Annotated in this window: 61 protein-coding genes and 3 other annotated features (2 of these 64 running past the window's edge); of the genes, 49 read left to right on the top strand and 12 right to left on the bottom strand. The window is 38.5% G+C overall.

The window, feature by feature from the left end:
• From allC to ACFX4E_RS11960, 11 genes are all read left to right on the top strand, one after another.
• Positions 1-153: the 3' end of an allantoate deiminase gene (gene allC / locus ACFX4E_RS12010; protein WP_255257721.1), read on the top strand. 1,089 nt of this gene lie to the left of the window's left edge; the window shows 153 of its 1,242 coding nt (coding positions 1,090-1,242); the start codon falls outside the window, past its left edge; the stop codon is at positions 151-153.
• A gap of 12 nt (positions 154-165) precedes the next feature.
• Positions 166-1,416, top strand: coding sequence for a pyridoxal-phosphate-dependent aminotransferase family protein (locus ACFX4E_RS12005; RefSeq protein ID WP_098334412.1), 1,251 nt, complete (start codon positions 166-168; stop codon positions 1,414-1,416).
• Positions 1,417-1,459: 43 nt separating this feature from the next.
• Complete coding sequence (gene ggt, locus ACFX4E_RS12000) at positions 1,460-3,070, top strand: gamma-glutamyltransferase (protein ID WP_377238167.1); 1,611 nt, start codon at positions 1,460-1,462, stop codon at positions 3,068-3,070.
• A 24-nt stretch (positions 3,071-3,094) separates the two neighbouring features.
• Positions 3,095-3,679, top strand: coding sequence for a chromate transporter (locus ACFX4E_RS11995; protein WP_028409147.1), 585 nt, complete (start codon positions 3,095-3,097; stop codon positions 3,677-3,679).
• Positions 3,676-4,206 (top strand): chromate transporter, encoded by a 531-nt coding sequence (locus ACFX4E_RS11990; protein ID WP_028409146.1) that lies wholly within the window; start codon positions 3,676-3,678, stop codon positions 4,204-4,206. The genes ACFX4E_RS11995 and ACFX4E_RS11990 overlap by 4 nt, the downstream gene beginning before the upstream one ends.
• Before the next feature lie 59 nt (positions 4,207-4,265).
• Positions 4,266-4,724, top strand: a complete 459-nt coding sequence (locus tag ACFX4E_RS11985) for a GNAT family N-acetyltransferase (protein WP_029322642.1) — start codon at positions 4,266-4,268, stop codon at positions 4,722-4,724.
• 200 nt (positions 4,725-4,924) lie between these two features.
• Positions 4,925-5,130 (top strand) — a binding site (T-box leader).
• A 70-nt stretch (positions 5,131-5,200) separates the two neighbouring features.
• Positions 5,201-5,407, top strand: a binding site (T-box leader).
• Positions 5,408-5,533: 126 nt separating this feature from the next.
• Complete coding sequence (locus ACFX4E_RS11980; protein ID WP_013057698.1) at positions 5,534-6,607, top strand: bifunctional 3-deoxy-7-phosphoheptulonate synthase/chorismate mutase; 1,074 nt, start codon at positions 5,534-5,536, stop codon at positions 6,605-6,607.
• A 6-nt stretch (positions 6,608-6,613) separates the two neighbouring features.
• Positions 6,614-6,814 (top strand) — a binding site (T-box leader).
• 48 nt (positions 6,815-6,862) lie between these two features.
• Positions 6,863-8,029 (top strand): chorismate synthase, encoded by a 1,167-nt coding sequence (aroC, locus tag ACFX4E_RS11975; protein ID WP_013057697.1) that lies wholly within the window; start codon positions 6,863-6,865, stop codon positions 8,027-8,029.
• Positions 8,030-8,049: 20 nt separating this feature from the next.
• Positions 8,050-8,907 (top strand): prephenate dehydrogenase, encoded by an 858-nt coding sequence (locus ACFX4E_RS11970; RefSeq protein ID WP_377238166.1) that lies wholly within the window; start codon positions 8,050-8,052, stop codon positions 8,905-8,907.
• Between the two features lie 15 nt (positions 8,908-8,922).
• The gene (gene aroA / locus ACFX4E_RS11965) at positions 8,923-10,191 is read left to right on the top strand and encodes a 3-phosphoshikimate 1-carboxyvinyltransferase (protein WP_377579731.1); all 1,269 of its coding nucleotides are present in this window, start codon (positions 8,923-8,925) and stop codon (positions 10,189-10,191) included.
• Between the two features lie 144 nt (positions 10,192-10,335).
• The gene (locus ACFX4E_RS11960) at positions 10,336-10,581 is read left to right on the top strand and encodes a hypothetical protein (RefSeq protein WP_013057694.1); all 246 of its coding nucleotides are present in this window, start codon (positions 10,336-10,338) and stop codon (positions 10,579-10,581) included.
• 42 nt (positions 10,582-10,623) lie between these two features.
• Here the strand turns inward: ACFX4E_RS11960 and ACFX4E_RS11955 are convergent, their stop codons facing one another.
• A complete protein-coding gene (locus ACFX4E_RS11955; protein ID WP_377258998.1) occupies positions 10,624-12,168 on the bottom strand; it encodes an FAD-dependent oxidoreductase in 1,545 nt (514 codons plus the stop codon).
• Between the two features lie 127 nt (positions 12,169-12,295).
• Here ACFX4E_RS11955 and ACFX4E_RS11950 point away from each other — a divergent pair, with 127 nt between their 5' ends.
• From ACFX4E_RS11950 to ACFX4E_RS11930, 5 genes are all read left to right on the top strand, one after another.
• A complete protein-coding gene (locus ACFX4E_RS11950) occupies positions 12,296-12,454 on the top strand; it encodes a hypothetical protein (RefSeq protein WP_155920453.1) in 159 nt (52 codons plus the stop codon).
• Between the two features lie 366 nt (positions 12,455-12,820).
• Positions 12,821-13,792, top strand: a complete 972-nt coding sequence (locus ACFX4E_RS11945) for an extracellular catalytic domain type 1 short-chain-length polyhydroxyalkanoate depolymerase (RefSeq protein ID WP_016764703.1) — start codon at positions 12,821-12,823, stop codon at positions 13,790-13,792.
• A gap of 340 nt (positions 13,793-14,132) precedes the next feature.
• Entirely contained in the window at positions 14,133-14,552 is a 420-nt protein-coding gene (locus ACFX4E_RS11940) for a CBS domain-containing protein (RefSeq protein WP_013057690.1), read from the top strand.
• Positions 14,553-14,815: 263 nt separating this feature from the next.
• A complete protein-coding gene (locus ACFX4E_RS11935; protein ID WP_377258995.1) occupies positions 14,816-15,151 on the top strand; it encodes a hypothetical protein in 336 nt (111 codons plus the stop codon).
• 123 nt (positions 15,152-15,274) lie between these two features.
• Positions 15,275-16,228 (top strand): sporulation protein, encoded by a 954-nt coding sequence (locus tag ACFX4E_RS11930; protein WP_377238163.1) that lies wholly within the window; start codon positions 15,275-15,277, stop codon positions 16,226-16,228.
• A gap of 29 nt (positions 16,229-16,257) precedes the next feature.
• Here ACFX4E_RS11930 and ACFX4E_RS11925 read toward each other — a convergent pair whose 3' ends face one another.
• Positions 16,258-17,583: a hemolysin family protein gene (locus tag ACFX4E_RS11925; RefSeq protein ID WP_028409138.1), complete on the bottom strand. Its 1,326-nt coding sequence runs from the start codon at positions 17,581-17,583 to the stop codon at positions 16,258-16,260.
• Positions 17,584-18,233: 650 nt separating this feature from the next.
• The gene (locus ACFX4E_RS11920; protein WP_028409137.1) at positions 18,234-18,866 is read right to left on the bottom strand and encodes a spore coat protein; all 633 of its coding nucleotides are present in this window, start codon (positions 18,864-18,866) and stop codon (positions 18,234-18,236) included.
• Between the two features lie 208 nt (positions 18,867-19,074).
• Here ACFX4E_RS11920 and ACFX4E_RS11915 point away from each other — a divergent pair, with 208 nt between their 5' ends.
• The gene (locus tag ACFX4E_RS11915) at positions 19,075-19,626 is read left to right on the top strand and encodes a hypothetical protein (protein WP_098334418.1); all 552 of its coding nucleotides are present in this window, start codon (positions 19,075-19,077) and stop codon (positions 19,624-19,626) included.
• Between the two features lie 22 nt (positions 19,627-19,648).
• On the opposite strand, the gene ACFX4E_RS11910 is transcribed toward ACFX4E_RS11915, so the two are convergent.
• Positions 19,649-20,101: a Dps family protein gene (locus ACFX4E_RS11910; protein ID WP_028409135.1), complete on the bottom strand. Its 453-nt coding sequence runs from the start codon at positions 20,099-20,101 to the stop codon at positions 19,649-19,651.
• A 192-nt stretch (positions 20,102-20,293) separates the two neighbouring features.
• Between ACFX4E_RS11910 and ACFX4E_RS11905 the strand changes: the two genes are divergently transcribed.
• The 3 genes from ACFX4E_RS11905 to ACFX4E_RS11895 all read left to right on the top strand — a co-directional run bounded on the left by ACFX4E_RS11905 (position 20,294) and on the right by ACFX4E_RS11895 (position 22,225).
• On the top strand, positions 20,294-20,575 hold the full coding sequence (locus tag ACFX4E_RS11905; protein WP_098524722.1) for a Fe-S cluster assembly protein HesB: 282 nt from the start codon (positions 20,294-20,296) through the stop codon (positions 20,573-20,575).
• A gap of 93 nt (positions 20,576-20,668) precedes the next feature.
• Positions 20,669-20,842: a hypothetical protein gene (locus tag ACFX4E_RS11900; protein WP_013057683.1), complete on the top strand. Its 174-nt coding sequence runs from the start codon at positions 20,669-20,671 to the stop codon at positions 20,840-20,842.
• A 555-nt stretch (positions 20,843-21,397) separates the two neighbouring features.
• Positions 21,398-22,225: a poly-gamma-glutamate hydrolase family protein gene (locus ACFX4E_RS11895; RefSeq protein ID WP_377258992.1), complete on the top strand. Its 828-nt coding sequence runs from the start codon at positions 21,398-21,400 to the stop codon at positions 22,223-22,225.
• On the opposite strand, the gene ACFX4E_RS11890 is transcribed toward ACFX4E_RS11895, so the two are convergent.
• The gene (locus ACFX4E_RS11890) at positions 22,151-22,420 is read right to left on the bottom strand and encodes a CPCC family cysteine-rich protein (protein ID WP_013057680.1); all 270 of its coding nucleotides are present in this window, start codon (positions 22,418-22,420) and stop codon (positions 22,151-22,153) included. The genes ACFX4E_RS11895 and ACFX4E_RS11890 overlap by 75 nt on opposite strands.
• A 284-nt stretch (positions 22,421-22,704) precedes the next feature.
• Here ACFX4E_RS11890 and ACFX4E_RS11885 point away from each other — a divergent pair, with 284 nt between their 5' ends.
• Both ACFX4E_RS11885 and ACFX4E_RS11880 read left to right on the top strand, forming a co-directional pair.
• Positions 22,705-23,265 (top strand): copper resistance CopC family protein, encoded by a 561-nt coding sequence (locus ACFX4E_RS11885; protein WP_377238162.1) that lies wholly within the window; start codon positions 22,705-22,707, stop codon positions 23,263-23,265.
• Positions 23,266-23,269: 4 nt separating this feature from the next.
• The gene (locus tag ACFX4E_RS11880) at positions 23,270-24,331 is read left to right on the top strand and encodes a copper resistance D family protein (RefSeq protein WP_225049447.1); all 1,062 of its coding nucleotides are present in this window, start codon (positions 23,270-23,272) and stop codon (positions 24,329-24,331) included.
• A 31-nt stretch (positions 24,332-24,362) separates the two neighbouring features.
• Here ACFX4E_RS11880 and ACFX4E_RS11875 read toward each other — a convergent pair whose 3' ends face one another.
• Positions 24,363-24,551 carry a hypothetical protein gene (locus ACFX4E_RS11875; RefSeq protein WP_060746963.1) on the bottom strand — a complete coding sequence of 63 codons (189 nt, stop codon included), beginning with the start codon at positions 24,549-24,551 and terminating at the stop codon, positions 24,363-24,365.
• A 219-nt stretch (positions 24,552-24,770) separates the two neighbouring features.
• Here ACFX4E_RS11875 and ACFX4E_RS11870 point away from each other — a divergent pair, with 219 nt between their 5' ends.
• Positions 24,771-26,498, top strand: coding sequence for an ABC transporter ATP-binding protein (locus ACFX4E_RS11870; RefSeq protein WP_098334421.1), 1,728 nt, complete (start codon positions 24,771-24,773; stop codon positions 26,496-26,498).
• A 41-nt stretch (positions 26,499-26,539) separates the two neighbouring features.
• On the opposite strand, the gene ACFX4E_RS11865 is transcribed toward ACFX4E_RS11870, so the two are convergent.
• Positions 26,540-27,205, bottom strand: coding sequence for a type 1 glutamine amidotransferase domain-containing protein (locus tag ACFX4E_RS11865; protein WP_013083773.1), 666 nt, complete (start codon positions 27,203-27,205; stop codon positions 26,540-26,542).
• 97 nt (positions 27,206-27,302) lie between these two features.
• Positions 27,303-27,881, bottom strand: coding sequence for a hypothetical protein (locus ACFX4E_RS11860; RefSeq protein WP_377238159.1), 579 nt, complete (start codon positions 27,879-27,881; stop codon positions 27,303-27,305).
• Between the two features lie 150 nt (positions 27,882-28,031).
• Here ACFX4E_RS11860 and ACFX4E_RS11855 point away from each other — a divergent pair, with 150 nt between their 5' ends.
• A complete protein-coding gene (locus tag ACFX4E_RS11855) occupies positions 28,032-28,430 on the top strand; it encodes a FixH family protein (RefSeq protein ID WP_013083771.1) in 399 nt (132 codons plus the stop codon).
• Between the two features lie 63 nt (positions 28,431-28,493).
• On the opposite strand, the gene ACFX4E_RS11850 is transcribed toward ACFX4E_RS11855, so the two are convergent.
• Positions 28,494-29,870 carry an aminotransferase-like domain-containing protein gene (locus ACFX4E_RS11850; RefSeq protein ID WP_377238158.1) on the bottom strand — a complete coding sequence of 459 codons (1,377 nt, stop codon included), beginning with the start codon at positions 29,868-29,870 and terminating at the stop codon, positions 28,494-28,496.
• 150 nt (positions 29,871-30,020) lie between these two features.
• On the opposite strand from ACFX4E_RS11850, the gene ACFX4E_RS11845 reads away from it, so the two are divergent.
• Both ACFX4E_RS11845 and ACFX4E_RS11840 read left to right on the top strand, forming a co-directional pair.
• Positions 30,021-30,938, top strand: coding sequence for a DMT family transporter (locus tag ACFX4E_RS11845; RefSeq protein ID WP_028409126.1), 918 nt, complete (start codon positions 30,021-30,023; stop codon positions 30,936-30,938).
• Between the two features lie 294 nt (positions 30,939-31,232).
• Positions 31,233-32,564: a polysaccharide biosynthesis protein gene (locus ACFX4E_RS11840; protein WP_028409125.1), complete on the top strand. Its 1,332-nt coding sequence runs from the start codon at positions 31,233-31,235 to the stop codon at positions 32,562-32,564.
• Between the two features lie 34 nt (positions 32,565-32,598).
• On the opposite strand, the gene ACFX4E_RS11835 is transcribed toward ACFX4E_RS11840, so the two are convergent.
• Positions 32,599-34,389, bottom strand: coding sequence for a transglycosylase domain-containing protein (locus ACFX4E_RS11835; protein WP_377238157.1), 1,791 nt, complete (start codon positions 34,387-34,389; stop codon positions 32,599-32,601).
• An 822-nt stretch (positions 34,390-35,211) separates the two neighbouring features.
• On the opposite strand from ACFX4E_RS11835, the gene ACFX4E_RS11830 reads away from it, so the two are divergent.
• The 6 genes from ACFX4E_RS11830 to ACFX4E_RS11805 all read left to right on the top strand — a co-directional run bounded on the left by ACFX4E_RS11830 (position 35,212) and on the right by ACFX4E_RS11805 (position 40,750).
• A complete protein-coding gene (locus ACFX4E_RS11830; protein WP_028409123.1) occupies positions 35,212-35,814 on the top strand; it encodes an alpha/beta hydrolase in 603 nt (200 codons plus the stop codon).
• Between the two features lie 290 nt (positions 35,815-36,104).
• The gene (locus ACFX4E_RS11825) at positions 36,105-36,815 is read left to right on the top strand and encodes a polysaccharide deacetylase family protein (protein ID WP_060746959.1); all 711 of its coding nucleotides are present in this window, start codon (positions 36,105-36,107) and stop codon (positions 36,813-36,815) included.
• Positions 36,816-36,830: 15 nt separating this feature from the next.
• Positions 36,831-37,424: a DedA family protein gene (locus ACFX4E_RS11820; RefSeq protein ID WP_013083764.1), complete on the top strand. Its 594-nt coding sequence runs from the start codon at positions 36,831-36,833 to the stop codon at positions 37,422-37,424.
• The gene (locus ACFX4E_RS11815) at positions 37,421-38,554 is read left to right on the top strand and encodes an MGDG synthase family glycosyltransferase (protein WP_377238156.1); all 1,134 of its coding nucleotides are present in this window, start codon (positions 37,421-37,423) and stop codon (positions 38,552-38,554) included. The genes ACFX4E_RS11820 and ACFX4E_RS11815 overlap by 4 nt, the downstream gene beginning before the upstream one ends.
• A gap of 92 nt (positions 38,555-38,646) precedes the next feature.
• On the top strand, positions 38,647-39,396 hold the full coding sequence (gene nfsA / locus ACFX4E_RS11810) for an oxygen-insensitive NADPH nitroreductase (protein ID WP_377238155.1): 750 nt from the start codon (positions 38,647-38,649) through the stop codon (positions 39,394-39,396).
• Positions 39,397-39,835: 439 nt separating this feature from the next.
• The gene (locus ACFX4E_RS11805) at positions 39,836-40,750 is read left to right on the top strand and encodes a 3D domain-containing protein (RefSeq protein ID WP_377238154.1); all 915 of its coding nucleotides are present in this window, start codon (positions 39,836-39,838) and stop codon (positions 40,748-40,750) included.
• Positions 40,751-40,830: 80 nt separating this feature from the next.
• Here ACFX4E_RS11805 and ACFX4E_RS11800 read toward each other — a convergent pair whose 3' ends face one another.
• Positions 40,831-41,973, bottom strand: coding sequence for a C40 family peptidase (locus ACFX4E_RS11800; protein WP_377238153.1), 1,143 nt, complete (start codon positions 41,971-41,973; stop codon positions 40,831-40,833).
• A 194-nt stretch (positions 41,974-42,167) separates the two neighbouring features.
• Here ACFX4E_RS11800 and ACFX4E_RS11795 point away from each other — a divergent pair, with 194 nt between their 5' ends.
• The 8 genes from ACFX4E_RS11795 (at position 42,168) to ACFX4E_RS11760 (ending at position 48,320) form a co-directional block, all read left to right on the top strand.
• A complete protein-coding gene (locus ACFX4E_RS11795) occupies positions 42,168-43,217 on the top strand; it encodes an anthranilate phosphoribosyltransferase (protein WP_377238152.1) in 1,050 nt (349 codons plus the stop codon).
• 152 nt (positions 43,218-43,369) lie between these two features.
• Entirely contained in the window at positions 43,370-43,672 is a 303-nt protein-coding gene (locus ACFX4E_RS11790) for an urease subunit gamma (protein WP_071273344.1), read from the top strand.
• 14 nt (positions 43,673-43,686) lie between these two features.
• Positions 43,687-44,013, top strand: coding sequence for an urease subunit beta (locus ACFX4E_RS11785; RefSeq protein WP_377238151.1), 327 nt, complete (start codon positions 43,687-43,689; stop codon positions 44,011-44,013).
• A gap of 1 nt (position 44,014) precedes the next feature.
• Positions 44,015-45,724: an urease subunit alpha gene (gene ureC / locus ACFX4E_RS11780; protein ID WP_377238150.1), complete on the top strand. Its 1,710-nt coding sequence runs from the start codon at positions 44,015-44,017 to the stop codon at positions 45,722-45,724.
• A 10-nt stretch (positions 45,725-45,734) separates the two neighbouring features.
• A complete protein-coding gene (gene ureE / locus ACFX4E_RS11775) occupies positions 45,735-46,181 on the top strand; it encodes an urease accessory protein UreE (protein ID WP_050689807.1) in 447 nt (148 codons plus the stop codon).
• Complete coding sequence (locus tag ACFX4E_RS11770) at positions 46,174-46,860, top strand: urease accessory protein UreF (RefSeq protein ID WP_098334428.1); 687 nt, start codon at positions 46,174-46,176, stop codon at positions 46,858-46,860. Before ureE ends, ACFX4E_RS11770 begins: the two co-directional genes overlap by 8 nt.
• Before the next feature lie 39 nt (positions 46,861-46,899).
• Positions 46,900-47,514, top strand: a complete 615-nt coding sequence (ureG, locus tag ACFX4E_RS11765) for an urease accessory protein UreG (protein ID WP_028409112.1) — start codon at positions 46,900-46,902, stop codon at positions 47,512-47,514.
• Positions 47,511-48,320, top strand: coding sequence for an urease accessory protein UreD (locus ACFX4E_RS11760; protein WP_028409111.1), 810 nt, complete (start codon positions 47,511-47,513; stop codon positions 48,318-48,320). Before ureG ends, ACFX4E_RS11760 begins: the two co-directional genes overlap by 4 nt.
• 256 nt (positions 48,321-48,576) lie before the next feature.
• On the opposite strand, the gene ACFX4E_RS11755 is transcribed toward ACFX4E_RS11760, so the two are convergent.
• Complete coding sequence (locus tag ACFX4E_RS11755; protein WP_028409110.1) at positions 48,577-49,215, bottom strand: HoxN/HupN/NixA family nickel/cobalt transporter; 639 nt, start codon at positions 49,213-49,215, stop codon at positions 48,577-48,579.
• 257 nt (positions 49,216-49,472) lie between these two features.
• On the opposite strand from ACFX4E_RS11755, the gene ACFX4E_RS11750 reads away from it, so the two are divergent.
• The 9 genes from ACFX4E_RS11750 to ACFX4E_RS11710 form a co-directional block, all read left to right on the top strand.
• Positions 49,473-49,949, top strand: coding sequence for a hypothetical protein (locus tag ACFX4E_RS11750; RefSeq protein ID WP_377238149.1), 477 nt, complete (start codon positions 49,473-49,475; stop codon positions 49,947-49,949).
• Between the two features lie 235 nt (positions 49,950-50,184).
• A complete protein-coding gene (locus ACFX4E_RS11745) occupies positions 50,185-50,952 on the top strand; it encodes a carotenoid biosynthesis protein (RefSeq protein ID WP_377238148.1) in 768 nt (255 codons plus the stop codon).
• A complete protein-coding gene (locus ACFX4E_RS11740) occupies positions 50,949-51,662 on the top strand; it encodes a lysophospholipid acyltransferase family protein (RefSeq protein ID WP_377238147.1) in 714 nt (237 codons plus the stop codon). The genes ACFX4E_RS11745 and ACFX4E_RS11740 overlap by 4 nt, the downstream gene beginning before the upstream one ends.
• Positions 51,626-52,765, top strand: coding sequence for a glycosyltransferase family 2 protein (locus ACFX4E_RS11735; RefSeq protein ID WP_377238146.1), 1,140 nt, complete (start codon positions 51,626-51,628; stop codon positions 52,763-52,765). The genes ACFX4E_RS11740 and ACFX4E_RS11735 overlap by 37 nt, the downstream gene beginning before the upstream one ends.
• Positions 52,762-54,222 (top strand): phytoene desaturase family protein, encoded by a 1,461-nt coding sequence (locus tag ACFX4E_RS11730; protein WP_377238145.1) that lies wholly within the window; start codon positions 52,762-52,764, stop codon positions 54,220-54,222. The genes ACFX4E_RS11735 and ACFX4E_RS11730 overlap by 4 nt, the downstream gene beginning before the upstream one ends.
• A 140-nt stretch (positions 54,223-54,362) precedes the next feature.
• A complete protein-coding gene (locus ACFX4E_RS11725) occupies positions 54,363-55,091 on the top strand; it encodes a hypothetical protein (RefSeq protein WP_028409104.1) in 729 nt (242 codons plus the stop codon).
• 157 nt (positions 55,092-55,248) lie between these two features.
• Positions 55,249-55,992: a sugar phosphate isomerase/epimerase family protein gene (locus ACFX4E_RS11720; protein WP_098248163.1), complete on the top strand. Its 744-nt coding sequence runs from the start codon at positions 55,249-55,251 to the stop codon at positions 55,990-55,992.
• Positions 55,989-56,948: a sugar kinase gene (locus tag ACFX4E_RS11715; RefSeq protein ID WP_286127501.1), complete on the top strand. Its 960-nt coding sequence runs from the start codon at positions 55,989-55,991 to the stop codon at positions 56,946-56,948. Before ACFX4E_RS11720 ends, ACFX4E_RS11715 begins: the two co-directional genes overlap by 4 nt.
• A 2-nt stretch (positions 56,949-56,950) precedes the next feature.
• Positions 56,951-57,000, top strand: the 5' end (the start) of a protein-coding gene (locus ACFX4E_RS11710; protein WP_028409101.1) for an MFS transporter. Its footprint extends 1,231 nt past the window's final position; 50 of the gene's 1,281 nt are visible here — the first part of the coding sequence; the start codon lies at positions 56,951-56,953; the stop codon falls past the right edge of the window.

Raw genomic sequence — 57,000 nt, 5'->3', positions numbered from 1 at the left:
TCGCAGGTATTCGGACGAAGAGTTCCAACATGTTTGTTATTCGTACCGAGCCGAGATGGAATCAGCCATTCCCCAAAGGAATTCACCAAAGGAGAACAGTTAGAAAAAGGAGTAAAGGTCTTAATAGAACTATTATATAAACTTGCCTACTAGGAGGAATTTGACATGACTATAACAAAACAGCTTCATACACCGCCGCGTACGATTATGACCCCCGGACCCGTAGAAGCAGATCCCCGCGTATTAAGAGCATTAGGAACACCTATTTTAGGTCAGTTTGACCCCGCATTTACGCACATTATGAACGAAACGATGGAAATGCTTCGTGAACTATTTCAAACCAAAAACAAATGGGCTTTTCCCGTTGATGGAACGTCTAGAGCTGGGATTGAAGCAGTTCTTGCAAGTGTAATTGAGCCTGGCGATAAAGTGTTCGTTCCGATTTTCGGCCGCTTCGGCTATTTATTAACGGAAATTGCCGAGCGCTACGGAGCTGATGTACACAATATTGAATGCGAATGGGGAGAAGTATTTGACCCTGAAACAATTATCCGTGAAATAAAAAAAGTAAATCCGAAAATTGTTGCAATGGTTCATGGTGAAACGTCTACAGGAAGAATGCAGCCTCTTAAAGAAATTGGTGCTGCATGCCGCAACCAAGATGTTTTATTTATCGTCGACGCAGTAGCCACTATTGGGGGTACGGATGTAAAAGTAGATGAGTGGAACATTGACGCATTGATTGCAGGCACACAAAAGTGTTTATCTGTTCCGTCCGGCATGGCACCTATTACGTACAATGATCGTATTGAAAAAATTATCATGGAACGCAAAAAAGTTGAAAAAGGAATTGCCACAAAAGCAGATGCTCAAACTGTTCGTCTGCGTCCAAATATTATCAGCAACTATTTTGATTTGAGTCAGCTTCAAGACTATTGGAGTGAGCGCAGATTAAATCATCACACGGAAGCAACGTCCATGCTCTATGCTTTAAGAGAAGGGCTGCGCGTTATTTTAGAAGAAGGATTAGAGGAAAGATTTGCAAGGCATCGCCTCCATGAAAAAGCACTTGTAGCCGGTATTAAAGCAATGGGATTATCTTTATTCGGAGATGAGGATTCAAAAGTTCCAACCGTTACTTGTGTTTTAATTCCCCGAGGTATTGACGGAGAGGCAGTTCGTTCTACACTCCTTGAACAATTTGGGATTGAAATTGCAAGTTCTTTTGGGCCGATGCACGGAAAAATATGGCGTATCGGTACAATGGGATACAGCTGTCGAAAAGACAACGTTCTATTTACATTGGCTGGTCTTGAAGCAGTGCTTATTCGAAACGGTGCAACCGTGAATGCAGGTTCTGCTTTGCAAGCAGCATTAGAAGTTTACGAGGAAGAGGTAGCGTTGTCTAGTCTGTAAAGATTCGTTTTATTCATCATATAAAGAAAAGAGGAGATTTTCTATGAGCGAATACTTTTTTACACACCCCTATGCATCGCAGCGTACGTGTACGTTTGGAAAAAATGGAATGGTAGCAACCAGTCAGCCTCTTGCCGCTCAAGCGGGTCTTGAAATGTTGAAAAAAGGAGGCAATGCGGTAGATGCTGCTATTGCCTCCGCGGCTTGTTTAACGGTTGTAGAGCCTACTTCAAATGGAATTGGTGGAGACGCATTTGCTCTTGTGTGGATCAATGAAGAGCTATACGGACTCAACGCAAGCGGTCCTGCTCCTGCTTCTATCTCTATTGAGGCTCTGCGTGCCATGGGGATAAAAGAGATGCCCGCTCGCGGTTTTGTTCCTGTTACGGTCCCAGGTGCCCCGAGTGCGTGGGCGGAGCTGTCAAAACGCTTTGGGCGGCTATCGTTAAAAGAAGTGCTGCAGCCTGCTATTTCATATGCACAAGAAGGGTTCCCAATCTCCCCGATTTTAGGGTACAATTGGGAACGAGCGTTTGAACGATTTACACACGCGTTAAAAGGTGACGAATATAAGCACTGGTTTGAGACATTTACCAACAATGGATCAGCTCCTAAAGTAGGGGAAATGTGGCGATCGCCAGACCATGCTACTACCCTGCTTGAAATTGCCGAAACGAATGGAGAATCTTTTTATAGAGGGGATTTAGCTGATAAAATAGCAGCTTTTTCGAAAAAACACGGCGGATTTTTAGCAAAAGAAGATTTAGCAGCTTTTAAAGCAGAGTGGGTGAAGCCGATTTCAACTTCTTACCGAGGATATGATGTGTGGGAAATTCCGCCTAACGGCCAAGGCCTTATTGCACTTTTAGCTTTAAATACGCTAAAAGGCTTTTCTTTCGATGCCAAAGATTCTGTCGATACATACCACAAGCAAATTGAAGCCATGAAGCTAGCGTTTGCAGATGGACAAAAATTCATTACAGATGCTGATAAAATGACAGTAGCAGTTGAAGATTTGTTGAATGATTCTTATGCAAACAAGCGCAGAGGGCTGATTGGTGAAAAAGCGCTTATTCCCGAAGCCGGACAGCCGTCTCATAGCGGCACGATCTATTTAGCGACAGCTGATGGAGAAGGAAACATGGTATCATTCATTCAAAGTAATTACATGGATTTTGGCTCAGGACTTGTCGTACCTAATACGGGCATATGCCTGCAAAACCGCGGGCATAATTTTTCGTTAGACCCACAGCACCATAACCGATTAGAGCCTGGAAAACGGACCTACCATACCATTATTCCTGGATTTTTAACAAAGAATAAAAGCGCTGTAGGTTCATTCGGTGTAATGGGCAAATTTATGCAGCCTCAAGGACATGTGCAAGTCGTCATGAATATGATCGATTTCCATCTAAATCCTCAGGCAGCTTTAGATGCACCAAGATGGCAGTGGATTGAACATAAAAAAGTTCTTGTGGAAAAAGAAATGCCTTCACATATTGTAGAAGCATTAGAACGCAAAGGGCATGATATTCATGTGGCTACGAGCAGACATACGTTTGGAAGAGGGCAGATTATTTTAAGAGATGAACAAACCGGTGTATTATACGGCGGCACAGAAGCGCGAACAGACGGAGCGGTCGTTGCTTATTAGATCACAGAGAAAGGAGCGCGAGAAATGCGACAATTGGATATTTTTATAGCGTTTTTTCGCTCAGGTATGCTCGGCTACGGAGGCGGACCTTCAGCTATTCCACTCGTGAAAAAAGAAGTGGTCGATACGTACAAGTGGATGGATGACGATGAATTTGGCGATTTATTAGCAATCGCCAATACGCTTCCTGGGCCTATTGCTACAAAACTGGCTGGATACATCGGCTATCGAGTCGGTGGTATTTTGGGTCTCGGGACAGCTTTATTTGCAGCCGTTATTCCAACCGTTTTTTTAATGGTATTGCTGTTAACAACTTTAACGCAATTTAAAGATCAGCCGTGGGTTATGGGCATGACCAAAGCAGTTGTTCCTGTAGTGGGAGTTATGCTCGCGGTTATGACGTGGGACTTTTTTAAAAAATCAACGTCTGGTTTAGGGTGGACGCCAGCTATTATCTTACTGATTATTAGCTTAGGATTAATGGAATTTGCCCATATCCATCCAGCGGTTATTATTATTGTTCTTATGGCAGCAGCTTGGATTCCGCTAAAACGAAAAGGAAAAAAAGGCGAAAGTGCTGAACACAAGCAAGAGAGGGAATCGGTATGATTTATATTCAGCTATTTATGGCGTTTTTTGTTTCAAATATTTTAGGCTATGGAGGCGGACCAGCGTCGATTCCGCTTATTCAAAAAGAAGTCGTGGATCACTATCATTGGCTTACGGTCAAAGAGTTTAGTGAAATGCTGGCAATTGGAAATGCGCTTCCTGGTCCGATTGCAACAAAAATGGCGGGGTTTATCGGATATCAGCAGGCAGGGATTTTAGGTTCTGTGATTGCTCTTTTTGCAACGATTGCTCCATCGGTTTTACTTTTAGTTATTTTACTTCGAATATTATTTAAGTATAAAGATTCGCCAAATGTTAAGAAAATGACGAACTACATTCGTCCCGTTATCGCCATTTTACTGGGCTTGATGGCGTATGAATTTTTTATGAATTCATATGGTGATTCAGGTATATGGCAAACTTTATTTTTAGTAGCAGCAAGCTTTCTTTTATTAGAAAAATTGCGCGTGCATCCAGCGTTCGTTATTGTCGGAGCACTCGTATACGGAGCTGTTTTTCTTGCTTAAATGAAGCTCTCAAATAATGAGAGTTTTTTTGTGTAAAAGAGACGAAAAGAGGGGAAGCCATGGTTGAAAAAGCAGCGCTAGAAAACGTTCAGGATTTGGTTAAACTGCGAATGTTGCTCATGAAAGAACTGGGAGAATTAAACGGGAACGAGGAGCTGTTTCAAAAAGCTACAGAAGAATATTTTACTGCAAATATAAATAATCCAAATAGCTATACGGCCATTTTAAAAGCGGATGGAGAAATTGTATCAGCAGGAAGCATCGTCTTTTTTATACGTCCGCCTTCACCGAGTAACCTCCAAGGAAAAGAAGCATATGTTATGAACATGTATACAGCTTTTGATCACCGAAAGCACGGCTATTCTTCAGCTATTTTAAAGCATTTGATGCAGTACTGCCAAAAAAGTGGCGTAAATCGAATATGGTTAAATGCTTCTTCCGCTGGAAAAAGCTTGTATCAAAAACATGGATTTATTGAATGTGAATCTGAAATGGAATACAAGTTTGAAAAAAATTAGAGTAGCAAAACTCTTGATAGAGAAGGGTTTGAAAGAGCTGTGGTTTTAAAAAAATAAAAAAAATTAATAAAAAGTGTTGACGAAGATAAAAAAACCATTCATAATACAAATCAACATCACACAACATTACACACAACTTGGAAGCGACAAACAGTTTCAAACGATCGGAACTGATTATCCAAGTACACATACATAGTCAATACTGAGCGTTGATAGGAGCACTAGTAGAAAAAATTTCCCTGTAACAGAGAGCTGACGGTTGCTGCGAGTCAGAACACAAATTTTTTCGAAGTACATTCCTTGAGCATCTTTTCCGAGCAGGAAAAGACGGCCTAGCCGTTATTTTAATGAAGAGGCAAGCAAAATGCTTGCAACTAGGGTGGTACCGCGAATTTTCGTCCCTACTGACTCTTAAGAAAAATCTTAAGGGTGAGTAGGGACTTTTTGTATTTCGGTCCGTTATAATTTTATATCCATTACAAGCGATGAAAAGAGCATAGTAGCAAAATCTTCCCTGTATTCAGAGAGCTGATGGTTGGTGCGAATCAGTACAAAAGAGATTGCGAATTACATTCTTGGAGCTTTCTTTTGGCGATAGTCAAAAGCGGCAATAGCCGTTATCTTAATGAAGAGGCAAGCAATGCTTGCAATTAGGGTGGTACCGCGATCAATTCGTCCCTACTGATACAATCAGTAGGGACTTTTTGTATATCCGCATAAGCGGCTGTGTAGGTGTAAAACGGATTTTTCAATACAAACTAAACGAGAAAGTCCGTTCGAGGTTATAAAATCAAAGGAGGATTTTTAAAATGACAAAATCATTAGAACAATTACGAGGACAAATCGACGAAATAAATTTAGAAATTTTAGAATTATTAAACAAACGCGGTGAAATCGCACAAGAAATTGGAAAAGTAAAAGGTACACAAGGTGTGAATCGCTTTGATCCAGTTCGTGAACGTAAATCGTTAGATCAAATCTTAGCTAACCATAATGGTCCATTCGAAGCTTCAACAATTCAGCATATTTTCAAAGAAATTTTCAAAGCTAGCTTAGAGCTTCAAGAAGACGACCACCGCAAAGCACTTCTTGTATCTCGTAAAAAGAAATCCGAAGATACAATTGTTGACATCAACGGTACTAAAGTAGGACCTGGAAACTTAGAATTTGTAATGGGACCATGTGCAGTAGAAAGCTACGAACAAGTAAAAGAAGTGGGCTTAGCGCTTAAAGAACAAGGCATTACATTAATGCGCGGCGGAGCGTTCAAACCACGTACATCACCTTACGATTTCCAAGGACTTGGAGTGGAAGGATTAAAAATCTTACGTCAAGTAGGAGATGAGCTAGGCCTATCAATTATTAGTGAAATTGTTTCTCCTCAAGATATTGAAACGGCTCTAGACTACGTAGATGTGATTCAAATTGGTGCACGTAACATGCAAAACTTTGAGCTATTAAAAGCAGCAGGTTCTGTAGACAAACCAATTCTTTTAAAACGTGGATTGGCAGCAACAATTGAAGAATTCATTAACGCTGCTGAATACATTATGTCTCGTGGAAATGGAAACATTATTCTTTGTGAACGCGGTATCCGCACATACGAGCGTGCAACACGCAACACATTAGATATCTCAGCTGTTCCAATCTTGAAAAAAGAAACGCATTTACCAGTTGTAGTAGACGTAACGCATTCAACAGGACGCAAAGACTTACTATTACCATGTGCAAAAGCAGCGATTGCTATCGGCGCAGATGCTGTAATGGCAGAAGTTCATCCAGACCCAGCAGTAGCACTATCAGATTCAGCACAGCAAATGAACATTCCTGAATTCCACAAATTCATGGAAGAATTAAAAGGTGCAGCAGTAAAATTATCTTAATTTCATAGTGATACAGTGATAAGAAACTAGTAGCAAACATTTCCCTGTCTCAGAGAGCTGACGGTTGGTGGAAGTCAGTACACAAATGTGAGCGAATTACACTCTTTGAGTACTCTTTTATAGAGCGGTCAGCGGATCGTTAACAATTCGAGGTGGCAAGCAATGTTTGCAACTAGGGTGGTATCGCGAGAAAAGCTCGTCCCTATGACGTAGGGGCGAGTTTTTTATTTTTTATAACAGAAAGGAATCGATAATATGAGATATTTAACAGCAGGAGAATCGCACGGACCTCAATTAACAGCGATTATTGAAGGAGTACCGGCAGGGCTTGAATTAACAGCCGAACATATTAATGAAGATTTAGCAAGAAGACAAAAGGGACATGGGCGCGGACGCCGCATGCAGATTGAAAAAGATCAAGTTCAGATTAAAGGTGGGGTTCGCCACGGTGAGACGCTTGGTTCACCCATTGCTTTAGTCGTTGAAAACAAAGATTTTACTCACTGGAGAAATATTATGGGTGCTGATCCAGTTGATCATGATGAAGAAGTGAAGCGACAAATTACAAAACCTCGTCCAGGTCATGCGGATTTAAATGGAGCGATTAAATACGGTCACAGAGATATGCGAAACGTATTGGAACGTTCATCTGCTCGTGAAACGACGGTACGAGTAGCCACAGGCGCAGTTGCCAAACAAGTACTAAAAGCTGTAGGCGTAAATATTGCATGTCACGTACTTGAAATCGGCGGCGTCAAAGCTGAAAAAACGGCATATGAGTCACTGACAGAACTTCAGGAAAAAACAGAAGCGTCGCCTGTTCGCTGCTTAGATGAAGAAGCGGGACAGAAAATGATGAAAGCAATCGATGATGCAAAAGAAAATGGAGACAGCATTGGTGGCGTAGTGGAAGTAGTAGTAGAAGGAATGCCTACTGCAGTGGGAAGTTACGTGCACTATGATCGTAAGTTAGACTCAAAGCTAGCTGCTGCTATTATGAGCATTAACGCGTTTAAAGGCGTTGAAATCGGCGTAGGCTTTGAAGCAGCTCGCAGACCGGGAAGTGAAGTCCATGATGAAATTCTATGGGATGAACAAAACGGCTATACGCGTAAAACGAACAATGCTGGAGGTTTAGAAGGAGGCATGACAACAGGGATGCCGATTGTTGTGCGAGGTGTCATGAAACCTATTCCTACCTTATACAAGCCGCTGCAAAGTGTAGATATTGATACAAAAGAGCCATTTGCTGCAAGTATTGAACGCTCAGACAGCTGTGCAGTACCAGCGGCAGCGGTTGTAGCAGAATCAGTGATTGCTTGGGAACTAGCATCTGCTATTATCGATCAATTTGGAGCAGATCGAATTCAGTTAATTCAAGAAAACGTAAAAAAACATGAAGAATACGCAAAGCAATTTTAATGAATAGAGGAGAATGAAAGGTGAAAACACGTGTATTACTTATTGGCGTTGGTCTTATTGGAGGATCATTAGCGCTAGCTATGAAGAAGCATCGTCACGTCACAGTCGTTGGAGCTGATATCAATACAAATGAAGTACAAGTAGCCAACCAGCTAGGTATCGTTGATTATGTAGCTGAAGATATAAAAACAGAAGCAGCCCAAGCAGATTATATCGTGCTTGCTACTCCAGTAGAGTACACGACAGCATGGATACACGACCTTTCTACTTGGAAGCTTAAAGAAACGGTTATCGTAACGGATGTCGGAAGTACCAAAGGTGAAATTATGAAATCAGCCGAAGCGCTGAATAAAAAACGTATTTCATTTATTGGCGGACATCCGATGGCTGGTTCTCATACGAGCGGTGCAGTCAATGCACGAGCGGATTTATTTTGTTCGGCGCGCTATATTTTAACGCCGTTTGAAAATGAGCAAAAAGAAAAAATAGATGCGCTTATGCATTTGCTAGAGCCTACAGGTGCACAATTTGTACCGCTTGATGCAGCTACTCATGACCAAATCACTGGAGTTGTCAGTCATTTACCTCATGTGATTGCGACCAGTCTTGTAAGACAAGTAAAAGGATATTCAGCACAGAATCATCTTGTCACGAAAATGGCAGCAGGCGGTTTTCGAGATATTACGAGAATTGCTTCAAGCAACCCTCATATGTGGAGAGATATACTAAAACAAAACCGTTCTATGCTTTTAACATTGCTTGATGACTGGATGAAAGAAATGGAACAAGTAAAACTATTAGTAGAAAAAGGTGACGGTCACGAATTATTTGATTACTTTTCAGATGCGAAAGAATTTCGTGATTCGCTTCACGCATAAAAGGAGAGACGTATTGTGACAGTAAAAGCTTTACGAGGAACGATTCAAATTCCAGGAGATAAATCCATTTCTCACCGTTCCGTCATGTTTGGTTCGATTGCAGAAGGAACAACAACGATTAACGGATTTTTGCCAGGAGACGATTGCCTTAGCACCATTTCCTGCTTTCAAAAACTAGGTGTAGATATTCAAATGATTGATGAACAAAGCGTCGTGGTAAAAGGAAAAGGTATACAAGCGTTGAAAGAGCCATCTGATATTTTAGATGTTGGAAATTCGGGCACCACGATTCGCCTCATGATGGGGATTTTAGCAAATACACCCTTTCATTCAACATTGATTGGAGACGAATCCATTGCCAAACGCCCTATGAAGCGTGTGACCGGTCCGCTTCGTGATATGAATATTCATTTAGACGGCCGAAAAGAAGCTAATTTTACACCGCTTGTTATACGAGGTGGGAAAGCAAAAGGTATACACTATACATCTCCCGTTGCGAGCGCACAAGTAAAATCAGCTATTTTACTTGCTGGACTGCATGCGGAAGGAACAACTTCTGTAACGGAACCGGCGAAATCGCGTGATCATACAGAACGTATGCTAGAGGCATTTGGTGTTAAAGTCGAAGAAGAAGGCTTAACCGTTTCAATTGAAGGCGGTCAAACGTTAAGAGGAACGCATGTAGAAGTGCCTGGTGATATTTCGTCAGCTGCATTCTTTTTAGTAGCGGGGGCTATTATTGCAAACAGCCGCATTGAAATTCAAAAAGTGGGGATGAATCCGACTCGAACGGGTATTTTAGATGTGCTTTCAAATATGGGCGCTTCGATCGAGACAGTCAAAGAAACAAAAGAAACCGCAGAACCCTATGCAGATTTAGTTGTAGAAGCTTCTCACTTAAAAGGTACAGAAGTAGGCGGAGACTTAATTCCACGCTTAATTGACGAAATCCCAATTATTGCACTAGCTGCCACGCAAGCAGAAGGGATTACAGTTATTAAAGATGCTGCAGAGTTAAAAGTCAAAGAAACAAACCGTATTGATACGGTAGTGAATGAGTTAACCAAAATGGGCGCTAACATTGAAGCAACGGAAGATGGAATGATTATTCACGGAGGTGCAAAACTTCACGGAGCAAATGTAAACAGCCACGGAGATCACCGTATCGGTATGATGCTCGCTGTTGCCTCTTGTATTGCAGAAGGGGAAACAATTATTGAAAATCGCGACGCGGTATCCGTCTCTTACCCGCAGTTCTTTGCTCACTTAGAGTCTTTACAGTAGTAAATTCCCTTATTATGTTAAAATAACAGTTTGAAAGTTGTAAGGAATTTATAAAATTAAAACCAATGACTCTATATTTCGCCGGAGAAATCCGATATAATCATTACAACACCTCTAGTATTAAATAGAATTTGGTGAATGATTATGTTTTTGATGATTGTCTACATCGGGGCCATTTTATTTTTTATAAAAATGTTTATGGATCGAGATTTTATTTGGTTTTTATTTTTATTGCCATTTTTGATGTTTGTTATGTTTTTTGAAACAGACTATCTTGATCATGTCCCTGAATCTGGAAGGTTAATTATCTTTACATTTTCTTTTTTAGTCATTTATGCAATGGTTTTGGTGTATAATCGATACTTTAGAAAAGAAGGATGTAAAGAGTAAACTCAAATGTGAATCCATTGATAATGATAAAAAAAGCATGCCCTACGGCGTGCTTTTTTTATCGCTTGAATTGACATCCACTGGCGTAAGCGGCTTTTTAGCAGGGCCTTCTACCACAGATCCGTCGTAAGAGAAACGAGAACCGTGACAAGGGCAGTCCCACGTGCGGTCACCAGCGTTCCAATTCACTTCACATCCTAAATGCGTGCATGTAGTATCGACGCAGTGAAGCTTCCCTTGAGGATCTTTATAAGCCCCTGTACGTTTGCTGTTTACATATACGACCGATCCTTCATCATTTTGGAGCTGATCCAGTCCTTTTTCAGGCATTGAAAACTTACCGGTAATAAAGTGTTCAGCCACATCAAGATTTTGACGAAAGAAATGCTTAAGGCTAGGGTCCGCATAAAAACGAGATGGATTATACAACTCTGCATATGGGTTGTCTTTTCCGGTTATTGCATCTCGAATAATATGTGCTGCAATGGTGCTATGAGTCATTCCCCATTTTTTAAATCCGGTAGCAATAAAGATATTTGGCTTGCTTTCTTTAATGGGACCGATATATGGAATTTTATCAAGCGTAAATAAATCTTGTGCAGACCATTTATAACGAAAATGTTGAACAGTAAAATTTTCTTCAGCGAACCCCTGAAGGGACTCATAGTGGAACATAGTATTAATTCCTTGTCCAGCTTTGTGGCCTTCTCCACCAATTAAGATGAGTTCTTCTCCGTCAACTTTTGTTGAACGCAGCGAATGAGTAGGCTGATCAGCGCTTAAATACATGCCTCCAGGGTAAGCTTGTTCAACTTTTGCTGCTAACACATACGAACGTTTGGCATACATGCGCGTATAGTAAAAGCCCGCTCCATCATAAAATGGAAAGTGTGAACACGCCACTACATATTTGCAAGAAATTCGATGGCCGTCTCTTGTGACAACGGTGGGCGACGTGCTTTCTTCTACGTCCGTTGCTACGGTGTTTTCAAAAATCAATCCGCCGCTTTCTGTGAATTTTTTGACTAAATGAAGCAGATATTTTAACGGATGAAACTGAGCTTGATCTTTCATAATAGCCGCTGCCCTAATATCAAAATTAAAAGGAAGCTCTGTTGCAAATTCACATGGAATATGTAATCGCTGATAGGCTCGAAATTCTTTACGAACTCGATGATCAAACTCCAGCGTTTCTCCGTATAAGTAAGCATCTTGTACCGAAAAATCACAGTCAATGTTTTCCGTTTGAATTAAGTTTTTCATAAACTGCAGAGCTTGTTCGTTTGCTTTATAATACAGCAGCGTTTTTTCTTCGCCAATGTGTGAAAGTAGCTCATCATAGATAACGTCATGCTGAGCTGTAATCTTTGCTGTTGTGTGACCGGTTGTACCATTTAAAATATTATCAGCTTCAATTAACGCCACGTTCAGCCCTTCTTTTTGTAATAAATAAGCTGTTGTAATACCGCTAATACCGCCTCCTACTACTACAACATCAACTTTTCGATTTTCTGAAAGAGATGGGTATGTTGGAAACTTTAAATGATCTCGCCAGTAGGGCTCAGTATCCTTTGGGATATTTGCCAATTTATTCACCTCCATATGATAAATCTTATTTTTACCATAGTTTTCTAAAAAATGTATGCAAAATAAAGGAATCTACTCTAATAGCATCTCTTTGCTGTGCCTATTTAAGCAAAAGGAGGGGAAAAGAGTGATTGCAATCAGCCTTTGTACGATTGTTGCCAACGAAGCAGAGGTTAAACGAAAATATTTGCTCTTCAAGATTCTTCTTTTTCAACGTGGCTTCCGCACCTGCACCTTGCCGTTTGCTACGATAGAAGTGGTGAATAAAAAGCAGAGTATGAAATAGTAAAGGTTACAGATTTAAACATGAAGAGCAATAAATTCATATAAATGATAGGGAGCATCATATAATAAAAGTATAGAGGCTTAATTCGGCAAAAGGTATTTAAACATCAGGGTCCAAATAAAAGGGCAAACGGCATGTTTGTCCTTTTTTCATGATTATAGTGACAATTTTCATATATAGTAATAAAGTATATATATAGCAAAAAAATCCCAAATTTCAAGAAGATAAAAAACGGCTTAAAACCAAAATAAGTTGTACTCTCAGAGTATGTAGAACGTGCAAAAAAACGAAATAATATGTAGTATTGTAATACAGGACGTAATTGGGAAGAAAAATGAAAACGTTGACAAAAAGAGGAGGGGTACCATGTTGGGTTCACTACCTAATGTTATAAATACGTCAACGCTTGTGTCTTCAAGTGAACAACAAGAAGCGTCATCTGAATCATTTAAAACATATACTCATAAAGGAAAAAAATTTAAGGTCTATTTACCTAAATCTTATCATATTTTAAAATCTTATCCACTAATGGTTATGCTGCATGGATGTACACAAAATGCAGATGATTTTGCAATAGGCACGCAAATGAACGAGCTCGCCGATGAAAAGGAATTTATTGTCGTATACCCACAGCAGTCTTCTAACTCCAATATGAATAAATGCTGGAACTGGTTTGAACCTCTTCATCAAATTAGAGGGTTTGGCGAGCCAGCTATTATTGCAGGAATTGTAAAAAAAGTCCAAAACATGCACTTCATTCAGAAAAATAAAGTGTTTATTGCCGGTCTGTCAGCAGGAGGAGCAATGAGCATCGTTATGGGGGTAACGTATCCAGAACTGTTTGCTGGAATAGGTGTGTCAGCAGGTATCGAATATCAGGCGGCTCTTAACGTATTTAATGCGTATTCTGTCATGGCCAGTAAAGGTCCTTCCCCCGTTAAACAAGGGAGAATTGCTTATCAGCAAATGGGAAAACGGGCAAAGCCACTGCCGCTCATTGTATTTCATGGTAACGCTGATTCTACGGTAAATGTAGCCAATGCAGATCAAGTGGTTCACCAGTGGATTACAACGAATAACCTTGCTTATAACGGAAGAATAGATGGATGGATTCAAGATAGCCCGGTTAAAACGAGAGAAGAAAAAATTCTCTTTGGACGGGATTATACAACATATCGCTACGAAAGCAGTAAGGGAGAATTGGCTATTGATAAATATATTATCAATGGAATGGGGCATGCATGGTCAGGAGGGAATTCAGCGGGCAGCTATACAGACCCTAAAGGCCCCAATGCTAGTCGAATCATGTGGGACTTTTTCATGAGTCAAAAAGTATAAACATAGCATATAATGAGGTTCAGTTGCGTTCTTATCGCAGAGAAGAAGAGCTGAAAGTAGCTCTTCCGGCCCTTATTAGTATAAAGAAGCAGCTGCAGGAACCATTATTTTAACTAAACGTGTTTTTCTAAAAATTAGGATTTGATTATTTAGAAAACGGGTACTGTAATAAAGAAAATAATAAGTCAAAATTACATAGCTTAGGATTGACAGCTTATAGTTGTAAATGTAAGATAACTGCGAGCTGCATTTTGTATGATTAAAACATTAAAATAAGCCGAAAACTGAAAAAATAAATAGAAATTGTAAGATGAACGGGTAAGGAAAAGGAGATTAAAAAATGAATATTGCATTTTTCTTAGTACCAAAAAGTGATGTTGTAACACTAAATATTCAATCCACATTAAGACAGGCTCTTGAAAAAATGGAGTATCATCGCTATTCTACAGTTCCGCTAGTTGACGATGATGGTAAATATGTGGGCGTTCTTACTGAAGGAGATCTTCTTTGGAAGTTAAAAAGCCTAGGAGACTATCGCTTTCAAGATACGGAAAATATTAAATTAACAGAGATTGACCGCTATCAAGATTATAACCCAGTTGCTATATATGATGAAGTTCAAAACATCCTTTCAAAGGCAATTGACCAAAATTTTGTTCCTGTAACGGATGATCAAGGTGTATTTATTGGAATTGTAAGAAGAAGAGAAATTCTAGAGTTTTATGCAGAAAGCGCAAGTAAAGTGAAAAATCAAATATAAAAAAAGCCATCTAGAGATGGCTTTTTTTCTTGTCTTATCTCCCCCGTACATACTCCTAAAAACAGGCTTAGGTCATGGCCCACAGCAATGCACTTCCTTGTACTAGTTTACATAATCTATTTATATATAGGTATAAAATTGCCTATATAAATCTTATTTATAGATAAGGATGGTTTATGTGAGTTACAACAATAAAAAGAAGTGTTGCTGGTGTTCTAATCAGTATTATTACAAAACTTCTGGCTATGATCCAAGAAGTAGCCATGAAGGAAAATGCTGTCATAACGATTATAAGCATAACGATCATTGTCCTAAACATGATGATGATCATCGTTCTGGACATAAAAAATGCCATCATGGTGGCAACCATAGCGGAGGTCACGACGGTAACCATGGCGGAGATCATGGTGGCAACCATGGCGGAGGTCATGGCGGTAATCACGGCGGTAATCACGGCGGTAATCACGGCGGTAACCACGGCGGTAACCACGGTGGCAACCATGGCGGAGGTCACGGTGGTTGTCATGGCGGTAACCACGGCGGTTGTAAAAGACGTCGCTGCTGTTGGGGCTGGGTGTTTTAATTTAATAAATAATTGAATTAAAATGAAGCGTTGATTTAGCAGAAAGAACTCAAGAAATTGAGTTCTTTTTTTTGTAAGTTGAAACTTATAAAAGGTATACTTCGTATATATAGTAAGAGCATTTTGGAGGAGGAAAAAAATGTTTAAAAAAATGTTTGCTAAAATTGGAGTTGGAGCTGCCAAAGTGGATTTACGATTAAATGAAACGGCCTATACGCTCGGTCATGTAATTGAAGGAGCTATTGTCATCCAAGGTGGAAACGTTCAGCAACATATTAATTTAATTGATGTTGAATTTTGGCTTGAAGTTCAATTGAAAAGCGGTCAAATGCATACACATCGTGTGGAAAGCCTGCGCGCAGCTTCTTCATTTACAATTAATGAAGGCGAGAAAAAAGAAATTCCATTTACATATCATTTACCTTTGGACCTTCCAATCTCTGCGAGCAACGTTAGCTATTTCTTTAAGACACACTTAGATATTGAAGGGGGAGTAGACTCAACAGACCGGGACCCTGTGCGCATTAAAGCTCCAAAAAGCTTATATCAGCTAATAGAGGGCTTTGAAGCACTTGGATTTAGAGAAAAACATCATTCAGGAAAATTTAACGGATACAAACAAGAATTTTCATTTTTCCCTACAGACTTCTTAAAGGGATATGTAAATGAGGTTGAGTTTGAGGTAGCCATTGAACGAGAAGGGATCCGCGTGCTGTTGGAGCTAGATTTGCCTTCTTTCGGCCGTGAGAGGGAAATAAAAAATGAACTCCTTTTTACAAATGATGAACTAAGCCAGCCATCTACTATCCCTCGTTTGCTGGAAGAAGCGATGGAAGAGATGATGGAGAATCCTCGAGACTATGAATATTATAAGTCTCCTCACTATGATCAGCATTCACACCACCCACGTATGAGCGGGTTAGGAGGAGCAATGGGAGGTTTTGCAGCCGGTATGTTAGGCGGACTGCTCATTGAGAATTTGATGGATGATATGTTTGAAGACTCGGCGCTTGGTGAAATTGGAGAAGATATTGAAGAAGCCGGGGAGGATTTGTTGGATGGAGATTTTTTTGATGGAGGAGACGATTGGTAAAAGGGATTTTGAATAAATAAAAAGGATGATTAATGATGATCATCCTTTTTTTCTTTCTTCTTTCTTTTTTTCACTTCTATATACTTAATGTGAAAATCCTCTATAATCAGAACTTTAAAGTAAAATTGCTCGTGCTGAATGATATCATTTTTGGTCACATCAAACTTTTCGGTTAACACCCACCCGGCAATGGTATCTACTTCTTCGTCGCTAATATCCGTACCGAGTAAATCATTTACTTGGCTAATGAGCATTTTTCCGTCAAGAATATAATGATCGTCTTTAATTTTTTGTACATAAGGAATTTCGTCCGTATCAAACTCATCTCGAATTTCTCCCACAATTTCTTCAATAATATCTTCTACTGTAACAAGCCCAGCGGTTCCGCCATACTCATCAAAAAGAATAGCCATTTGAATACGTTCTTTTTGCATCTTTACAAGCAAGTCATGAATGGGTACGGTTTCAATTACTTTAAAAATAGGCTTGACGTATGACTCTAACGTATTGGTGCCGTCTTTTTCGTTGAATACAATATCATTATAAATTTCTTTGATATTAACGAGACCGATTACTTTATCTTTATCCCCATCTTCAACAATTGGATAGCGCGTATATTTTTCGACATTTGCGATTTGCAAAAAAACCTCTACGACGTCGTCTTTGGAAGCACTCACAATTTCCGTACGAGGGACCATTACTTCTTTAGCTAAACGATCGTCAAAATCAAAGATTTTGCTCATATATCGATATTCGGATTGATTGATTTCACCGCCTTCGAAGCTCTCAGATAACAAAATACGCAGCTCTTCTTCACTATGAGCAGCTTCATTTTCTGAAATCATCGTTATACCAAAAATCTTAGTCAACATACGAGCTGATCCATTTAATATTTTAATGAACGGATACATAAGTTTGTAAAACACGATAATCGGTTTTGCAAAGTTCAGCGTAATTTGTTCAGCCATTTGAATAGCAAACGTTTTAGGAGCTAATTCCCCCAAGACAACATGTAAAAAAGTAATAACAACAAATGCAATGACAAAAGATAAAATGCCAGCAAGCGGCTCATTCGTATGGAAGGTAGTAAAAAGAGGGTGAAGCAACCGATCTAGCGTCGGTTCACCAAGCCAACCAAGCCCGAGAGCCGTGATGGTGATACCAAGCTGACAAGCGGATAGATATTCATCTAGATGCGTAATAACATGTTTGGCAGAGACGGCTTTTTTATTTCCTTCTTCTAGAAGCTGATTAATTTTTGAACTTCTTACTTTTACAATAGCGAATTCTGTCGCTACAAAAAAAGCAGTTAATGCAATTAAGACTGCGACTAATAGTAATTTTACGGCGATCATTAAAGTCACCACCTTGTACGTAAATGTATATCTTAAGTGTTAGCCAAAGTGGAGAAAACATGTATTAAATCCGGAAAAGAAAAACGCACATAAAAAAACTGCTTCTATCTTTAAAAAGAATAAGAAGCAGTTTATTATGTTACATGTTCATTTAGGGGAATTAATCTTAACTTTACCATCATGGTCTATCACATATCGGTTCTACAGTTCAACTGACTTTTAGCAAACGTATTGCGAGCGTGTTATGACACCTCCTTTAACTGTAATCCGAGTATATATGATGCATCTCTCACTCCTTTCTATTGGTTAAATTTATTATAATACATAATTAATCAAAATACTACAAATATTCAGAAAATAATTCAAAATGCATAGTTTTTTGTCATTTTCTGAAATATACACAAAAAACGAGATTGAGATATAACAAAATCAATACAATCTAAAGACGAATAAACTGAGTAAATGATCTAGTACGGGTCGTGTGGTTACACTGCTGGTGATTTCCGTGCAAGGCTACGCTTTCCCTCCAATCAACAGCTAGAAGCTACTCTAAACATAACCTATATTCACCATACTAATGAAAAGATCCGAACGATGAATCGTTCGGATCTTCCTTTAATTAAAATACGTTTGCCCCAGCCTCTTTTTAATTAATGCACGTTATGGTTATTAGGCATCTGAGGAGAGGCAGTGGCTTTTGTAAAACTTGTGATCATTTGCTGCATATCTTCTTTTGCAAGCTGCGGCACTTGATAATAATGGTGTTTATTTTGATAAAGAGAAATTTCATAAGCCATTTCAATCCAATTAGGAACACTGTCTCCGAATATTCGGCGAACAACAGGATTTGTTATTTCTAAAGCGGTCATGGTTAAAAGAGATGCTTGAGACTTGATTAGACCTAGCATATGACCTGATATGCCTTTTTCATTAATTTCCTCCACGGACTGATTCGGCTTTTTAGGCTGCGAAGGCTTTAAACCATAAATAAAGGTATTAGACTGCTTCATGTTATACACATGTGTAGAACCGGCCGGCTTTTGACCCGTAGAAAAAGCTTCTACGATTAAATTATATTCGTTTAAAATAAACTGATATTGCCGATCAATGATATCAAGCAGCTCTTGTTCTTTTACATATTGCCTAAACATCATAAACTGATCCATTACATTAATCGAACCGGCAAGTGTTTCATGAACGTCAAATAGTTCATGCCCTCCATGGTTCAATTGAGGGGGGATAGCTCCAGTTTGCATGTTTGTAGGAAGTTCGTGATTATTCATACTAAGTCCTCCTTAAAATCGGTATCGACTATAGTCTTTAAACTTCTTCAGGTTTTATACTCAAACTTGATTTATTCATAAAATGTTGCTCTACATAACTTAATTTACAACTAGTTATTTAATTAAAGGATAAAAGTGAAAGGGTTTTATAAAAAAAAAGCGAATATCAATAACAATTCACGATCTATAGATAGGGGAATCAAAAAACATGAATGAGCTGCTGTCATACTCAAGTGAATTAAAACACGAAGCAAATCAACTGGTGGTATCCAATCATTTATTGGATCTGTTAAGAGAATATGGGTGTCCTCTCTCAGGGGAGAGTTTTGAATTAAATGTCATGACAAATCGCATCATTAATTTTTACGTAGGAAATGATGAAATGGATGAAGAATCTGTTTTTCACATGGGGTATCAGCTTACAAAGCGTTTTAACCCTTATAAGATGATATTTGCTAATGAAAAAGATAAGTATCAGTGGATTGTGTATATGATTCAGAAGGGAGAAGAGTGGAAACTTGATATTTCCGTGCTTCCAGAAAATATCGTGAAGGACAAAGTTGAGAAACAAGAGTTATTAAAATCACTTCTCACTGAAAAGAAGCGGGAATGCATTTTATTTTTCAAACAGCAAAGCGGATATAATCGCTATTATACGAGTGATCATGTCTATAAGGCTGTGCTAGAAGATGACATTCACGATGATATGTCTTTTTTTATGTGGTTGCAAAGACAAAAAAAAGTAAATCAACAAACGTAAAAAAGAGCCGGTTAGGCTCTTTTTATGCGTTTACGGATGTTTTTACAGGTAAAGCAGCTTTTAGCATCCAAATATGTTTTTCAATGTTGCCGATTGTTCCAATGAATAAGTCAGCTGTTACGTGATCGTGTGCTGCTTCAGCTTTTTCAACTGCGTTTTTTAAGTTTTTAACAAGTAGCATATAATCATTAATTAAAGTTTCTACCATTTCTTCACTCGTTTGCTCGTTTCCATCTTCAGAAAGAGTAGCTGCTTGTAAAAATTGCTTCATTGTAGCAATTGGACTTCCTCCAATGGCTAGTAATCGTTCTGCATATTCATCTATATAGTCCGCCGTCTCATTATAGAATTCTTCAAATTTTTCATGAAGCGTAAAAAATTGAGGCCCTTTTACATACCAGTGAAAGCGATGCAGCTTCGTATACAATACGTTAAAATCGGCAATTTGTTGGTTCAATACGTTTTCTAAATTCATAGTTAATAGCCTCCTAATGAGTTGTTGTTATCTTATGTCTATATTATATCAAATATCAAATTAAAATCAATACTTATTTATAATTATTATTAAATAATAATCAAAGTGCTTTTAAATTGCAGTTATTCTCTTTAAAAACTCTAAAGATATGATAGGATAGAGCAAGAGTATTGAAAGGAAGAAGGGTTAGCTATGCATATTACACCAGAAGCAAAAGAATTAATTAACAATATACTTGAAGAGCAGGAGATAACAGGAATTCGCTTGTATTTCAAAGGAATTAGCTGTGAAATCCCTAATATTGGGTTAGCTTTTGAAGAGCCTTTTGAAAATGATGAAATGTATGAAGTCGACGGAGTACAAGTAGCAATGGAAGCTTCTATTGTGCCTTATACAAATGAATTAATGTTAGATGTTCATACAACGCCGTATGGTCCAGGTCTGGCATTAGTTGGGGCTAAAGAGGCTGAGTAAAAAATTTATGTAAGAGAAGCTAACAGGTTTGTTGTTTGTTTTGGTAAACCTTGGTTTACTTAATTCAAACGTTAGTGAAATGGAGGGGGACCTATGCTTCTTTCTCATCATGTAACGGTTGAACAAAGACAGCAAATCAAACGCTTTAAACAGCAAATACAAGACGCAAAAACGCTAGATGAGCGCCGTTTGTATCAAGCCCAGTTAAATAAATTTGTTGAGCGCCTATTTATTGAGAATCGCTTGCAGCGCAGCGGCGAACAATAAAAAATACCTAGAAAAGAAGCCTTCAAAGAAGGTTTCTTTTTTTTAAGTAGATTATTATACTTTCACATCTCGTAATTATTCATTTTCTTATATATCGCCCTTTATCTACTTGAAATCCGGTTTTCTGTATGAATATAGCACTAAAAACGTGTAAGTCACTATTAAATGAAAGCGCTTTCTGTTATAGTGAAAGTATAGAATTGTACTTGTTCACCTACAATGTTCATAAGGAGTGGTTTGTATGATTGAAAGAGGAAACTTCTTAATTGGTTTAGCGTGGGGAACATCTTTGAGCATACCTTTATGGATCGCCTTCTTTGGCTGGATAAAATTAGTTTGGCGCTTGCTTTAAATAAATAAAAACAAAAAAAGTAAAAAAACTTCAGTGAATATGCGCTGAAGTTTTTTTAAATAATATAAATAGGTATTAAGAACTATTAAATAAATTATAATTTATAACGATAAGTAAATAAGACTACTATAAATATTATTTTTGGATTTTTTAGGATTCTAATGTTTTAGGTCTTATTACACAATAGAAAGAAGGAGTACAAATTGAAAAGCTATCGTTTAGTAAGTTTCTCTACCTTATGTATCTGTCTATTCGTTTTATTTATTTCACCTTTTCAAGATACATCTAGTGCGTCAACTGATAAATATCAAAATTTCAAGCAGCTCTCACAGCACGAGTCTTCAGCTAGCTATAAAGTGACGACTAAAGAAACGAAAAGCCCTGTCCTTATCTTTGCTCCACACGGTGGAGGAATTGAAGGTGGGACAAGCGAAATTGCCAAAGAGCTTAGCAAACAAAATGCTCTTTACCTATTCGAATCGTTAAAGTCGAAAGGATCACGAGACCTGCACCTCACAAGCACTCATTTTGATGAGCCCACAGCGCGTAAGATGGTAAGCAAGTATGATAATGTTTTATCTCTTCACGGGTATTCTGGGAACGAAAAACATATTTTTGTGGGCGGGACTGATCGGGAGCGTGCAAAAAAATTAACGCAATTATTAAATCAAAATGGATTTCCGGCGGAACTGATTACAAAAGGACACGATGAGATTGCAGGCATTAACCCTGGAAATATTGCAAATAAAAATCGTACCGGGAAAAGTATTCAATTAGAGATTAGCCAACCGCTGCGAAGTGCTATGTTTGATTCATTCACTTCAAAAGGAAGAGTTTCGTCTAAAACTCAAACTTTTTATAAGTTTACAAATTTGCTTTCTACATTCGTTTCCACTTCTTACTTAATCCAAAAAAGAATGCTTTCGCAAGCATTCTTTTTTTATAAACTAGTTTTGCTATTCGTGACTTATAATAGGTTTCCAGTTAAAATCTTTTACATCTTGAACAGAAGGCTTTCTCACGTGCTGTAAGCTTTCTTTATTACACGCTCCATAAACTATAAAATTTTCCTGAGCTTCTATTAAAGAAATAGAGTTGGCTCCTAATTCGTTGGCATTCAGCTTTTGGTACGGATCGTCTTCCCAAAAACATATCTCACAAATATCATAGTCACCATCACTGTCTAACGATTGATAACCACAGCAAGGGCATGTATACTTTTTCATTGTTTCTATCCTTTCTGTATGGGATTTTAAGCTAGAAAAAAGTCAGCCATCTTATTTAACTATTTTACTATATTCAAGGATAGTCTGAAAGAATATTCAAAAAAATTACAGCGGCATCTTTCCTAGGATTTGTGAACATTTTATAACGAATTGGTAATAGTTATTGTGAGACTGAGTAAAAAAGGAGTACACTTACTAGGAAAATAGATCGTGTTCGGAAACGTCTACATAAAAACATTTTTGGATATGATGAAAAAAGAAAAAAGAGATAGGGAGTCATAAATATGAAAAAAATAATAGGTTTACTTTTAGCATGCTTTTTAGCTGTTCCGACAGTTAGTTTCGCTCATACACATGTGCAAACAACCCTGCCGGAAAATGGTGCAACTGTTACAGCTCCTCTAAAAGAAATTAAATTAACCTTTGAAACACACATCGAGAAAATCAGTACTGTAACCGTTACAAAAGATGGACAAAAAATTTCACTTGCATCGCAAAAAGTAGAGGGTCATGATTTAATAGCTTCTGTCGATCAGCCTCTTGAAAACGGATCTTACACAGTGGACTGGGAAATTGTAGGGGAAGATGGTCATGTAATGAAAGATTCGATTGCTTTTAAGGTAGATGTGAAAGATGAAGCGAAAGAAGAGAATACTCAAGCAGCCGGAAAAGATAGTGAAAAAAAGCAAGACGCCACGCAATCCAAACAGCACAAAAAAAGTGCAGTAGCAAGTGATGAAAAAACAGAGAACAATGATTCTTCATCGTTTTTTGTTATCATGATTATTGCTATTGTAGTGGTGGTTGGAGCATTACTCTTAATCTTCAGGAAGAAAAAGGCTTAAAAAGATGAGTATTTTGTTGCCTGTTTTTGAGTGGTTCACATACGTAGGTCTTTCCTTACTATTAGGATTTGCCGTACTGCAATATGTACCTCTTACAAAAAAGCCAACAATTTTATTATCAAAGCGATGGCTACTTGCAAGTGCAGCGGCTGTCGCTATTTTTTCGGTTGGAAATTCGCTTGAGATTATTTTATCTTTTTCAAAAATAAGAGGGTTAGGTGAAACAGTTCGTCTTGTATTATTGGAAACAAGAACGGGACACGCCTGGATCTTTGTTGTGCTGATTGCTATTTTATGTATGGTTGCTGTGTCAATAGAGAGCCACCCTCATATGTATACATTACTGACTGTAGCCTTAGTGGGAGGAATCGCCTACGCAAGTCACGCAGCATCCGCTTCTGCGCTTAGCGGCATGCTTTCTCATTCTCTTCATATTTTAGCAGTTGGACTGTGGGGAGGGGTGGTTCTGATTGTTGCCGCTTTTTCAAAAGAAACCTCCAATTGGAAAAGTTTCTTAAGCTGGTTTACTCCTTTTGCAATCGCTTGTTTTGTGCTTCTTTCATTAAGTGGGTTCATTTCGATGGTCATTATCATGGGCCTGTCCAACTATGTAAATTCATGGGCTACAGATTACGGGCAGTCTCTTTTACTAAAGCATATTACGATTATTCCGCTGCTTGCATTTGCCGTCATCAATGGCTTTCTTATGAAAAAAACGATAAAACATCCAGAATATAAGCCCGTGATGTGGATTCGAGCAGAAAGCATTATTTTGCTTATCATTTTTTTATTTACAGCTATGATGGTGACGCAATCGCCGCCAACTAATATAAGTCATATGGCAATGGATTCATCGATTCTTCCGTTTATCTATGGAAAGCAAGTGACGCTTCCTCTAACTTTTCACGTAACGGTTGTAGGAATTCTGTTCTTATTTGTCGCACTGCTGTTTTTTGTGTATTTATTTATTTGTTTTTACAAAAAGACAGTATGGCTTAGCGTATTAAGTGCGGGTTTGTTTGTTTTTGCTTTTTATATTGCGATGATGACAAGTATTCAAGTCTAAAAACAGTGAGAATTACCTCACTGTTTTTTTATTAGCCATTAAAAGTGGTGTTATCTCTCGGGCCTTTTCCCGGAGAAGGAGGCATCGGCATTTGGGAACTAGAACCAGAACCAGAGCTAGAACCAGATCCGCTTGGAGGCGATATATTTCCTGCGTTTCCAAAAATAACGATCCCGCCAGAAATTGTGCCAATAGAAATAGATTTAATATAAACAGACATTCTTATTCAACCTCTCATCTAGTAAAAGAATTCAGTGTACCATAGTATATGACCAGCTTGTCATTTTCGTATAGACGAGTTTAAAAAATAGGTAAAAGCTTAGATGTTCAGGTTTAGAAAGGAAATGGTGTAAAATAAGATAGAACTTTGAAGGTAAATTGTGTGGTGTCTGCCTAAAGTGTGTATACCACCTATTAAAAGAATTAGAAAGGAACTAAGATGAATACGCAAAAAGGAATTCATTTTTCATTTAAAAAATTATGGTTGCTAACGAACCCTCCGACAGGAAAGCTACTCATTTCGTTCATACTGGCCTTAATTAATACCGGAGCGTCGCTTTCTATTCCTCTTGTGATTAAAGAAGTGATGGAGAAAATTGCGGTAGGCGTCTCACCGCAGCTTGTAGCAGGACTCCTTGGTTTATTTGCTGCTCAAATGGTAACAAGCGCATTATCTCTTTATCTCCTTGCTCAAGTAGGGCAAGGTGTTGTAAAAGAACTCAGACATAAAGTGTGGAACAAGCTCATAAAGCTTCCGGTTTCATTTTACGACCAAAACCGTTCCGGTGAAATGGTAAGCCGCATTACAAATGATACAACCATTGTGATGAATTTATTGTCAACAGAAATGATTGACTTTGTTAAAAACATTTTATCTATTATCGTTGCCATTGTTATTTTATTTACGCTTGATGTACCCATGACGCTCATTTTATTAGCGGTTATTCCCGTTATGTTTGTACTGGTTATGCCCCTAGCGAGAAAAATACATAAAATTTCACGTGAGCAGCAGGATAAAATGTCCAAGCTTACGGCTTTTTTAGCTCAAATGCTGAGTGAAATCCGCTTGATTAAAGTATCCGGTTCAGAGAAAAAAGAAGTTGATTCCGGCTTACAATCGTTTCAGTCACTCTACCTCTTCGGTGTAAAGAGAGCTAAAATTGAAGCGATCATTACCCCGATTATTAGCACGGTGATGACCGCTGTTATGATTGCCATCGTCGGGTTTGGTGCATACCGGGTGAGTGAGGGATTTATCACTGCAGGAGAGCTGGTGGCTTTTGTTCTTTACCTTTTTCAAATTATGGTTCCGGTTGGTTCACTTACCCGATTTGTTACGAGCTTTCAGCAAACTAAAGGAGCTTCAGAAAGAATCTTTGATATATTAGCTGAGAAAGAAGAGAACTATGAAAATGGAGAAGTGCTTGAACAGGTAGGGAGTTTAAGGTTCGATAAAGTTGCTTTTCAATATGAAGATAAACCAGTATTGCAGGAAGTTTCATTTTCTGCTAAAAAAGGAGAAGTTACCGCTTTTGTTGGACCTAGCGGAGCTGGAAAATCTACTGTTTTTTCACTTATCGAACGCTTTTATGAGCCTTCATCGGGGCGCATATTCTTGGATGGAACAGACAGTCAAAACGTCAACTTACGTTCGTGGCGTCACCTGTTTAGCTATGTTCAGCAGGATTCTCCGATTTTAGCAGGAACAATTCGAGAAAATCTCATTTACGGATTAGAGCGGCATGTGGAGGATGAAGAAATAGAAGAAGCAGCGAAGTTAGCGAATGCTCATCATTTCATTCAGTCCTTTGAAGATCAATATGAAACAATGATTGGAGAAAGAGGTATTAATCTCTCAGGAGGACAGCGACAGCGTATTGCAATTGCCCGAGCGCTGTTACGCAATCCCCAGTTTTTACTACTGGACGAAGCGACAGCTAGCTTGGACTCCGAATCAGAAAAGCTTGTGCAAGAGTCATTGGAAACGGTAATGAAAGAGCGCACATCACTCGTCATTGCCCATCGTCTATCTACGGTCATTAATGCAGACCAAATTGTTGTAATAGAAGAAGGGAGAGTTACAGGAAGCGGAACGCATAAAGAGCTGTTAGCCTCTCATGCTTTTTACCGGCGTTTGGTAGAGCAGCAGTTTCAAACATCCCTATAGAACAAACAAAAAAGACTGCTTTTAAGCAGTCTTTTTTTAGTTTATTTATTTAGCTTTTTAACTAATTCATCACCCATTAACTCAGAAGAAAAAGGATCTCGGCTTGTGACAATTTGATCATTTGCCCAAACAGCATATGCTTTTTTATCCATCTCAGGGATGTAATTAGCCACTTCACGAAGTTCTTGTTCTAAACTGTATGGTAAAAAGGGAAGTACTTCTTCCGGTTCAATTTCATCAGGATAACCGGTTACGTCTAGCCCTTTAATTAACAGTTCATCATCGGATCCTTTCAAGAAAGCAAAAACAGAAGGTCCGTGACACTCAGCTGCTAAAATACCTCCATTGTCGTACACTTTGTTCATAAGTGCATGCAAGTCCACATTTTTTGCTAAGTCAAACATAGCGCCATGGCCGCCTACTACTAAGATAACATCATAGTTCTCAGCATCTACTTCTTCAAGTTTCATTGTCTGATCCGCTCTTCCTGATTCATATAATTTCTTATACGTTCCGTCTGGATCAAAGTCTTCTGAAATACTTCGAACGTCTACTTCCGGCTTACCTCCAAAAGGTGAGGCTAAATCAACGGTGTGCCCTGCGTCCTCAAGCTTTTGCAGCGGAGCAAATAATTCTTCTGCCCACCAACCTGTGTGATAATCTTTCTCTTCGTATCCGCTTGATAATACAGCTAACACTCTTGCCATGTTTATACCTCCTAAATGATGTAAAACGTATAGTGATACATATCATGTATTCATTGTGAACTGTACCCTATATAAAAAAACTTTAAACAATGGCAAGTTATGAAAAGGTAGCGTGAATCATAAACAAAACCAAAAAAGAGATAGCAAATTTAAGATGCCACTTTTTATCTGTACGCTTATAGCGCTTCACGCCCATCACGAGTAAACAAGCTAGAACAGCCATCGTAATAATTCCTGAAAAGTACGTAAAATTTGCTTGAAATCCTTTTATTAAAGCCATATAACCATGTAAAATAATGAAGGCCGTTGATATAAGAGCAATGGGAACGTGCCACTGACGAACATACTTGGCTAAAAATTGGATAAGCGGTTTTAACTCAAAATTTCCTTTTTTTATGTGCGATAACGGTTTCCATTTTAATAATAAAAAAATAGGATAAATGGCTAAAGCTGCAAAAAAACCAATTCGTGCGATTGAACCAAGCTCTTTAAAATTCCCTTCATATATTTTAGAATCGAGTGGAAGGGAATGTTTATAAATAGGGATGTAAATAAGCCCTGCTACAACTAGTAAAAAAGAGATAGTAAAGATAAAGATCACTTTTTTGCGCTCATTTTTATTTTTGATTAATGTCTGTAGCCATGATTTTTTAGCTGGAGATTTAGCTGAATTCATTTTCTTCCTCCTTGAAAAAAACTAGTTAGTATCAGTATGAACTTTTTTTCTTAAAAATTCTTTAAAAATCCTTCTTTTTTAGAAAAATTCATTTTTTTCTTTGCAATACGCGTTATAGTTAAACAAAGGGTTTAAAAAGGAGATGAATATATGAAAAAAAGAATAAGTATATCTATAATCAGTCTTTGTTTACTTTTAACGGCCTGTGGTCAGGAACCTGCTCAAACCACAAATGCTGAGCAGCCAAAACCGTTGGACGTAAATCTTCAAGGCCCAGAGGCTTTACAGAAAAATGAAAGCGGTATCTACAAAGCCGAAGTTACATATGGAGACGAAAAAGTGAAAAATGATGATGTTGAAATGATTGAATTTGAAATAGAAAAAAAAGATAGCGAAGGGAAAGGGAAGATGTTAAAGCCTAAACAAATAGGAGAAGGTGTATATGAAATACAAACATCTTTCTCTGAGCCTGGCACATATACCGTGCAATCACATGTTTCTGCAAAAGGGACGCATAACATGCCTCTTATAACCGTTACGGTTAAATAAAAAAAGTCAAGGATTCTAATTCCTTGGCTTCTTTTCGTTTAGTATGTCCATTGAATTCCCATTCTACAAGGGGAAAAGGTTATTTGGAATAGGATGATGTTTTCTATCATCAATTAAAGTAATGCACTGAGCCAACTGTTCAATTCCTCGTTTGATCGTATTCGTATTTACTTGTGAGATGCTTAATCGGAGAAGAGTGTCTCTTTTATATTCTGGTAAAAAAAATCTAGAGGCATCATCAACATATATGTGCTGCTCGTTCAGCATGTGAACGATCTGTTTTGCTGTCACATGCTCAGGCAAACTAATGGATAAATAGAATCCTGAAGTTGGTTTAGAAAAGTGTGTATGAGCGGGTAGCAGTGAATCACATGCTTCTACAAGAGTTTGCATTTTGGTATGGTATACCTCTTTTATCTTTTTAAGATGACTCGTAAACATGCCGCTTTTTAAATAAATTTCAAGAGCACCTTGGGAAAGCGCTGAACTATTAAAATCTGAACTGAATTTATATCGTAAAAAGTTGCTATTCATTAACGAAGGAAGCACGACAGCAGCAATACGTAACCCAGGAAGAAAGATTTTCGAAAAGCTTTTAATGTAAATAACTCGTCCACAAGGATTAAAAGAAAATAAAGGATCTGATTTTGCATCGGGATCAAGGTCGCCCAAAAAGTCATCTTCCACTATATATACATCGTATTTTTCGGCTAGCTCCACGATTTTTTTCTTCTCAAAATTTGTATAACAATGCCCAAGAGGATTGTGAAATCTTGGAATAATGTAGAAAAATTTTATATCATTATTTCGAAAAATGTACTCCAAACGATCAAGATCAATCCCTTCCATCGATAGCTGGATCCCAAAAGTAGTAGCTTGGTGCACCGTAAGAGACTCGATAAAACCGAAATAAGTGGGCTGTTCAATTAGGATATTATTTTTTCCATTTGGAAAGGGCATAGAAACTAGTAAGTGAAGAGCTTGCTGAGACCCGGATACAACAACTAACCTTTCAGCTTGAGTGAACACCTGTAAGTTCTGCAAGTGTTTCACTAACTGTACCCGCAATGAGTAAGAGCCTTGTTGATCAGAGTATGTAAAAAGCTCTTCTTTGTAGTGTTCAATCGCTTGGTTTATACAATGCTGAAATTCAAGATAAGGCATAACGTTTTTATCTGGACCAGCAGACAAGAAATCAATCACTTCATTTTCATTCGTCTTATGTTGAAATTCTGCCACAACGTAGTAGCCGCTTTTAGGAACAGAATAAATTAAATGCTCTTTTTCTAGTTCGCTGTACGCTTTGATAACGGTATTCTTGCTGCACGAAAAATGTTGGGAGAGTCGGCGAACAGAAGGGAGTTTACCACCTGCAATAAACGATCCATTTGCTAGGCCAAGCTTAATTTCTTCCATGATTTTCAGATATTTTAAACTCATAGGTCCTACTCCTTTAATTTGTACCCTTACAGATAGGTAAAAGAATGATTTATTTTACTAGTTGTCCTGCGCTATCCTTTTAATTATATCAGAACTTTTTTTAGAAAAATGGTACAGTTCTGAAAAATAAAAAGACAGGGGTAGGGTAAGATGCAAAAAGAAATTAGAGAGAAAATGGGCGTATTGTTGGGATTAGTAGGCGTTATCTGTTTTAGCTTAACCCTTCCTTCTACAAGCATTGCAGTCAAGTATTTCGGAACGACAGTCGCTGGTTTAGGAAGAACAGCTGTAGCTGCTGTTTTAGTAGCTGTGATATTGATTGTACGAAAAGAAAAATTTCCTTCTCTTCGCCAATTTAAAAGTCTGGTGATCGTCGCTTTAGGCGCAGTTTTAGGGTTTCCTTTGCTCACTTCTTGGGCAATGAAATCATTGCCTGTTTCTCACGGAGCGGTTGAACTCGCTCTTTTACCATTAGCCACAGCCGGTTTTGCGATGTTTAGAGGGGGTGAACGTCCTTCTTTAAAATTCTGGGTCTCAAGTATAATCGGTTCGGCAGCTGTTATCGTGTATGCTCTTCACCTCGGATTCGGTCAACTGCAGTTTGCCGATGCAGCTTTACTAGCAGCGGTGCTGATACTTGGACTGAGCTATGCAGAAGGAGGGGTGTTAGCAAGAGAATTAGGCAGCTGGCAAGTAATTGCTTGGGCCATTATCATCGGTGCACCATTTTTTATGATTCCAGTAGGACTAAGCATTACAGCTGAAATGCTCCATGCGCCTTTACAAGCGTGGGTTAGTTTGATTTATCTCTCAGTAGTGAGTCAATTTTTAGCATACGTTGCTTGGTACAGCGGGATGGCTATGGGTGGAATAGCCAGAGTTAGCCAGGTTCAATATTTACAGCCATTTTTAATGATTCTGTTTGCAGCTCTATTTCTAGGTGAAACAATTACACTTTTTACTCTTGCTATAGCAATAATTGTTGTCTTTTCGGTTGTACTAGGCAAAAACGCTTCGGTGTCAAAAAAAGAAGTGCATCCACAGAAAATAGTGAATAAAGACGCTTAACTAATATGTGAATTTGTTACATTAAAACAACATGCTCTATTCCCATTAGCAATCAGCAGATTCATTCGGTCTTCTGTTTTTCTATGTAAGTCTCAAGAGCCAAAGTATAAGAAATGAATGAATTTCCTATGTGAAAAAGGTATATAACGGTTTTTTTTCACATAGGTTGAACATTATACAAGAACTTGTACACCGAAAAAATACAATTAGATAAATAATTCGGATTGGGCTTGTCATATACATAGAGAGAAGAGGTAGTGATGAAAAAGGACGGGAGATAGAGGAGATAACGAGATGAACACTTTTTTGAAGGGAACGTTTATTCTAGCAGGTGCTGCCTTTGCAGGAGAGTTAATTGAATTTCTTGTAAATATGGTACTTGCTAGAGAATTAGGAAGAGAAGGCATGGGCATGTACATGACTGTTCTTCCTATCATTTTTCTTATTGCCACCGTAGCCAACTTAGAACTGCCTATTTCTATTTCTAAATTTTTGGCCGAACATCACCGCAAAGAACATCAGCATATGATGAAGCATGCCACCATTTTTGCGACTGCTGTGAGCTTGGGAATCTTTTTTATTACACTGGCCGTATTAGCAGCCTTTCCATTTTTCAGTCACTATCATCCTTACTTAAAATGGGTTGTACTATGTTTCATTCCGGTTGTTTCATTTTCAGCCGTGCTTCGTGGATATTTTACGGGTAAAAATAATATGACGACTATCGCCGTGTCTAATTTTATCCGCAAAGCCTTTCAGCTAACGATTTTATTTGTTGTTTTTCAAATGTTTGCTTTCACAGATGTTAAAATGTCGCTGTTTATTGCGATTTGTACGCTAATTGGAACCGAAGCTGTTATTTTACTTTATTTTTTTATCACGTATGTTACTCAGTTAAGTGTTTTATCAAGAGGGCACAGACCTTTGCTTTCCCCAAGTGAGATTCGGAAAAAGCTGTTAGGCGTCTCACTTCCGACCACGGGACTGCGTTTATTTAATGCGGTATGTAATGCTGTTCAGCCGTTTTTAATCAAACACGCGCTCGTTTTGTCGGGCATGACTTTAACCGGTGCCACGCAGCATTTTGGTATGCTAACAGGTGTAGCGATGTCGATCGGCTTTTTTCCAGCTTTCTTTGCTCATTCTCTTTTAGTAGCACTAATACCTGCTGTATCTGAAGCTCATGCGAAAAATCAGGAAGAACAGCTTCAAAGACTTTTGACTCAAAGTATGCAAATGACATTTTTATATGGGATTCCGTCTATAGTGGCAATGTATTTCTTTGCTGAGCCACTTACTAACTTGTTTTTTCATTCTACAGAGGCCGTGTACTATCTAAAGGCTTTATGGCCGTATTTTCTTTTTCACTTCTTTGCTGTTCCGCTTCAAGCTTATTTAATTGGACTTGGCTATGTAAAAGATGCTTTTTATCATACGATTTGGTCTCATATTGTATCTTTTTCCCTGATGTTTTTCTTAGGATCACAAACAAATATTGGCATGCAGGGAATTATTATCGGAATGAACTGTGGCGTGGTTGTCTTGACCGTTCTGCATTATGTAACGATTTGCAAAGTCATCAACGTTTCCTTTTTTTCACTTAAGCATAAAACGCATTTATCTTAAAAAACCTCCAACGGTGAAGTTGGAGGTTTTTTTGTTACCAGTTATTCATAATTGAGCTAAACAGTGTAGCAGGGTCTTGTCCGCCGCCGCCTGATAAGTATTTCGTTGTTTGCGTAGAATTAGCATTATCAAAGCCAGCGTGGATAGAAACGACTGCATCATCGGTATACCCGACAAACCAAGCATCTTTGACATCGTTGGTTGTACCAGTTTTACCTGCAGCATCTCGTGAAGAACGAGCGTTAACACCTGTTCCATAGCTTTTTTCAATCACATCTTGCAGCATGGATGTCATTGTATCCGCATTTTCTTCACTCATTACTCTCTCTGTCTGAATGTCTGGCTTTTTCACTTCACCGTCGCGCATCTCAATTTTTCGAATTGCGTACGGCTTAGTCATAACGCCTTTGTTAGCAAAAGTTGTATATCCTTGTGCTAACTGAAGGGGAGAGAACGTTGTCGTCGTTCCTCCAAGAGCAAGCCCTAATTTTGACTTATCGTCATCTTCAAGAGGAAGTCCAGCTTTTTCCATAAATTTTGCGCTTGTATCAATACCAATTTGTTTTAAAAGCCAAACAGCTGGAACGTTGAGTGAACGAGTAAGTGCTTCACGCATTGTCACATGCTTTTGATATTCACCTTCTGCGTTTTTAGGGCTATATCCACCGCCAAAGTCTTGTCGTTCGTCACTTAGGAGTGAAGTTGGTGTATAATCTCCAGTTTCTAAGGCTGGACCATATACGGCTAAAGGCTTAATAGCTGAACCAAGCTGATAGCCGCTTGTAGCACGGTTTAAGCCGTTTCGCTCATAGCTGCGTCCTCCATACATCGCTGAAATCCCACCTGTTTTAGGGTTGACAGCTGAAATTCCAACCTCTACTTTGCTGTTGATGGCATCATCTCGGAACGTATGATTTGCTACAGAGTTATTAATCGATTCCTGTAAATTAGGATCTAAATCTGTATAAATGGCATAACCACCCTTATAAAGGTCATCAGCAGATACGCCATACTGTTGAGCAGCTTCTTTAATTACATAATCAATAAATGCTTGATTAGAGTTCGGTTTTTTAACAGGAACACTAGGCTCGACTACACGTTCGTTTAACGCTTGCTGATACTGAGTATCGCTAATAACGTTTTGGTCATGCATCAGTTTCAATACAACGTTTCGTCGGGCTGTCGCTTTTTCTGTACTATTGCTTGGTGAATACGTACTCGGCGCTTTTGGCAGTCCCGCTAAAAGCGCAGCTTCGCCTACGGTTAAATCTGATACAGGCTTATTAAAATAAAGCTGAGAAGCTGCACCAATACCATATACACCGCTTCCGAAATAAATTTGATTTAAATATAATTCCAAAATTTGATCTTTTGTAAATTGTCTTTCTAAGCCTAGTGATAGAAACATTTCATCTACTTTACGTTTAATGGTCTTATCACTAGATAAGTAAAGATTTCTTGCTAACTGCTGTGTAATGGTACTTGCGCCTTCAGCTTTACTCATTGTTACAATGTTCTTAAAAAGGGCGCGGCCAATACCTTGTAAATCAATCCCAAAATGCTTGTAAAAGCGACGGTCTTCCGTTGCAACAAACGCCATTTTTACATAATCGGGAATTTCATTGCTCGAAACATTTTGACGGGGAACGGTTTTATACAATTCGTCAATCTTACGGTCATTTTTGTCATAGATTACCGTACTTTGAACCGACTGCAGTTTCGAGTAAGATAAATCAGCCGTTTGCTGAAATTGCTTTAATACATAGGTAACTCCCAGCATTACAATTAAAACAACGACTAAAAAGGCTAAAATAAATTTCCTCATGTTGGTTCACTCCACTAAGTAATAATTCCATGTTCACACATAGCTACATTCTTCGTCTTTACAAGGTCGTTATGTAAAGAATGCTGAAGTTTGTTGACCCATTCAATCTTTTAACAGAGAGATGGGTGATAAAGTATTAACGTTCACAAGCTGACGCGCTAAGTTTAATAAAGGCTATTATTCAAGTGCAGGTAAGTTTTTAGGGTATAAGATGATTGACATGAATAGCTCTTTACGCAGTTATTTTTTGCTTACTCGCAGATGCTTCGTTTTTTTATTAAACTGAAACAAAGTGAAATACAATCATCTGAACTTAGTTTACCCATAAATTTGTGTTTGTCAAATAAAGTCGTATAAAGCACCATTCGGGGCTTTGTTCCCCTTTATGAAAAAACAAGCTGGTATTTTACGTTCTGTTTCTCATAGAAAAAAGTTGTTATAACACGTATAAGAAATAAGATTTAGTACGTTCGGGTATAAATGCTGATATCTGTTGAAAGTAACGAAATAAAGAAAAAATTAACTAATTTATCAGACTAGGGCACTTTTTATACGAAGGAGGACGGGCGAGTTTTAATCATTATCCACCTTTTGACGGGAGCACTTAGCTAAAAGTGGAATATTTCTTTCCTCGCTGTAAGTCAAACGAATTAAATACCTAGCTGCATATGAGCAATGGCCATATGAAGTTATTCAGTATTATGTGATACTGCCAGCAAAACATACAGGTATTTCTTTGACAGTAGTTCCTTTACAAATGCTTCGAAAGTTCTTATAATAAAATTATCTTTAATTCGAGATATTCAAAAGGAGTGGATATACGTGAAACATATTTTTAAAAAAGGAACGGACGAGACGAAACCGACTTTATTGCTGTTGCATGGTACAGGAGGTACAGAACAAGATCTGCTCCCTGTTGCAGATATGATTGATTCCTCTTGCTCCGTATTATCTGTAAGAGGAAATGTACTAGAAAACGGAATGCCTCGTTTCTTTAGACGTTTACAAGAAGGAATATTTGATATAGAAGATTTAATTGAACGCACAAAAGAACTTCATCAATTTTTAGATGAAGCGGCTGAAACATACTCATTCGACCGACACAACATCGTAGCTGTAGGCTACTCAAATGGTGCCAATATTGCAGGAAGTTTGCTATTTCATTATGAAAATTCTTTAAAAGGGGCGGCTCTTCTTCATCCGATGGTTCCAAGAAGAGGAATTGAAGTGCCTAAGACCGACGCTTCTATCTTTATTGGCGCAGGCACAAACGATCCTATTTGCCCAGCATCAGAAACGGAAGAACTTTCTGCGCTTTTAGAAAAAGCTGGAGCGGACGTACAGGTGCATTGGGAATCATTTGGCCATCAGTTAACACGAACAGAAATTGAAGCAGCTGAAAAATGGTATCGAGCAAAATTTTAATTTAAAAACTTTCCGCATTCGTGCGGGAAGTTTTTTTATTTTTAAAAAATAATGAAAGCTATCGTACAAAAGATAGATATAAATGGTAAAAAGTACTTTTTTTACTGAATGAAGGGAAATTTTATGATATCATTTTATTTCCGGTATATCCTTGAAGAATAGCTATTTTTAGGTAAAGTATCAAATTATTTTAAAATTCCTGGCTTCTATCACAAAAAAATGAAACCAAAGTCTGAGTAAACCGTTATAATAAATGCAGGATTTAAATTCAAAAGGATGGTTAAAAGCATATGACTCGTTTTTTTATTGTTTTACTTTTCGTTCTAATGGTTATATGTGTATATACCATTATTTCGCAAACCCTTTACCGTCGCTATCATTCATCAGTCATAATAAAAGGGGTAAAAAAGCATAAAATAGCTATAACATTTGATGATGGACCTCATCCTGTTTATACGCCAAAAATTTTGGACTTGTTCAAACTGCATGAAATGAAAGCTACTTTTTTTATTGTGGGAGAACTAGGGGAAAAACACCCGTCTATTTTAAACAGGATGATCGATGAAGGACATGAAGTAGCTATACATCATCATCGTCATGTGAGTGCATGGACGCAAACACCTTGGCAATTAAAAAGACAAATTCATCAATGTGCACAGGTTATAGAGAAAGTAACAAATCAAAAGCCGCTTTTTTATCGTCCGCCGTGGGGACATTTAAATATGAGCAGTTTATCAATGGCCAAGCCATATCACCTTGTGATCTGGACAGGAATCTTTCAGGATTGGACACTAAAAACAACGAAAACGGCATTAGTTCAAAAACTAATGCGTAAAGTAGAAGATGGAGCCATTTTTGTTTTACACGATAATGGAGATACCCCGGGAGCAGATGAAAAAGCACCTGAAATGACGATTGCGGCGTTAGAAGAATTTTTACCTTACTTAAAACAGCAAGGGTATGAAAGTATAACCATGCAGCAATTGATGAATCAATCGTAAATAGAGGAGCGAGCAGTGGACTTAACAATTATTTCTCAGTATATACATTCCTATGGTTATATTGTTATTTTACTTGTACTTTTTTGTGGGATTGTTGGAATTCCAGCGCCTGAAGAATCATTTTTAATATTATTAGGCATGTTTATTGCCAAACATCAGCTGAACTTATACGAATCATCTCTTTTTGCTTTTTTAGGTGTTATAACTGGAATGCTTACTGCTTACGGGCTAGGAAGGTATGCGGGAACCCCATTTTTCGATAAGTACGGAAAATACGTAGGGTTAACCAAAGAAAAAATTGAAGCGGCAAGCGGCAGCTACCATAAATATGGGATATGGACCATTTTATTTGGTTTATATATTCCGGGCTTGCGTCAGATTAGCCCATATATGGCGGGAATAAGTCGCTATCCGTTTTTGCTTTATTTATTGTTATCGGTAGTAGGAAGTCTAGTATGGGTCCTTTCTTTTCTGATTTTGGGTTACTACGTAGGAGATCGAATTCATATTTCGTATATTATCATGGGCGCTGTAGCTTTTTTTGTCATTTATTTACTTATAAAAAGAACAAGAAACCGAAAACGTCTTGAGAGGAGGGATGGTCAATGAGGAAGGTTTTATTCTTACCGCTTTTTCAGATGCCATCTGGTCATCACCAAGTAGCAGACGCCGTTATGGATGCCATCATGGAGCGTTTTTCGCACGTTATTTGTCAAAAAATTGATTGTTTAAGCTATTGGAGCAAACCGCTTGAACAAATGATTTCATCAATATACATGAAATGGATTTCTGTTTTTCCAAAGCAGTTTGAAAAATTTTATTACGGTCATGTATACAAAAAAAACGACCATACGATGGATGACTTTGTTGTGAAAAAGTGGCCGATTATCGAATACCATATGAAGAAGTTAATTGATGCAGAGCAGCCGGATGTCATTGTTTGTACACACAGCTTTCCTTCCTGTGTATTAAGCGGGTTAAAAGAAAAAGGAATCATTGATCTTCCTATTATAAACGTATACACCGACTTCTTAGTAAGCGACGTATGGGGTAAAAATGGAATTGAGCTTCACTGCGTACCTGATCAGGATACAAAAGCGTTTTTACAAAACGTTCACGGTGTAAAAGAGTCTTCTATTTATGTAACGGGAATTCCGGTTCATAAAGCGTTTTTAAAAAGACGGATTGACCATCTCATGCCACAGAAACATATACTGATTGCCGGAGGGAATTCCGGCCTTGGAAATGTACGCAAAATGCTTCAGCAGCTTCCGCAAAACTGTACGTATATGTATTATGTGCTGTGCGGAAAAAACAAAAAGTTGTATCAAGAACTAATAAAATTAAACCACCCGAGAATTAAAGCGGTCTCGTATGTAAAATCGAGAGAGAAAATGAATGATTTATATGAGGAAGCAGATGCCATTGTCACAAAAGCGGGGGGAGTGACAATTAGCGAAGCCCTTCACAAGAGACTACCTATTTTTATTCACTCATCTCTTCCCGGTCAAGAACAAATTAACATTGAATATCTCAAAGAAAAAGAGCTGCTGATACCGCTTAATGATGCTGAAGCCTTTGAGCAGCAGCTTAAGAACATTTTAGAAAATGATGTGAAACGAAACCGCTTGATAAAACGAATGGACGAATATGTAGACAGCTTAGAAGTAAAAGTAGATCGCGTGCTTGCAGATCATTTTAAGCTGTATCGATATGAGACAAGTCAAAATCAATTTTAAGCAGAACATTGGTTATTTCTTTTTACATTCGATAAACTAACTGTAGAGATAACATCTGTAGAAGGTTAAATGAAGTAAAAGGAGATTATAATATGAATTCAGTTATTGAAACGATTTTAAATCATCGTTCTATTCGCAAATATGAAGACAAACCATTGTCCGAAGAGCAAATTCAGACGATTGTAGAAAGCGCACAGGCAGCTTCCACATCAAGCTATATTCAAGCGTATTCCATTATTGGAGTAAAAGATAAAGAAACGAAGCAAAAGCTTGCTCAATTAGCAGGAAATCAGCCTTACGTAGAAACAAATGGCCACTTCTTTGTATTTTGCGCTGACTTTCACCGTCATGATGTCATTGCGCAAATGGAGAAAAAAGATTTATCGACAGCGCTCGAAAGCACAGAGCAGTTTATGGTAGCTATTATTGACGTTGCCCTTGCTGCGCAAAATGCAACGCTTGCTGCTGAATCAATGGGACTTGGAGCTTGTTACATTGGCGGTTTGCGTAACGAATTAGAAGAAGTAAGCAAAGTGTTAAAACTGCCTCATCATGTAATCCCGTTATTTGGTCTAACGGTTGGACATCCAGCGGGTATTACGGATAAAAAGCCGCGCTTACCATTTAAACATGTGTATCATGAAGAAACATATGAGCCGAACGATGAGCAGACGAAAAAAGAATTAACAGCGTATAACGAAGAAATTTCTGCTTATTACAATGAAAGAACAAATGGCAAACGCCAAGACACATGGACTGGCCAAATGGCTGAAATGCTTTCCAATCCTAAGCGTATGTATATGAAAGAATTCGTTGAAAAGCAAGGATTTAACAAGAAATAAAAAAGCTGAGACAAAAGTAGTTTAGCCGAATTGAAAAGCGAACCGCTCATCAAAATTTTTGATGAGCGGTTCGCTTTTTTTGTTATGGTGAACATAGGTTTCATTTATATAGTTCCTTCTAGTAGTTGACTGGATTCATTTCGTTATGTCCCAACCTCTTTTTTTGTTATGAAAAAAACTTAATATACCCGTTAAATGGTCAATAAAAAAGAAGAGGCATAGCCAGTAACGATAGAGAAATTTAACTATTTTAGTAAAAACAACAATAAAAAGCAGTAAAAAGTAGAAACGTTTCATCATATACCCAAATTATCAGAAATATTACGATTAAACGTTCTGTTTTGTTAAGTTTTGTAATAAAAGTAGCATGGCTCTGTAACGGCTGTGAAATGTGAGGATGATATCATTCAATCATTGAGTAAATAAGGAGGTATTCGTAATGAAAAAATTTATATTTACTCTAGGAACAACAGCAATCCTTTCAGCGGGATTTGTAGGTGCAGCTTCTGCTTCTACAAGTGGAACGTACCACGTAGAAAAAGGTGATACGTTATGGAAAGTCGCTCAAAAGCACAGCGTGAGCGTAGACGAGCTAAAAGATGCAAATAACTTAACATCTAATATTATTTATCCAAATCAAGAATTAAACGTAGCTACTATAAAAGAAATGACACACAAAGTTCAGCAAGGAAACACATTATGGTCCATCAGTCAGCAATATGGCGTGACGGTAGATCAAATCAAAGAATGGAACGGACTGACGTCAGATTTAATTTATCCTGGCGAACAATTAAAAATTCAGTCTCCAAACGGCCAAGCTCAGCAATCGAGCCCTTCAGTAGCTCAGGCTGCGCCAGAAGCTCAGCAAGCTCAAGCGCCGGCTGAACAAACTCAAACAGAGCAACAGCAAGCTCAAACTGAACAAACTCAAACAGAGCAGCAGCAAGCTCAAGCTGAACAAGCTCAAACAGAGCAGCAGCAAGCTCAAGCTGAACAAGCTCAAAAAGAACAGCAGCAAGCTCAAGCTCAACAACAACCTGCTGAATCGTCACAACAAGCCAGCGGCAAGTCAATGACAGTTGAAGCGACTGCCTATACAGCTAATTGTGCTGGATGTAGCGGTACAACTGCTACAGGAGTGGATTTAAAAGCAAATCCAAATCAAAAAGTAATCGCTGTTGACCCTAGCGTTATTCCATTAGGTTCGAAAGTTTATGTAGAAGGCTATGGTGAAGCTGTAGCTGCCGATACGGGTGGAGCAATTAAAGGTAATCGAATTGATGTATTCGTTCCTTCTGAAGGTGATGCTCAACAGTTCGGAAGAAAATCTGTTAAAATCACGGTTATGAACTAAGAAGTTTTTTATAAAATTGCTAGTCTAGTATAGAAATACATAGCTAGTAAAGCAAAAGAGGTGCCTTATGGCACCTCTTTTTACTTTATAATACGCTTTGCTCCCGCATAGCTGTTTTTCCAGTACGCTGTTGAAAGTGATTGCGTTTTAACGCCTTTGCTGCTGACATAAATGAATTCTTGTTTATCTAGGTAAATTCCTACAACTGAAACGGATTTGCCGTTTTTAAAGAAAACTAAATCTCCAGCCTGCAGGCTGTTTTGCTTTACGTCCGTGCCGCTTTTATACTGATCCGCTACTGTACGAGGGATAGAAATATTTGAACCCGCGTTTTTATATACATACTGTGTGTACCCTGATACATCAAAACCTTTTGGTGTCGTGCCTCCATATTTATATGGCTTTCCAATCAGTGTTTTGGCATACGATACAATTTGCTGCTGTTTTGCACTAACAGAAGTTTGAGGCGCTGGAGACGGAGACGGTGCGCTTGCACTTTTCACTTTCAGCACTTGTCCGACTTTTAGCGCATCTGTTTTTAAATTGTTTAATTTTTTTAATTCAGCTACCGTCATGCCGTACTTTTTAGCGACTGCTGTCAGCGTGTCTCCTTTTTTCACCGTGTAGGTGCCATTGCTATCAGCCGGTGTAGATGGAGCTGTTGGTGAAGGTTGAATATCTTCATCAAGCAAATAACTCATATTTGCGTTAAACGTTACTTTTCGCTTTGTTTTATAGCTCTTCGCTTTTTGCTGAAATTGCGTATTGTATGCGTTGATTTCTTTTTCAAAATTTACAGAGATCTTATTAAATTCCGCGTCACTTACATCTCCATACGCATAGTCTTCAAGATCCACAATGTAATTGTAAAGAGCAATTAAGCTGTCATATAAATATCCTTGAAGCTGATCAGCTTCTGAATTAAGGTGATTCATCGCGTAATTTTTATCAGTCTTTGTTAGAAACTGGTCAATTTGATCCGCAAGCTGATCATATGCCGCTAACGCTTTTTCGTCATCTTTTATTCCTTCAATTTCTTTTAGCTTTTTTTCCACTGTTTTATAAAATGGTGCGTAATAATCTGCTAGCGAATTAACGTCTTTTTGATAAACGCTGACAGAAGAAGCAGCATAAGCAGAGTGACTAAAAACAGGCGTTGTCACTGATGCTCCTACTAAAACCGATGCTGCTATAAATGGTACAAGTAGTTTCTCTTTTTTCATTTGTAAAGTCCCCCAAATATCCAAATAATAGTATAGCAGATAGATTATACTATATTAGGTTATAAAAGAACTAGTACTTTTCCTTTAATTTCATATTTTTTAGCAGTTTGCGTACCTGATAGAAGATAATCTAAGAAACAAAGAAAATATGTGATACAATGTACAAATATTCAGTTAAAAAGGAAGTGTACGATATGCAGCAATTTATCAAAGAAATAGCGCGCGGAAAAAGAGGATCAACTAACTTAACGTATGAACAAGCAAAAGAAGCGGCTCGCTTAATTGCTTGTGGACAAGCTACGGATGCTCAGATCGCTGCTTTTTTTATCGCGGAACGTATTAAAACTGAAAATGCAGACGAACTGTTAGGATTTGTTCATGCTTTTCGTGAAAAAACAAAAGAAATACCGCTGTCTCAGCCGTTAAAAGATAAATCAATTGATTTTGCAAGCCCTTATGCAGGGAGAAATTCATTTTTTGCTACAATTCCCGTATCGATTTTATTAGCGGAAAGAGGTGTGCCTGCTTTTTTACACTGTACAGAAGCTCTTCCTCCAAAGTTTGGAACAACGATTGAAGACGTACTTCATTCGTTACAGATTCCTCAAGCTCAAACGATTGAAGACATCGGTCATACATTTGAAGCGTTAAAAATTGGCTTTGTCAATGCCGAAACAATCTCCTATCCTCTTAGTCGAATCAAACAAATTCGTCATGAAATTGGTGTCAGGACGCTAATTAATACGGTTGAAAAATTATTAAATTTATCAAATGCTTCTTCTTTAATGATGGGCGCTTTTCACCGCACAGCCATTAACAAAATTGTGCCCATTTTTGCTTCTCTACCTTTCAAACACGTATACGTGGTGCAAGGGATAGAAGGATCTGAAGATGTACCTGTACATAGAAGCAGCTTTGTTTTTACTATCTCAGAAGGAGAGATGGAGTCGTTTATTGTCAATCCAAAAGAGTACGGACTGTTTGTGGAAGAAGAGCGCTTTGAAAAGAAAATAAGTGTTGAAAAACAAGCGGAATATGTAACGCGCATTCTAGAAGGTGAAGCTTCTTCCGAACTGACTTACGTCTATAATCAAGTAGTGCTAAATGCCGGCTTGCGCTATTATCTATTTGGCTATGAAGTATCTATTGAAAAAGGAATAGACTATGCAAAACGTCAGCTAGCTGAAGGTCTAGGATGGAAACACCTGCAGAAATGGAAAAAACAAGCGATTTCGGAAGTGTAAAAGGTGAGCAAAAAAGCTCATCTTTTTTTATCGGAAGAGATAAATTCTTTGTCTTTTATCAGAAAATTTATTATAATTAGTTATATATTTATGTTAGAAAATATAACACTCGATGTGAATTAGAAAATAGATTAGGAGAAAGGAAGCTTCCATTGAAACTTACGCCGCGAGAACAAGAAAAATTAATGATTGTCGTAGCTGCCGACTTGGCAAGACGCCGTCAAACAAGAGGATTAAAGCTTAATTATCCCGAAGCAGTAGCTATTATTACATATGAAATTATGGAAGGAGCCCGTGATGGCAAGACGGTAGCACAGCTAATGCGAGAAGGCACCAAGATTTTAAAACGAGAAGATGTAATGGAAGGTATTCCGGAAATGATTCATGATATTCAAGTGGAAGCGACCTTTCCAGACGGAACCAAGCTCGTCACTGTTCATGATCCAATTCGTTAAGAGGAGGGAAAGATATGATTCCAGGGGAATACGTCTTAAAAAAAGAACCGATCACATGTAATAACAAAAAAAAATCGATTAGCGTGACTGTAATCAATAGAGGAGACCGCCCTGTTCAAGTAGGGTCCCACTTTCATTTTTTTGAAGTGAATGCGGCACTCGAATTCCCCCGCGAAGCTGCGCTTGGCTATCATTTGAATATTCCGGCTGGTACAGCTGTTCGCTTTGAGCCAGGTGATGCAAAAGAAGTAGAGCTGGTTGCTTTCTCCGGAACAAAAGAAATTTATGGCCTGAACAATAAAACAAACAGATCGCTTTCTGATAGAAAGGAAGATGTATAAGATGAGTTTTCAAATGTCGCGACGTCAGTATGCAGATATGTTTGGACCAACGGTTGGAGATGCTGTTCGCTTAGCAGACACAGAGCTATTTATTGAAATTGAAAAAGATTTCACAACCTACGGAGATGAAGTAAAGTTTGGCGGAGGAAAAGTGATTCGTGACGGAATGGGACAGCATCCTCTTGCAACGCGAAGTGAAGCAGCGGACTTAGTGTTGACAAATGCTATTATCGTTGATTATAGAGGCATATATAAAGCAGATATTGGAATAAAAGATGGACTCATTCAAACTATTGGAAAAGCGGGTAATCCCCTGTTGATGGATGAAGTAGACATCGTCATTGGTGCGAGTACAGAAGTGGTTGCAGCAGAAGGGAAAATTGTAACCGCCGGCGGTATTGATGCACATATTCATTTCATTTGTCCGCAGCAAATTGAAACTGCTCTTGCCTCTGGAGTTACAACAATGATTGGAGGAGGAACGGGACCGGCCACAGGAACAAAAGCTACCACTTGTACACCCGGAGCGTGGCATATTGAACGAATGCTCGAAGCTGCTGAAGCATTTCCAATGAATATTGGCTTTTTAGGAAAAGGGAATGCAAGTGCTAAAGAGCCTTTAATTGAGCAAATTGAAGCAGGAGCGATTGGACTTAAGCTTCATGAAGACTGGGGAACCACGGCATCTGCCATTGACACAAGCTTACAGGTAGCAGACGAGTACGATGTTCAAATTGCGATTCATACAGATACTTTAAATGAAGGCGGATTTGTCGAAGATACGATTGCAGCGATTGGTGATCGAGTCATTCATACCTACCATACTGAAGGAGCTGGAGGCGGACATGCGCCTGATATTATGGAAATGGCAAGCTTTCCAAACGTGCTTCCATCATCAACTAATCCAACAAGACCCTATACTGTCAACACGCTTGAAGAGCATTTAGATATGCTCATGGTATGTCATCATCTTGATCCCTCTGTACCAGAAGACATCGCTTTTGCTGATTCCCGTATTCGCAAAGAAACGATTGCAGCTGAAGATATTTTACACGATTTAGGTGTATTCAGTATGATTTCTTCAGATTCCCAAGCAATGGGACGTGTAGGAGAAGTGATTACAAGAACGTGGCAAACAGCTGACAAAATGAAAAAGCAGCGAGGGAAACTTGATGGTGACAGCGAAGCTGGCGATAACGCACGTGTCAAACGCTATGTAGCTAAATATACGATTAATCCAGCTATTGCTCATGGAATTTCCGAATACGTAGGATCAGTAGAAACAGGGAAAATAGCTGACTTAGTCCTATGGGAGCCAGCGTTTTTTGGAATAAAGCCTGACTTGATTGTAAAAGGCGGTTTGATTGCACACAGCTTAATGGGAGATCCTAACGCTTCAATTCCAACCCCACAGCCGGTTTTATACCGTCCGATGTTTGCTTCTTATGGAAAAGCAAGAGCTAAAACGTCTCTTACATTTGTGTCAAAAGCAGCGTACGAGAACAAAGTGGGCGAGAAACTGGGGTTACAAAAGCTGCTTAAACCGGTTAAAAATATTCGTCAATTAAAAAAAACAGATATGAAGTTAAACGGAGAAATGCCTAAAATTGAAGTTGATCCCCAAACGTACGAAGTAAAAGTAGATGGACAAATGATTACATGTGAAGCAGCAGAAGTTGTTCCTATGGCGCAGCGATACTTTTTATTTTGAGGTGAAAGAAATGGTAATCGAAAAAATTATTGGAAATATGGCAACATTAGAAAAACGGGCTCCACATATAGAAAAGGTATATATCGAAAGTGATCACTTAGTAAAACGCGTTCAGCGCGTTGTAACAGATCACGGTAAGGAACTAGGAATTCGTCTAAAAGAAAACCGTGAGCTCACTGATGGCGACGTGCTGTTTATGGATGAAAGCAATATGATTGTTGTGCAGGTGCTGGCAGACGATATTTTGACGATTCAGCCGATTGATATTCAGCAAATGGGAGAAATTGCTCATCAGCTTGGCAACCGACATTTGCCGGCACAGTTTGAAGGTGGAGACATGCTCGTACAGTACGATTATTTAGTCGAAGAATTGCTTCAACAGCTTGATATTCCCTATAAGCGCGAAAAAAGAAAAGTAAAACAAGCTTTTAAGCATATCGGACACAGTCATGACTAATTCATTGCTTTCGCTGATTCAACTATGTGATTCAAATTTTCCATCCGGTGCATTTTCACATTCGTTTGGCTTTGAAACGTATATTCAGCGAGATCAAATTCACAACACAGAAACCTTTCAAGAAGCGCTTCGTACATACCTTGATGTTCAGCTGACGTATACGGACGGCTTAGCATGCAGACTGGCTTATGAGTATGCGGCTCATGACCAGTTTAACGAAATTATGAGAGTGGATCATGAATTATACGCTCTTGCTTTGTCAAAAGAAACAAGAGAAGGGACAAGACGCGTGGGCCAGCGCATGTTAAAACTTTGCTTAGAGTTATTTCAAGGCTCTTATTTAGAAAAGTATATGAGTGAGGTAAAAGCAAAGAAGGCGTATGGACATCCTGCTGTTGTATTTGCGTTAGCCAGCCTGCAGTTAAATATCACAAAAGAAGAGGCAATTTTAAGTCACTTGTACGCTAGTATTTCTTCGTTAATTCAAAATGCTGTTCGCGGCATACCGATCGGTCAAACGGATGGACAAAAAACGCTCGTTCTTTTTCAGCCGCTGCTGCAGAAAGCACTTCAGCATATTTTACAAGCGGATCAAGAGGAATTTGGTGCCGTGACACCAGGGTTAGAAATCGCTCAAATGCAGCATGAACAATTGCATGTCCGATTGTTCATGTCATAAAAAAGGAGGGAAGGCCTTCTAACGATGAAGGCGTAAAAAATGAATGCAATTAAAATTGGAATTGGTGGACCTGTTGGTGCAGGAAAAACAATGTTAGTAGAACGAGTAACGCGTGCACTAGAAGGACAGCTAAGCATGGCAGTCGTTACAAACGATATTTATACAAAAGAAGACGCGCAATTTCTAGTAAAAAACAGTATTTTACCGGAAAATCGTATCGTAGGAGTAGAAACAGGAGGATGTCCTCATACGGCCATTCGAGAAGATGCATCTATGAACTTTGCTGCGATCGATGAGTTAGTGGAACGTCACCCCGATGTTGAACTTATTTTTGTAGAAAGCGGAGGAGATAATTTAGCCGCAACGTTTAGCCCAGAGCTCGTTGATTTTTCGATTTATATCATCGACGTAGCACAAGGGGAAAAAATCCCGCGTAAAGGCGGGCAAGGAATGATTAAATCTGATTTATTCATTATCAACAAAACAGATTTAGCCCCGTATGTAGGAGCCAGTTTAGAAGTAATGGAAAAAGATACAATCCAAGCAAGAGGGCACAAGCCTTTTGTTTTCACCAATTTAAAAGAAGATAAAGGGCTCGACCAAGTGATAGAATGGATTAAAAAAGAGGCCTTTTTAATCGGCCTTGAATCATGAGCTACACGGGTTATTTAGAGCTTCGAGCAGAAAAAAACAGTGAGCGAACCGTTATTAAAGATACGTACCATTACGGTGCTTTCAAAGTTGCCAGACCTATTTACCTGACTCCTGAATCACCTTTTGTTTATATGCTTCACGTAGGCGGAGGATACGTGAGCGGAGACAAGTATAAAACGATGATAACGGTAGAGAAAAATGCTCAGCTGACGGCTACTACTCAATCTGCGACAAAGGTGTACAAAACACCGAACGAAGCTGTTTTACAAGAAACGTGTATAACCCTTGAAGAACAAGCCATCATGGAATATATACCAGACCCGCTTATTTTGTATGAAAATGCTGCATTTGTCCAAGAAATAACGGTTCATATGGCACAAAACGCTGCTTTGTTTATGTGTGACAGCATCACCCCGGGGTGGTCGCCGGATGGGCAGCTGTTTCAATATACCTCTATGCGTTCCAAGCTTAAACTGTATGTAAACGAGCAGCTGAAGGTATACGATCACTTATACTTGAAGCCAGAAAGCCATTTGCGCGGCATGATGAAAATGGAAGGGTATACTCATTTTGGATCGATTATCATTGTTCATCCAAACGCCGACGACGCATTTATAGCGAAAGTACATCAGCTGTGCGAAGAGGCTGGGTGTAAAGTAGGAGCTTCCGCACTTCCGATCCCTGGATGTGCTATTCGAATATTAGCTGCTAGTACACAAGAAGTTGAAGACATAATCGCTAAAGTATACGGATTGTTCCGACAGCATTTACTAAAAGCTGAAGTATCACTTTTGCGTAAGTATTAAAGAGGCTGGGACAAAAATATGTTAGTTGAAAGAAGATCCGAACGAGCTGGATTCTTAATGGAGAATCAAATTCGTTCGGATCTTTTTATTGGTAGGGTGAACGTGTGTCCCCTGTATGTAGCTCCTTCTAGCCGTTGATTAAAGGGCAAAGCGACGTCTTGCACAGAAATCAACAGCTGTGGAACAGGCAGTCCAGATCATTTATCCTACTTGTTCATCTTTAGATTGAATTGTTTTCGTTATGTCTCATTCGCTTTTAGAACCACAGGCTAAACAATCCGTCGCTTACACCTAAATTATACATATAATAAAGGCCAAATATAATGCTGACAGCGCCTGTTACCTGCATCAAGCAGCGGTTTAACGTCACTTGTTTTTTAGTTGTAACGAATGGAATCCCAATAACCGTTGTAAATAACAGCATACCAAGACAAGTGCCGATTCCAAAAATGATAATGTACAGAGCACCTTGCCATACGTGAGTAACGGTGCTCATCGTTAATACAACCATCGCTGCGCTTCCGGCCAGTCCATGAACAAAGCCAATGCCCAATGACTTTAAGTAAGACGTTTTTTCATGATGCGTATGTACTTGTTTTTTGTAAGACAGAAACGATGTGAAGCCGAGGTAAACGAGCATAATGCCCACTAAAAATTCAAGTGACATGCTCATGCGTTCAGAAATACTGCTTTTTAACACCATTAAAATCATGCCAAAAATAAACAGCGTAAGCGTATGACCAATCCCCCAGTATACTCCTGCAAGCGAAGAGCGCCACAGCTTTTTACTTTTTGAAGCAATGGTTGATACAGCGATAATATGATCTGGTTCTAGAGCATGCTTGATTCCTAAAAAAAACCCTAGTATTAAAATTGAAAAAAAACTTGTTTCCATGTCAGCTTTCTCATCCTTTCGTACGTATAAAACTAGTATATCGTACGATTTTGTTTTAATAAACAGAAAATTCTAAACGAAAATGTCTGGTCGAATAGCTAAACTATTTATTAATTTACAATAAGTTACAAATATTAAAGGAGATGTAGTATAAAAATTTTACATTTACAAAAACTATGAGTAAATTATTGTGAGGTTGATAACTATGGACAAAATTTCTACTGATATCATGCTGTGGAATTCTTTTATACGTCAAAATGTTAGGACAGAACGTGACTAGACTAGAAGCTCTTTTATGGAGCATTGCGTTGCCGGGCTTTGGACAATTACTAAACAAAAAACATATAAAAGGAATTTTGTTTATTGTACTTGAATTTCTCATTAATATGGGCGCAAATTTTAATGAAGGCATTCGCTTAAGCTTTTTAGGAGAAACAAGGCAGTCCCTAGAGGTAATGAACATGCAGTGGTTAATGTTTTATCCATGTTTGTATTTCTTTGCAATTTGGGATGCTGTTAAAGAAGCAGAAAACGACGCATCGAGATTTACATTTATTCCTTTTGTCTCCTGTGCTTATTTTGTTACAGTAGGCATTATGTATTCCTCAGTAACAACCATCAACGGTGTTTTTATAGGACCAATTTGGCTTCCTATGCTGTCTGTTATACCTGGACTTGTTGTCGGACTCATTGTCAAAAAGCTATTAGAAGTGTATATACATAAGAAAAAATAAACGTCATTACAATCTATACATCCGTAGATTTTAATGGACGTTTATTTTATTTTTGTTTATAAATAAGTAATAAAGTCTCTTATTTAGGGAACGTACTAACAGTGGCTGTTTTTACATAATTTTAAGAGAGCGCGGACTACTCATAAAAAAGAGCACATTGAAAATGGAGAGAATGGGTACAAGCTTATATAATAGCACTTTGACAAAAAGAAGCTGGAGAGAAGGTGGATAGAGGATGATCACAAATGGTATTTATCGTTTTTTTCTTATCTGGTACGTATGCGGAGTCGTCTTGCTTTCCTTCGATTTGCTGCCTTCATGGTTAGAATGGGCAAACGCGGTCTTTTTACACGTGAGCAGTCTTCTTGCTCTTATTTATCTAGCTAAAGCTTATGGAGTAAGGCGGGCACTGCTCGTTGCGATATTTGTGACAGGCGCATCTATTTATATCGAAAGTCTAGGTGTGAAGTATGGGTTTTTATTTGGATCCTACGATTATGAAAAAGATTTTGGCGCCAAAATTTTAGGTGTTCCTCTGACCATTGGTTCGGCTTGGTTTATGGTTGTGATTACAAGCAGAATACTAGCTCTAGGAATTATGAAACGTATGGAGTTGCCTTTTATTGCCCATGGAATTGTCTATGCAGTCATTAGTTCGCTGTTTGCTGTTATTATGGATTTGGCTATTGATCCTGTTGCCTATGTTGTTAAACAATATTGGGTGTGGGAAGGGGACAGCTTTTATTATAATATTCCTTTATCAAATTTCTCCGGCTGGTTTTTACTGTCTTTCTTCATTCAGCTGTTCGTATATTTCTTTTTAGCTAAGTCTCCTAAAGAGGAAAATCCGGTGTGGGAAAAAAGAATGGTATTTTTGTATAGTTCAGTTGTCATGATGTTTGTGATTGTAGCGCTAGCAAATGGCCTATGGCTTGTCGTATGGCTGACGATGATTCCTTTTCTTATCCTTTATATTGTGTATAAAAAGGAGACTCGCTTATGATTTACCCGAAGAAAAACTCAATATTTGAGCGATTTTTTCAACTGTTTGTCACATATCAGCTTAAAAAGCAATTTTATCGTATTCATTTACATATAGAAGAGCTCCCAAAAGATAAAAAAATTTTATTAATTGCTAATCATTCCAGCTGGTGGGACGGTTTAGTGACATTTTATTTAAATAACGCGGTATTAAAAACAGATCTATACGCTATGATGTCCGAACAAGGAATGAAGGATTTTCCTTTTTTTCAACGAATCGGAGCTTTTTCGGTAAATGCAGCGTCTCCCAAGCATACGGTGGAATCGTTAAGGTTTGCCAGTAAGCTGTTAGAAGAGAAAAAAGCGGTGCTTATTTTTCCCCAAGGAAAAGAAGAGCATCTTGAAAAAAGACCGTTAACTTTTTCTGAAGGACCTGCTTTTCTTCTAAAAAAGCATTCTGACGTTGAAGTTATTCCCATTACATATTATTATACGTTTCGCCATGATCAGCGACCGGAGCTTTTTATCTGGGTAGGGCAAGCTGTTTTTTACGACTCAGCTAAGGCAAGAGAAGAGATAACCAACACACTAGGCGGTGCAGTCACTGCTCAGCTTGATCATCAAAAACAGAAAATAATTCAAGAAAACGATGGGGAATTTACGGTTTTATTAAAAGGAAAAAAGACGCTTAGTGAATGGCTAACGTGGTGGAAAGCGAAGGTGAAAGAATGATTTACTATATGCTTTTATTTATTTTTATGCTGCTTCTAACCATTGTAAATATTCAAGCAATGCCTAAATTAAAAAGATACGAGCCGGATTCCAAAACACCTCAGCCTCTCATTTCTATTTTGATTCCAATGCGAAATGAAGAACGAAATGTAAAGCGAATCATTTCCTCTATTAAAGGATTAACGTACAGCAATCTAGAATGTGTCATACTAGACGATCAGTCCACAGATCAAACACGAACACAGCTGTTGAAAGAAATTCACGGGGATCCGAGGTTTACCATCATAGAAGGAAAAGAGCTGAGAGAGGGTTGGGTCGGAAAAGTTCATGCTTGTCACCAGCTTTCCCAAGCTGCAAATGGAGACTATTTATTGTTTGTAGATGCAGATGTAGAACTAAAAGAACGTACGCTAGAACATACTTTAGCCACAGCACAAGCGACCAAAGCCGCTCTTTTAACAGGCTTCCCACGTTTTCCCGTAAAAACGTGGTTAGAAGCATTGGTTGTTCCACTTCAGCATGTGGTTGTTTTTAGTTATTTACCGGTTGTCGTAGCTAATCGTAACAAGATGAGCAAAGCTTCAGCGGCTCACGGTGCTTTTATGTTTATAAAAAAAGAAGCTTACGAGGCCGTAGGAGGACATGAAGCCGTCAAATCTTCATTAGTAGAAGATGTCCACCTAGCCCAGGTTTTTAAGCAAAAGAAACACCGCGTCATTTTAGCTAATATTACCTCTCATGTTAGCTGTTATATGTATGAAACAACAGAAGAAGTATGGAACGGTTTTGCTAAAAACATTTTTGTAGGTCTGGGCCGCTCCGCTAAAGCAGTTTGGGTACTAAGCGTTTTTTTTGCCTGTTACTACGTGCTGCCGCTTCCTTTTTTTATAGCAGGAATATTCACAGACAACATGCTTTGGATTCTGCCTTTTTGCATTATGCTTTTTCAGCGGTTTTTAATTGACCGGTCGGCTCAGCAAAAAGGGCTTTTATTTTGTACGATGCCCGCGTCGGCAATTGTGCTGATGCTGCTGATGAATCATTCCATGAAGCGTGAACGAAAAAAGCAGGGATATGAATGGAAAGGAAGGCATTATCAATGAAAAAAGTACTAATAGTTGGGGCAGGATTAGGCGGATTAGCTGCAGGAGTTCTTCTTCAAACAAAGGGGTTCGATGTCACAATTGTGGAAAAAAACGAGCATGTAGGCGGAAAAATGATGCCTGTGCAGCTAGGAGAATATTCTTTTGATTTTGGGCCTAATACCATTACCATGCCCGAAGTTTTTCAGTGGTTATTTGAGCAAGCGGGTGAACGTCCAGAAGACTATATGCCTCTTGTCAAACTAACGCATCATACGAATAATTTCTTCACCGACGGCTCCAAATTTTCCATGTCTATAGATGAAAGAAAAATGATTCAGCAGCTTGAACTTCTCGATCCCTTTGCTGCGGAGCAATACCCTGCCTATTTAAAAGAAGTAAAAAGAATATACGACATTGCAAAAAGCCAATTTTTTTACCGGACATTTTCATCGTGGAAAGATTACACAAACCCTTCTTTATTAAAAGCATTGCTGCAAGTAAGGCCATTTGAAACAGTAGATACGTTTCATCAGCGTTTTTTTCGAAACGAAAACATTCGAAATGCATTCAATCGATATGCAACCTATATCGGATCTTCACCTTATACATCACCCGCTACGTTTTCACTGATTGGACACTTAGAAATGAATGATGGGGTGTACTATGTAAAAGGAGGAAATACTAGAATTGCAAAAGGGCTGGGACATGTGTTCCAAAAAGCTGGAGGAAAGCTGTATACAAACTGCAGCGTTACTGAAATAATCGTAAAAAATAAACGGGCTGTCGGAGTGGAAGTAAATGGAGAAGAAAAGATAGACGCGGATATCGTTATTGTGAACGGCGACTTGCTAAAAGCCTATCCGGCACTTGTAAAAGAACAGGATAGACCTCATTTTAAAAACAAAAAAGCAGCTGAATTTGAGCCTTCCATATCAGCTTATGTGATCATGGCAGCTGTTAAGAAGCGCTTTTCTCAGCTGATTCATCATCAAGTGTATTTTTCTCAGGATTATAAACAGGAATTCTATGAGTTATTTCAGCAAAAAACGCTTCCAACCGATCCCACCATCTATATTTGTAATTCTTCATATACCGATAACACGGTAGCTCCGGGTGATAATTTATTTATTTTAGTGAATGCTCCTGCTGTGAAAGAAGAGAATCAAGAAGAAATGAACGCTTACAGAGAAGTTGTCTATCGCAAGCTTTCTCAGTTTGGTTTAGACATCGAGTCTTCGCTTGTACATGAACGAATTGTTACTCCATATGAAATTGAACAAACGTTTGGTGCATTTAAAGGTGCTTTGTACGGCGTGAGTTCAAACCGGAAAATGGATAGTTTTCTTCGGCCAAGCAACGTCTCAAAAGATGTTAAAAACTTATATTTTGTAGGAGGAACGACTCACCCTGGAGGAGGGTCTCCTATGGTCACGATTAGCGGCATCAATGTAGCTATGCTTATTTCATCTTCCTAATTGATAAATCAGGATTGTCAAAAAGTTTAGTTTTTTGGTACTATAAGAAAGTGCAGAGGCTGTTAACCTGCTGTTCTTACGGATGGAAAAAATGAAAAACATGTTACATAACGAAGTTGAAAAGGTGATTACATAACTATATGATTGTATTTACGTGTCTTATTATTATCATAAGCATTATCCGTCCGTACTTGGAAAGCGTGACTGTTAAGCGAATTGCTTCAGAAGGCAAAAAAATTCGCTACTACAAAGAACAGTTCTTTTTTTATGTGCTAATTTTACTATTTTATATTGCGGTGATGGTATACCATAGGGTTCCAATTTCTATGTTAGGATTACAGGGAGTATATCTCGATACGATTCATCGCACGGCTCCGTATCCAGCGTGGATTGAATATTTGCTGCTTTTAATCTTTGCAGGCTTTATTATTCTTTCCATTATGCTTCAATGGATGAAAGATCATGGAGAAACGGTTTTTGTGGAACAGGAAATGCCCACGTCAATTGAGGCAACCGTTCCTAAAACGGAAAGAGAGCAAAAGTGGTGGCTAGCATACAGCGGTATTTCCAGCTTCGTAGAAAGCACCGTCTATTTTCCTAGCTTTTATTTATATAGTCACTATATATTAGCCATTGAAAACACATGGGTATTGGCCGTCTTAATTGGTATTGGTTATTTCCTATCACAGCTAGCTTTCCAGCGTGACCGTTTAAGTGTCCAGACGCTGTTAGTTGGTATCGGGCTAGGCGCTTTATTTATCATGACGAAGTCAGTTGTCATCATGGTCTTGTACTATGGCTTTAGCTTTTTGATTTATGATATTTACCAGCAAGATCGCAATCTAGTAAAAAGCACAGATGATCACTAAGAAACAACACGGCATAAAGCTGTGTTGTTTCTTTTTTTTATAATTTATAAAAAAAGCTTGAAAAGCGCTTTCAATAGTCTTATAATTTAGATAAATCGATTTACTAAACCGGTTTAGTAAGTGTTTAGTTAGTATAATAAGAAAGGTAGGTCGATTTATGAATAGTATTATTATCCCGTTAAATGCATTCGAAACAACAGGCTTTCAGCACACCATGATTGGGAAAATACATGAGCAGCAAGTACATGGAGTGGAAATTCGAAGAGAGTTAATGAAAAAAGTAGATCAAGAGATTGAGCTTATTGCCGAAGAATTAAAAAAATATCCGCTTTTTACAGTATATTCGGCTCCAATTGAACTGTGGAAAGAAAATGGAGAGTTAAACACACAAGAATTAAAAGTTATTCTTGAAGAAGCCGTATCACTTGGCGCTCAGTGGGTAAAAGTTTCTCTTGGTTTTTATCAGCTCCAATCGCCTATGGCAGATTTACAGAAGCTATTAGAAGCATTTCCAGCTTTACGTCTATTTGTAGAAAACGATCAAACCAGTCACGGAGGCAACCTAGCATCTCTGCACGCATTTTTTGATAACGCTTACGAAGTTCCTGTTTCCATGACGTTTGATATTGGTAATTGGCTTTATGTACATGAACAACCCCAGGAAGCAATCAAAATGCTAAGGTCATTTGTGGGCTATATTCATATTAAACACGTAATAAAAAACAGCGGAAAGCTAGTGACAACCACTATATCAAACGATTCAAATGAAATGTGGAAAGATATTTTGAAAGGGTTTTCTCATTCGATTTTTAAAGCTTTAGAGTTTCCAATCGATGAACCGGAACAAATCCCCGGCTTCATTTCATTGGTGCAAGCAGCAGAACAGGAGGAAGTTCAATGAATTCATTAGACGTTATTACCTTCGGAGAAGCAATGGCGATGTTCATGGCTGAACAACCGGGACCGCTGCATGAGATTAAGCATTATACGAAAGAACTGGCCGGAGCAGAAACAAATGTAGCAATTGGTCTCGCTCGTCTCGGTCTGCGCGCAGGCTGGGTGAGCAAAGTCGGCAACGATCCTTTCGGTACGTTTATTATGAAACGGCTGCAAGAGGAGTCAGTCAACACCGATTGTGTACTAGTAGATAGCGAGCATGCAACAGGCTTTCAAATTAAATCAAAAGTGGAAGTGGGAGATCCGGAAGTTTGTTACTTCCGAAAAAATTCAGCAGCCAGTCACTTACACTCCAGCGATTTTAGTCAAAACTATTTTTTAGCGGCAAAACATATGCATATGACAGGCATACCGCTTGCTGTATCAGCAAGTATGCGCGATTTTGCTCTACATGCACTTACATCGATGAAAGCAGCTGGAAGAACGGTTTCCTTTGACCCAAACCTGCGACCCACTCTTTGGAAATCGCAAGAAGAAATGGTTGTTACAATCAATGAAGCTGCTAAACAAGCAAACTACGTTCTGCCGGGTATTGAAGAAGGAAAAATCTTAACCGGCTACGAAAATCCAGAAGACATTGCTTCTTACTATTTAGATGCAGGCGTAGAGCTTGTCGTTATTAAACTAGGTGAACAAGGAGCCTTTTTTAAGACGGCTAAAGAGCAAGGGATTGTTGAAGGAATAAAAGTGAAACAAATAGTGGATACAGTGGGAGCAGGAGACGGTTTTGCAGTAGGACTGTTAAGCGGACTTCTTCAAAATAATTCTCTTACTCAATCTGTAAGGAGAGCAAATGCTATTGGGTCATTAGCTGTACAAAGTCCTGGAGATAACGACGGATATCCAACTGAACAGCAGTTGCAAAGATATATGGAATCCCAAAAACAAGGAGTGAAGTGATAATGAAACAGCAGCTAGCAAAAAAAAGATGGCTTCGGTTAATTCCTATCGT

The sequence above is a fragment of the Priestia sp. YIM B13491 genome, assembly GCF_042787605.1.
Classification (GTDB): Bacteria; Bacillota; Bacilli; order Bacillales; family Bacillaceae_H; genus Priestia; species Priestia megaterium_E.
Note: the sequence above shows the minus strand (reverse complement) of the source record. Positions and strands in the feature narration are given on the sequence as shown.

Coding starts and splice junctions, on each gene's coding strand:
- ACFX4E_RS11800 (WP_377238153.1), bottom strand. CDS start 41,973: ATGAAAAAAGAGAAACTACTTGTACCATTTATAGCAGCATCGGTTTTA.
- ACFX4E_RS11730 (WP_377238145.1), top strand. CDS start 52,762: ATGAAAAAAGTACTAATAGTTGGGGCAGGATTAGGCGGATTAGCTGCA.
- ACFX4E_RS11770 (WP_098334428.1), top strand. CDS start 46,174: ATGACTAATTCATTGCTTTCGCTGATTCAACTATGTGATTCAAATTTT.
- ureC (WP_377238150.1), top strand. CDS start 44,015: ATGAGTTTTCAAATGTCGCGACGTCAGTATGCAGATATGTTTGGACCA.
- ACFX4E_RS11920 (WP_028409137.1), bottom strand. CDS start 18,866: ATGAATAATCACGAACTTCCTACAAACATGCAAACTGGAGCTATCCCC.
- ACFX4E_RS11980 (WP_013057698.1), top strand. CDS start 5,534: ATGACAAAATCATTAGAACAATTACGAGGACAAATCGACGAAATAAAT.
- ACFX4E_RS11855 (WP_013083771.1), top strand. CDS start 28,032: ATGAAAAAAAGAATAAGTATATCTATAATCAGTCTTTGTTTACTTTTA.
- ACFX4E_RS11990 (WP_028409146.1), top strand. CDS start 3,676: ATGATTTATATTCAGCTATTTATGGCGTTTTTTGTTTCAAATATTTTA.
- ACFX4E_RS11945 (WP_016764703.1), top strand. CDS start 12,821: ATGTTGGGTTCACTACCTAATGTTATAAATACGTCAACGCTTGTGTCT.
- nfsA (WP_377238155.1), top strand. CDS start 38,647: ATGAATTCAGTTATTGAAACGATTTTAAATCATCGTTCTATTCGCAAA.
- ACFX4E_RS11850 (WP_377238158.1), bottom strand. CDS start 29,870: ATGAGTTTAAAATATCTGAAAATCATGGAAGAAATTAAGCTTGGCCTA.
- ACFX4E_RS11885 (WP_377238162.1), top strand. CDS start 22,705: ATGAAAAAAATAATAGGTTTACTTTTAGCATGCTTTTTAGCTGTTCCG.
- ACFX4E_RS11870 (WP_098334421.1), top strand. CDS start 24,771: ATGAATACGCAAAAAGGAATTCATTTTTCATTTAAAAAATTATGGTTG.
- ACFX4E_RS11985 (WP_029322642.1), top strand. CDS start 4,266: ATGGTTGAAAAAGCAGCGCTAGAAAACGTTCAGGATTTGGTTAAACTG.
- ACFX4E_RS11875 (WP_060746963.1), bottom strand. CDS start 24,551: ATGTCTGTTTATATTAAATCTATTTCTATTGGCACAATTTCTGGCGGG.
- ACFX4E_RS11745 (WP_377238148.1), top strand. CDS start 50,185: ATGATCACAAATGGTATTTATCGTTTTTTTCTTATCTGGTACGTATGC.
- ACFX4E_RS11720 (WP_098248163.1), top strand. CDS start 55,249: ATGAATAGTATTATTATCCCGTTAAATGCATTCGAAACAACAGGCTTT.
- ACFX4E_RS11825 (WP_060746959.1), top strand. CDS start 36,105: ATGACTCGTTTTTTTATTGTTTTACTTTTCGTTCTAATGGTTATATGT.
- ACFX4E_RS11935 (WP_377258995.1), top strand. CDS start 14,816: ATGAAGGAAAATGCTGTCATAACGATTATAAGCATAACGATCATTGTC.
- ACFX4E_RS11910 (WP_028409135.1), bottom strand. CDS start 20,101: ATGAATTTAGAAAACGTATTGAACCAACAAATTGCCGATTTTAACGTA.
- ACFX4E_RS11930 (WP_377238163.1), top strand. CDS start 15,275: ATGTTTAAAAAAATGTTTGCTAAAATTGGAGTTGGAGCTGCCAAAGTG.
- aroC (WP_013057697.1), top strand. CDS start 6,863: ATGAGATATTTAACAGCAGGAGAATCGCACGGACCTCAATTAACAGCG.
- ACFX4E_RS11795 (WP_377238152.1), top strand. CDS start 42,168: ATGCAGCAATTTATCAAAGAAATAGCGCGCGGAAAAAGAGGATCAACT.
- ACFX4E_RS11750 (WP_377238149.1), top strand. CDS start 49,473: ATGTTAGGACAGAACGTGACTAGACTAGAAGCTCTTTTATGGAGCATT.
- ACFX4E_RS11905 (WP_098524722.1), top strand. CDS start 20,294: ATGCATATTACACCAGAAGCAAAAGAATTAATTAACAATATACTTGAA.
- ACFX4E_RS11785 (WP_377238151.1), top strand. CDS start 43,687: ATGATTCCAGGGGAATACGTCTTAAAAAAAGAACCGATCACATGTAAT.
- ACFX4E_RS11900 (WP_013057683.1), top strand. CDS start 20,669: ATGCTTCTTTCTCATCATGTAACGGTTGAACAAAGACAGCAAATCAAA.
- ACFX4E_RS11735 (WP_377238146.1), top strand. CDS start 51,626: ATGGCTAACGTGGTGGAAAGCGAAGGTGAAAGAATGATTTACTATATG.
- ggt (WP_377238167.1), top strand. CDS start 1,460: ATGAGCGAATACTTTTTTACACACCCCTATGCATCGCAGCGTACGTGT.
- ACFX4E_RS11915 (WP_098334418.1), top strand. CDS start 19,075: ATGAATGAGCTGCTGTCATACTCAAGTGAATTAAAACACGAAGCAAAT.
- ACFX4E_RS11740 (WP_377238147.1), top strand. CDS start 50,949: ATGATTTACCCGAAGAAAAACTCAATATTTGAGCGATTTTTTCAACTG.
- ACFX4E_RS11925 (WP_028409138.1), bottom strand. CDS start 17,583: ATGATCGCCGTAAAATTACTATTAGTCGCAGTCTTAATTGCATTAACT.
- ACFX4E_RS11880 (WP_225049447.1), top strand. CDS start 23,270: ATGAGTATTTTGTTGCCTGTTTTTGAGTGGTTCACATACGTAGGTCTT.
- ACFX4E_RS11960 (WP_013057694.1), top strand. CDS start 10,336: ATGTTTTTGATGATTGTCTACATCGGGGCCATTTTATTTTTTATAAAA.
- ureG (WP_028409112.1), top strand. CDS start 46,900: ATGAATGCAATTAAAATTGGAATTGGTGGACCTGTTGGTGCAGGAAAA.
- ACFX4E_RS11845 (WP_028409126.1), top strand. CDS start 30,021: ATGCAAAAAGAAATTAGAGAGAAAATGGGCGTATTGTTGGGATTAGTA.
- ACFX4E_RS11840 (WP_028409125.1), top strand. CDS start 31,233: ATGAACACTTTTTTGAAGGGAACGTTTATTCTAGCAGGTGCTGCCTTT.
- ACFX4E_RS11760 (WP_028409111.1), top strand. CDS start 47,511: ATGAGCTACACGGGTTATTTAGAGCTTCGAGCAGAAAAAAACAGTGAG.
- ACFX4E_RS12005 (WP_098334412.1), top strand. CDS start 166: ATGACTATAACAAAACAGCTTCATACACCGCCGCGTACGATTATGACC.
- ACFX4E_RS11995 (WP_028409147.1), top strand. CDS start 3,095: ATGCGACAATTGGATATTTTTATAGCGTTTTTTCGCTCAGGTATGCTC.
- ACFX4E_RS11805 (WP_377238154.1), top strand. CDS start 39,836: ATGAAAAAATTTATATTTACTCTAGGAACAACAGCAATCCTTTCAGCG.
- ACFX4E_RS11865 (WP_013083773.1), bottom strand. CDS start 27,205: ATGGCAAGAGTGTTAGCTGTATTATCAAGCGGATACGAAGAGAAAGAT.
- ACFX4E_RS11755 (WP_028409110.1), bottom strand. CDS start 49,215: ATGGAAACAAGTTTTTTTTCAATTTTAATACTAGGGTTTTTTTTAGGA.
- ACFX4E_RS11940 (WP_013057690.1), top strand. CDS start 14,133: ATGAATATTGCATTTTTCTTAGTACCAAAAAGTGATGTTGTAACACTA.
- ACFX4E_RS11835 (WP_377238157.1), bottom strand. CDS start 34,389: ATGAGGAAATTTATTTTAGCCTTTTTAGTCGTTGTTTTAATTGTAATG.
- ACFX4E_RS11715 (WP_286127501.1), top strand. CDS start 55,989: ATGAATTCATTAGACGTTATTACCTTCGGAGAAGCAATGGCGATGTTC.
- ACFX4E_RS11860 (WP_377238159.1), bottom strand. CDS start 27,881: ATGAATTCAGCTAAATCTCCAGCTAAAAAATCATGGCTACAGACATTA.
- ACFX4E_RS11815 (WP_377238156.1), top strand. CDS start 37,421: ATGAGGAAGGTTTTATTCTTACCGCTTTTTCAGATGCCATCTGGTCAT.
- ureE (WP_050689807.1), top strand. CDS start 45,735: ATGGTAATCGAAAAAATTATTGGAAATATGGCAACATTAGAAAAACGG.
- ACFX4E_RS11890 (WP_013057680.1), bottom strand. CDS start 22,420: ATGAAAAAGTATACATGCCCTTGCTGTGGTTATCAATCGTTAGACAGT.
- ACFX4E_RS11725 (WP_028409104.1), top strand. CDS start 54,363: ATGATTGTATTTACGTGTCTTATTATTATCATAAGCATTATCCGTCCG.